This window comes from Serratia sp. CY76391 (assembly GCF_052166695.1).
In the GTDB taxonomy this organism is placed as follows: Bacteria; Pseudomonadota; Gammaproteobacteria; order Enterobacterales; family Enterobacteriaceae; genus Serratia; species Serratia nematodiphila.
Genome location: NZ_JBJNOJ010000005.1, coordinates 55786 through 110983 on the forward strand (window position 1 = coordinate 55786; position 55198 = coordinate 110983).

The window sequence follows — 55198 nt, forward strand, 5'->3', positions numbered from 1 at the left end:
TAAGCAGCAGCATTTTACCTTTCATCGTCATCTTCTCAAGCTTCATCGGGATACGCGTAAGTGTACCCGCAGCGCGCGCAGGCTAAGCAGATAAATAGCGCCCCATTTTGCGTTTATTCCCGCGATAGGGTGGCACGGGGGACGTTTATGCTGTCGACTCCAAATTCTAACCTCGCGGAGGGAGCATGCTCGACAAACTGGACGCGGCTCTGCGCTTTGGCCAAGAGGCGCTGAACTTGCGCGCCCAGCGGCAGGAAATTCTGGCCGCCAACATCGCCAACGCAGACACGCCGGGTTATCAGGCGCGGGATATCGATTTCGCCAGCCAATTGAACAAAGTGCTGGAGCAGGGGCGCGTCAGCGGCAACGGCATGGCGCTCAACCTGACGGCGGCGCGCCACATCCCGGCGCAGACCCTGCAGCCGCCACAGCTCGATCTGCTGTTCCGAGTGCCGGATCAGCCGTCGATGGACGGCAACACGGTGGACATGGATCGCGAACGCACCAACTTTGCCGATAACAGCCTGAAATATCAGACCGACCTGACGCTGCTCAACGGGCAGATCAAAGGGATGATGTCCGTGCTGCAACAAGGATAAGGCGCATGTCTTTACTGAATATTTTTGATATCTCCGGCTCGGCGTTATCGGCGCAATCCCAGCGCATGAACGTCAGCGCCAGCAACATGGCCAACGCCGACAGCGTGACCGGCCCGGACGGTGAACCTTACCGCGCCAAGCAGGTGGTGTTCCAGGTCGCGGCGGCGCCAGGGCAGCCGACCGGCGGCGTGCGCGTCGCCCAGGTGGTGGACGATCCGGCGCCCGAGCGCCTGGTGTATCAGCCGGGCAACCCGCTGGCGGACGCCAAGGGGTATGTGCGCATGCCGAACGTCGACGTAGTGGGGGAAATGGTCAACACCATCTCCGCTTCCCGCAGCTACCAGGCCAACGTCGAGGTGCTCAACACCACCAAGTCGATGATGATGAAAACCCTGACGCTGGGTCAGTAACCGGAGATTTCCATGGCTATCGCCGCAACCACTAACGAGTCGTTGGACAACACTGTCATCGGTAACAACAGCAAGACCACCAACAGCCAGGATCTGCACAACAGCTTCCTGACGCTGCTGGTCGCGCAGTTGAAAAACCAGGATCCGACCAATCCGATGCAGAACAACGAGCTGACGTCGCAGCTGGCGCAGATCAATACCGTTCAGGGCATCGAAAAGCTTAACACCACGCTGGGGTCGATCTCCGGCCAGATCAACAGCAACCAGTCGCTGCAAGCCACCGCGCTGATCGGTCACGGCGTGATGGTGCCAGGCAACAACATTCTGGTCGGCAGCAAGGATGGCAAGGTCAGCACCACGCCGTTTGGCGTAGAACTGGAGCGCGCCGCCGATCAGGTGACCGCCACCATCACCAACGCCAGCGGGCAGGTGGTACGCACCATTGAAATTGGCGGCCTGACCGCCGGCGTGCACGCCTTCACCTGGGACGGCTCGCTGGATGACGGCTCCACCGCGCCCGACGGCGCCTACAAAGTGGCGATTAACGCCAAAGGCAACGGCGAGCAGCTGGTGGCGCGCAGCCTGCACTTCGGGCTGGTGAACGGCGTGATCCGCGACGGCAACGGCGCCAAGTTGGATCTTGGCCTGGCGGGCAACGCCACCTTGGAAGACGTGCGACAGATCTTATAACCCTAAGCATCAGGCTCAATCGGACGATAGCCTGACCACTATTCGGAGAATAACATGGCCTTTTCTCAGGCAGTCAGCGGCTTGAACGCGGCAGCAACCAACCTGGACGTGATCGGTAACAACATCGCCAACTCCGCGACCGCGGGCTTCAAATCCGGCAGCGTATCCTTTGCCGACATGTTCGCCGGTTCGCAGGTCGGGCTGGGCGTCAAAGTGTCCGGCATCACCCAGAACTTCAAGGGCGGCACCACCACCGGCACCAGCCGCGCGCTGGATGTGGCCATCAACGGCAACGGCTTCTTCCGCATGCAGGATAAAGATGGCGGCATCTTCTATACCCGCAACGGCCAGTTCAAGCTGGACGAGAACCGCAATCTGACCAACATGCAGGGCCTGCAGCTGACCGGTTACCCGGCGGCCGGTTCCCCGCCGACCATCCAGCAGGGCGCCAACCCGGTGCCGCTGAGCATTCCCGAAGGCATGATGAACGCCAAGGCGTCCACCTCCGGCGAGATGGTGACTAACCTGAAGTCCACCCATAAAGTGCCGGAGAACAAGACCTTCGATCCGACCAAGCAGGACAGCTACAACTACGTCAACACCATCACCGCTTACGACTCGCTGGGTAACGCGCACAACATCAACGCTTACTTTGTGAAGACCGAAGACAACAAGTGGCAGGTCTACACCCAGGACGGCAGCGCGGCGCCAGTGAACGCCGGCACCATGGAGTTCAGCACCAGCGGCAACCTGGTCAAAACCACCAGCACCAACGGCGCGCCGGGCGAGTTCAGCATGGTGATCCCGATGACCGCCAAAGACGGCGCGCCGGCGCAAAACTTCACCCTGAGCTTCGCCGGCAGCATGCAGCAGAACGTAGGCAGCGACTCGGTGAGCAAGGTGGCGCAGGACGGCTATGCCGCCGGTGAATACACCAACTTCCAAATTAACAACGACGGCACCGTCGTTGGGATCTACTCCAACCAGCAGACCCAGGTGCTGGGCCAGATCGTCATGGCCAACTTCTCCAACCCGGAAGGGCTGGCGTCGCAGGGCGATAACGTTTGGCAGGAAACCGGCGCGTCCGGCCAGCCACGCGTTGGTCTGTCGGGCGGCGGCGGCTTTGGCAAGCTGACCAGCGGCGCGCTGGAATCTTCCAACGTCGATCTGAGCCAGGAGCTGGTGAACATGATCGTCGCACAGCGTAACTACCAGTCCAACGCCCAGACCATCAAGACGCAGGACTCCATCCTGCAGACGCTGGTTAGCCTGCGCTAATAGGGCCGAGTTATGGATCACGCGATTTATACCGCGATGGGCGCGGCGCGCCAAACGCTGGAACAGCAATCCATTACCGCCAACAACCTGGCCAATGCGTCGACGCCGGGCTTTCGCGCCCAGCTTGCCGCGTTGCGCGCGGTGCCGGTCGACGGGCCAAGCCTGGCGACCCGCACGTTGGTGACTGCCTCGACGCCGGGCGCCGACATGAGCCAGGGCGCGCTGAACTACACTGCGCGCCCGCTGGACGTGGCGCTGCAGCAGGACGGTTTTTTGGCGGTGAGCCTGCCGGGCGGCGGTGAAGCTTACACCCGCAACGGCAACATTCAGATTTCCTCCACCGGGCAGTTGACGGTGCAGGGGATGCCGCTGATGGGCGACGGCGGGCCGATCGAGGTGCCGCCGTCGGCGGAGATCACCATCGCGGCCGACGGCACCATTTCGGCGCTGAACGCCGGCGATCCGCCGAACACCATCGCGCAGATTGGCCGCCTGAAGCTGGTGAAGGCCGATGCGCGCGAAGTGATGCGCGGTGACGACGGGCTGTTCCGCCTGACGCCGGAAACCCAACAGCAACGCGGCAATCAGTTGCAAAACGATCCGCAGGTGCGGGTGATGCCGGGCGTGCTGGAGGGCAGCAACGTTAAGCCGATGGAGACCATGGTCGACATGATCGCCAACGCCCGCCGTTTTGAAATGCAAATGAAGGTCATCCACAGCGTGGATGAAAACGAACAGCGTGCCAACTCACTGCTCTCAGTGAGCTAAGCAGCAAGGAAATAACCGATGATTCCATCCTTATGGATTGCCAAAACCGGTCTGGACGCGCAGCAGACCAACATGGACGTGATCGCCAACAACCTGGCGAACGTCAGCACCAACGGCTTCAAGCGCCAGCGTGCGGTATTTGAAGATCTGCTGTACCAGACCATGCGTCAACCGGGCGCGCAGTCCTCCGAGCAGACTACGCTGCCTTCCGGTCTGCAGATCGGCACCGGCGTGCGTCCGGTGGCGACCGAGCGCCTGCACAGCCAGGGCAACCTGTCGCAGACCAACAACAGCAAAGACGTCGCCATCAAGGGGCAGGGTTTCTTCCAGGTGATGCTGCCGGACGGCACCCAGGCCTACACCCGCGACGGGTCGTTCCAGATCGATCAGAACGGCCAGCTGGTCACCTCCAGCGGTTTCCAGGTGCAGCCGGCGATCACCATTCCGGCGAACGCGCTGTCCATCACCGTCGGCCGCGACGGCATCGTCAGCGTCACCCAGCAGGGGCAAACCGCCGCCCAGCAGGTGGGCCAACTGACGCTGACGACCTTTGTCAACGACAGCGGTCTGGAGAGCGTGGGCGAGAATCTGTATCAGGAAACCGAAAGCTCTGGTGCGCCGAACGAGAGCACACCGGGGCTGAACGGCGCCGGTCTGCTGTATCAGGGCTACGTGGAGACCTCCAACGTCAACGTGGCGGAAGAGCTGGTCAACATGATCCAGACTCAGCGCGCTTATGAGATCAACAGCAAAGCGGTATCGACCTCCGATCAGATGCTGCAAAAGCTGACGCAACTGTAATCTGTCCTTGACGGGCCCGGCATGCCGCGCCCGTCATTCTCTTTCGTGAAACAAAGGCGATACCCGTGGTAACCACATATTCGATGGCAATCCTGCCGCGGCAGGGACAACGCTGGCTGGCGGGAATGGTGATGCTGACACTGAGCGGCTGCGCTTATATTCCGCATAAACCGCTGGTGGACGGCGCGACCACGGCGCAGCCCGCGCCGGCCAGCGCGCCGATGCCGAACGGCTCAATCTTCCAGACGGTGCAGCCGATGAACTACGGCTATCAGCCGCTGTTCGAAGACCGCCGGCCGCGCAACGTCGGCGACACCCTGACCATCGTGCTGCAGGAAAACGTCAGCGCCAGCAAAAGCTCCTCCGCCAACGCCAGCCGCAACGGCGCCAGCAAGTTCGGCGTCGCCACCTCGCCGCGTTACCTCGACGGCCTGTTGGGCAATGCGCGCGCCGATATGGACATTTCCGGCGACAGCACCTTCGGCGGCAAGGGCGGCGCCAACGCCAACAACACCTTCAACGGCACCATTACGGTGACGGTCAACCAGGTACTGGCCAACGGCAACCTGCACGTGGTGGGGGAAAAGCAGATCGCCATCAACCAGGGCACCGAATTCATCCGCTTCTCCGGCGTCGTCAACCCGCGCACCATCAGCGGCAACAACTCGGTGACCTCGACGCAGGTGGCGGACGCGCGTATCGAATACGTCGGCAATGGCTATATCAACGAAGCGCAGACTATGGGCTGGCTGCAGCGCTTCTTCTTAAATGTTTCACCGTTCTAAGGATTGACTGATGCTTAAAAAATGGTTTATCGCGCTGTGCGTCGGGCTGGTGTGCTTGCCGGCGGCGGCGGAGCGCATCCGCGATCTGGTGACGGTGCAGGGCGTGCGAGACAACGCCCTGATCGGCTACGGCCTGGTGGTGGGGTTGGACGGCTCCGGCGACCAGACCATGCAGACGCCGTTTACCACTCAAAGCCTGAGCAACATGCTGTCGCAGCTGGGCATCACCGTGCCGCCGGGCACCAACATGCAGCTGAAAAACGTGGCGGCGGTGATGGTGACCGCCAAACTTCCACCGTTCTCGCGCGCCGGGCAGAATATCGACGTGGTGGTTTCTTCGATGGGCAACGCCAAGAGCCTGCGTGGCGGCACCCTGCTGATGACGCCGCTCAAAGGCGTGGATAACCAGGTTTATGCGCTGGCGCAGGGCAACGTGCTGGTGGGCGGCGCGGGCGCGGCGGCCGGCGGCAGCAGCGTGCAGGTCAACCAGTTGGCGGGCGGGCGCATCAGCAACGGCGCCACCATCGAACGCGAGCTGCCGACCACCTTCGGCAGCGGCGGGGTGCTCAACCTGCAGCTGAACGACGAAGATTTCACGCTGGCGCAGCAGATCAGCGACGCCATCAACCGCCAACGCGGCGGCGGCACCGCGACACCGCTCGACGCCCGCACCATTCAGGTGCTGGTGCCGCAGGGCAACAGCTCTCAGGTGCGCTTCCTGGCGGAGATTCAAAACATCACCGTCAACGTCGGCGCGATGGACGCCAAAGTGATCATCAACTCGCGCACAGGTTCGGTAGTGATGAACCGCGATGTGATCCTCGATTCCTGCGCCGTCGCCCAGGGCAACCTGTCGGTGGTGGTCGATCGGCAGAATACCGTCAGCCAGCCAACGACCCCGTTCGGCGGCGGCCAGACGGTGGTGACGCCAAACACCCAGATCTCGGTGCAACAGCAGGGTGGGTCGCTGCAGAAGGTGAATGCCAGCGCCAACCTGAACAATGTGATCCGCGCGCTGAATGCGCTGGGCGCCACGCCGATCGATCTGATGTCGATCCTGCAGGCGATGCAGAGCGCCGGCTGCCTGCGCGCCAAGTTGGAAATCATCTGATGGCCGGCGATCTGATGGCGATGTCGGGCGCGGCCTATGACGCCCAGGCGCTGAACGGCCTGAAGCGCGACGCGGCGGCCGACCCGCAGGGCAACCTCAAGCAGGTGGCCCAGCAGGTAGAAGGCATGTTCGTGCAGATGATGCTGAAAAGCATGCGGTCCGCCTTGCCGCAGGACGGGGTATTGAGCAGCGATCAAACGCGGCTCTATACCTCGATGTACGACCAGCAAATCGCCCAGCAGATGTCGCATAAAGGGCTGGGGCTGGCCGAGATGATGGTCAAGCAGATGAGCAACGCCAACACGGTGCCGAGTGAAACGGCGGGCCTGTCGCCGATGGCGCTGGACAACGAGGTGCTGCAAACGCTGCCGAACCAGGCGCTGGAGCAGATGGTGCGCCGCGCGATGCCGAAAGCCCCGCCGGCCGCCGCGCCGCTGTCGCTCAACAACGGCAACTTCGTCGCCCGCCTGTCGATACCGGCGAAGGTCGCCAGCCAGCAGAGCGGCATTCCGCATCAGCTGATCGTCGCGCAGGCGGCGCTGGAGTCCGGCTGGGGGCAGCGCGAGATCCCGACCTCAGACGGCACGCCGAGCTACAACCTGTTCGGCATCAAGGCCGGCGGCAGCTGGAACGGGCCGGTGACGGAGATCACCACCACCGAGTTCGAACAGGGCGCGGCGAAGAAGGTGAAGGCGAAGTTCCGCGTTTACGGCTCGTACGTCGAAGCGATCGCCGATTACGTCAAACTGCTGACCAACAACCCGCGCTACGCCGACGTGGCCGCCGCGCGCAGCCCGGAACAGGCGGCGCATGCGCTGCAGCGCGCCGGCTATGCCACCGACCCGCAGTACGCCAGCAAACTGGTCAGCGTGATTCAGCAGATGAAGAACGCCGGGGAACAGGCGGTGAAAGCCTATACCCACGATCTGAAAGATTTGTTCTAAATCCCCGTCATTCTTGACGCCGCAGCGGCGCCAATTATTTAGGGGATAGGCGGTAACGAAGGCTGGCTGGATGCTGAGCGCGTTGCCGCTTTTTTTCCTCAAGTTCTTCTCATTTTTGCCGATAACCGAAACAGGCTGAGCGAACAGGCTCAGCAGCTCAATTAAGAACCCTGTGGGCCGCCGGCGCCGCAGCATAAGGAATTCCGATGTCCAATAGCTTAATCAATACCGCGATGAGCGGGCTGAATGCGGCTCAGGTGGCGCTCAGTACCGTCAGCAACAACATCTCCAACTACAACGTGGCGGGCTACAACCGCCAGACCGCGATCCTGGCCCAGAACGGCGGCATGGCCACCATGAGCGGCTTTATCGGCAACGGTGTGACCGTCACCAGCGTCAACCGCGAGTACAACCAGTTCATCACCAACCAGCTGCGCGGCGCACAAAGCGCGTTCGGGGCGCAAAACGCCTATTACGAGAAGATTTCACAGATCGACAACCTGTTGGCGAGCAAGACCAACCCGCTGTCGACCAACATGCAGGACTTCTTCACCAACCTGCAGAACCTGGTGAGCAACGCCGGTGACGACGCCGCGCGCCAGACGGTGCTGGGCAAGGCTAACGGCCTGGTGAACCAGTTTAACAACACCGATAAATTCCTGCGCGACATGGATAACGGCGTTAATCAACAGATCAGCGATACGGCGCAGCAGATCAACAGCTACGGCCAACAGATCGCCAAACTGAACGACGAGATCACCCGTTTGCGCGGCAGCGCCGCCGGCGAGCCGAATGCGTTGCTGGATCAACGCGATCAACTGGTCACCGAATTGAATCAGCTGGTGGGCGTACAGGTCACGCAACAGGACGGCGACGCCTATACCGTCTCCTTCGCCAACGGCTTGACCCTGGTGCAGGGCAGCAACACCTATCAGGTGGAAGCCGTGCCTTCCAGCAGCGATCCCTCCCGTCTGACCATCGGCTATAACCGCGGCAACGGCGCCAGCGAAGTGCCGGAAGGCCAGATCACCAGCGGCACGCTGAGCGGCGTGCTGAAATTCCGCAGCGAAACGCTGGACGGCGTGCGCAATCAGCTGGGCCAGTTGGCGCTGGCGATGGCGGACAGCTTTAACCAACAGCATCGCGCCGGCTTCGATCTGAACGGTGACGCGGGCGGCGACTTCTTCAGCTTCAGCGGCGGCCGGGTGGTGGATAACACCCGCAACACCGGCGACGCGTCGCTGTCGGTCTCTTACACCGATACCGGCAAGGTGAAGGCCAACGATTATCGCGTCGAGTTCGACGGCAGCAACTGGCAGGTCAGCCGCCTGCCGGACAACGTGAAAGTCAACGCGACGCCGGGCACCAGCGCCGACGGCAAGCCGACGCTGAACTTCGACGGGTTGGAAGTGAGCATCGACGGCAATGCGCAGGCCAAAGACAGCTTCACCGTGAAGCCGGTCAGCGACGTGGCGGGCAATCTGAAAGTGGCCATCACCGATTCGTCCAAGATCGCCGCCGCCGGTAAAGACGACAGCGGCCGCGGCGATAACGAAAACGCCAAGAAGCTGCTGGATCTGCAAACCAAAAACCTGGTGGACGGCAAGGCGACCCTGAGCGGCGCTTACGCCGGCATCGTCAGCGGCGTCGGCAATCAGACCGCTGCCGCCAAGGCTATCGCCACGTCGCAGGCCAAGATCGTCACGCAGCTGGGCGCGCAACAGCAGTCGATGTCCGGCGTCAACCTTGACGAAGAGTATGGCGAGCTGCTGCGCTTCCAGCAGTACTACATGGCCAACGCGCAGGTCATTCAGACCGCCAGCTCGCTCTTCGATGCGTTGCTGAATATTCGTTGATTTCATTGTTAGCCGGCGCCGTTGCGGCGCCGGTCGTTCAGAGTAAGGAACCCACAGCATGCGCATGAGCACCAGCATGATGTACCAACAGAACATGAGCGGCATCACGGGCAACCAGTCGCTGTTCATGAAGGCCGCCGAGCAGCTTTCCTCCGGCAAGCGGGTGATCAACCCGTCCGACGATCCGCTGGCGGCGTCGCGTGCGGTGATGCTGTCGCAATCGCAGGCGGAAAACAGCCAATACACGCTGGCGCGCACCTTCGCGCGTCAGAGCGTGTCGATGGAAGAAACGGTCTTGGCCGGCGCGACCTCCACCATCTCGGACATGAAGGCGCTGATCGTCAATGCCGGTGGCACCGAAAGCGATAACGACCGCCAGTCGTTGGCCACTCAGCTGCAGGGGCTGAAAGATCAGCTGCTGAACCAGGCCAACAGCACCGACGGCAACGGCCGCTATATGTTCGGCGGGTATGTGAACGACAAGGCGCCGTTCGTCGACAACGGCGGCACCGTTAGCTATCAGGGGGGCGACAAGACGGTTGAGCAGAAAGTGGACGCCAACCGCACCATGACCATCGGCCATACCGGCAATGCGGTGTTCATGTCATTGACCAGCAACCCGAAGCCTGAGCCGGACGGCAGCGCGCCGGTCAGCAACATTTTCGAGAGCATCGACATCGCGCTGAATGCGCTGAAAACGCCGCTGCAGGGCGCCGACGAGGCCACCAAACAGCAGGTGAATGATGCGCTGGCGAAAGCCAACCGCGGCCTGGACAACTCCTACAACAACGTGTTGAGCGTGCGCGCCGAGCTGGGCAGCCAGCTGCAGGAGATGGATCAGCTGGACAGCATCGGTAAAGAGCGTGACATGACCAACCAGATCCAGATGAGTGCGTTGACGGATGCCGATCTGGCCGAGTCTATCTCGTCTTACTTCATGCAGCAGGCGGCGCTGCAGGCGTCGTACAAAACCTTCAGCGATATGCAGGGCATGTCGTTGTTCCAGATGAATCGTTAAGAGCAATACCCCGTTGCCTGACCGCGACGGGTTTCCCTTTAGTGCGCTTAGAAAATGCCCTCTCCGCCCCGCGGGGAGGGAGGCTTCTTGAAACCGGGCGCACTCGTTTGGCGCGTCGCTCGTTCTCCCACTACTGACTGAGCGACGCGCCTTTTTTTGTCTGCGTGTTCCCCATTCACCTTAAGCCTTAGCGGAAAGGCACGCCGCGATCCCTATCACCGCCGTTATTGCCTCCGCCGGCGCCGCCCATCCGTTGCATTTCTTCTCTGGTCAGTTCTCTCAGCATAGGTCGATCTCCTGTTAACGCGACTTAGCGTTATTTTTAGGGTTGTTATTTTCGATTTGGGATTTGCGGCTCTCATTTAGCAGCCAGCGTATTGGCGTATAGAGGCACTCGGCCAACTTCAATGAGCCAAATAAGGTAAACGGGATGATGACAAAACTATCGACGCCAGGCGGCAGAGCAAATAAACCCCAGGAAAAACCCAGCGTGTTTAAAATAGTGCTCATGATCAAAAGGGCGATGCCGCTGATGAATAAATCACTCAGCTGAAGCTTTATCTTCATATTTAAACCGTTTATATTTTAATGAGGCTTGCCGCGTACTGGTAGCAAGGTTGTTTTCAATATAACGCTGGGGAAATAAGGTGGGAAATCGATTTTTCTTGTCAGTGAATAAATAAGTGGTGTGAGTAAAATAAATCATTAATACATTATTTTTAAATTTAACGCAGCAGCCAGGGTGATGTGGCGCGTTATTCCCTTCCTAAGAATAAAGTACACCGGCACGGTTTGCCGGCGAGTGATGAGTGTGGGTCCCGGGCTGCCGATGCGGCGTCGCGTCAAGTGACGTTGCAGAGGCCGAATACGGGCGCAACCCGGAATGTTTTGCTAAAAACCGTACGGGATTATTTCTTTTTCTTCACCACTTTCCATTTTTCACCGGCGGCCGTTTCGCTGATGGCAACTTTAAATTTGTTGCTTTTCCAGTGGGGCATGCCGAATAACTGGCGTGCTTTGCGGTTGCTTTTCGCTTTAATCATGATCTCGCTCCTGTGGTTAGCAAAGGTCGATGCTGCGCCCTGCAGCCGGCAGGCTGCCGGACGCATTTATTCAGGGTGTAAGTTATCTGTCGCGCATTTAACTCTGCGTGGCTGCGTTATTTTATTTTTCTCTAATCAATAAGTTTATATTATCGCCGCGGGTGACTGATGGCGTGCGGGCGATATTTTTTCTACCGGGTCTATTTTAGGTCGGGGTTTTATTTATTCAAGCCGCCGGAGACATTTGAACCTTAATCCGGATAAAAGGCGTTTCTCAGGCTTTTGTCCCAATAAAACGGTTTTATTGCCATTTTGTCTCAGGCAAAAGGGGGGAAGGAAGGAGGAGGCGGATTCAGAAGGTCATGCCGCCGATCACCGCCGCCAGACGATCGAACACTTCGCCAAACAGATGTTCGCAGAACGGCGCCAGCATCGGCATCATCATGCCCAGCGTCATGATGCCGAAGGTCATGGTGACCGGGAAGCCGATCACGAACACCGACAGCTGCGGCGTCATGCGGTTGAGCAGGCCGAGTGCCATGTTGAGCGTCAACAGCAGGCAGATCAGCGGCAGCGCCAGCATCATGCCGTTGATGAAGATCAGCGAGCCGACCTGAGTCAACACCAGGAAGCCGTTGCCGTTCAGCGGCTGCGTTTGGATCGGCAGGGTATGGAAGCTGTCCGCCAGCAGCGAAATCAGCCACAGATGGCCGTCGAAGCTGAGGAACAGCAGCATCGCCAGCAGGTTGAGCAGGCGCGCCAGCACCGGCATGTTCGGGCCGCCGCTGGGATCGAAGAAGGTGGCGAACGACAGGCCCATCTGCATGCCGATCACTTCCCCCGCCAGGCGCACCGCCGCGAAGGCGAACTGCATGGTCAACCCCAGCGCCACGCCGATCAGTATTTGCTGAATCGCCAGCCACAGGCCGGCGGCGGAGAAGATGGGAATATTGCTGGCGGGCAGCGTCGGCGCGATCAGGATGACGATCAGTCCGCCAAGGCCGATTTTGACCTTTTTGCTGATTTGCTTTTCGCTGAATATCGGCGCGGTGCTGATCAGCGCCAGAATGCGCAGCAGCGGCCAAAAGTAGTGGCTGAGCCAGACGGTGAGCTGGGCGCTGTCGAAGGTGAGCACGGTCAGCCGATCAGGGTAGGCAGGTTGCTGAACAGGGTGCGCATGTAGTCCAGCAACAGATTCAACATCCAGGGGCCGGCGATGATGATGGTGGCCACCACCGCCAGAATTTTGGGGATGAACGACAGCGTCATTTCGTTGATCTGGGTGGCGGCCTGCAGCAGGCTGACCACCAGGCCGCTGATCAGCGCCGCCAGCAGCAGCGGGGCGGCCAGCGCCAGCGCCACTTTCATCGCCTCGGTGCCGAGCGCCATAACCGATTCAGGTGTCATCTCGCTTTCTCCGGTCAGGGGTTACGAATAGAAGCTCTGCGCCAGCGAGCCAAGCAGCAGCTGCCAGCCATCGACCAGCACGAACAGCATCAGCTTGAACGGCAGCGAGATGGTGGCCGGCGGCACCATCATCATCCCCAGCGCCATCAATACGCTGGCAACCACCAGGTCGATAATCAGGAACGGAATAAACACCGTAAAGCCGATCTGGAAGGCGGTTTTCAGTTCGCTGGTGACGTAGGCGGGCAGCAGGATGCGCATCGGCACCGCTTCCGGGCCGGCCAGCGGCGGCTGATTGGCCAGTCTGGCGTACAGCGCGAGATCGGTTTCGCGCGTTTGGCGCAGCATGAACTCGCGCAGCGGCTGCGCGCCTTTATCCAGCGCGACCTCCAGTCCGATCTTGTCCTGGCTGAACGGCAGGTAGGCGTCCTGATAGACCTTGTCGAACACCGGCGACATGATGAAGAAGGTCAGGAACAGCGCCAGCCCCAGCATCACCTGGTTCGGCGGCGCCGACGGCGTGCCCAGCGCATTGCGCAGCAGGCCGAGCACGATGATGATGCGGGTGAAGCTGGTCATCATCAGCAGCATGGCGGGCAGGAAGGTCAGCGAGGTCAACAGCACCAGCGTCTGCACCGGCAGCGACCAGCTCTGGCCGCCGTTGGCCAGCGGCTGGCTGATCAGCCCCGGCAGTTGTGCAAAAGCCGCCGGGCTGATCAGCAGCAGGGCGGCAGGGAGCCAAACCGCCGGGCGGCGGACGAGGGTATGAAGAGTCGAGGTCATGCCGATTTTTCCGGGCGTTTCAGAACTTTTTGCATCAGTTGGCGGAAGTCCGCCGGTGTTGCCGCGTCGGCCTCGCCTGCGTCTTTCGGCGGGGCGGGCAGGGTGTGCAGCGGGGTGATCTGCTGGGCGGTGACGCCCAATACCAACAAGGTGTCGTCGACTTCCACCACCACCACGCGCTCGCGCTGCCCGACCTGGCAACTGGCGCGCAGGTTGAGCAGTTTGTTGTTGCGCGCCTGCGGGGCGAAACCCAGCCGACGGAACAGCCAACCGGCCAGCAGGATCAGCAGCAGAATGCCGCCGAGCGCGCTGCTGACCTGCATCAACACCGAACCGGCCGGCAGGGGCGGCGCGGCGGGCGGTTGGGTGCTTTGCACGGTAACGGGCGCCGCGGCGGTCATCAGCGGCTCAGTCGACGCATGCGTTCGGATGGGGTGATGATGTCGGTGATGCGCACGCCGAACTTGTCGGCCACCACCACCACTTCACCTTGCGCGATCAGGTAACCGTTGATCAGGATATCCAGCGGTTCGCCGGCCAGGCCGTCCAGCGCCACCACCGAGCCTTGCGACAGGCGCAGCAGCTCTTTGATGGTCATCTTGGTGCGCCCCAGTTCCACGGTCAGCTTGACCGGAATATCCAGGATCAGGTCGATATCCTGCAGGCTGCCGAGCGCATCCTGAGCTTCCAGCGACTTGAACACCCCTTCGGTGCTCGCGCCGGATTTCTCTGAAGACTGCTGCTCGTTAAACGCATCAGCCCACAGATCGTCCACGGATTCCTTTCCTTCGCCAGACGGTTGCTTAGGATCACTCATTGGGCTGTTCCTCACTCAGAGCATTCAAAATAGGGTTAATCAAATGTTCAACACGCAGGGCGTATTGCCCGTTCAACGTGCCGTATTGGCTGGTCAGAACCGGTACGCCGTCCACATGGGCGATCAGGCGTTCCGGCTTATCTATCGGTAATACATCGCCCGGTTGCAGCTTCAGGACTTTTGACAGCCGCATCGGGATATCGACGAAGTTGGCGATCAGCTCCAGTTCGGAATGCTGCACCTGCTTCACCAGCGTTTCGCGCCAGTGGCTGTCTTCCTGCCGCGAATTTTCCAGCGGCGGGTTGGTCAACAGCTCGCGCAGCGGCTCAATCATCGCGAACGGAATGCAGATGTTGAACTCGCCGGTCAGCGCGCCGATCTCCACCTGGAACGGCGTGGTGACCACGATGTCGTTCGGCGAGGTGGTGATGTTGGTGAACTTCACCTGCATTTCGGCGCGCACGTACTCTACGTCGATCTTGTAGATGGCGCTCCAGGCGTCGCCGTAGGCGTCCAGCGCCAGGCGCAGCATGCGCTTGATCACCCGTTGTTCGGTCGGGGTGAATTCGCGGCCTTCGACCTTGGTCGGGAAGCGGCCGTCGCCGCCGAACAGGTTATCGACGGCGATGAACACCAGGCTCGGCGCGAACACGAACAGGGCGGTGCCGCGCAGCGGATTCAGATGCACCAGGTTCAGGTTGGTCGGCACCGGCAGGTTGCGAGCGAACTCGTGATACGGCTGGATTTTGATCGGGCCGACGGTAATGTCCGGGCTGCGGCGCAGCAGGTTGAACAACCCCATGCGGAACTGCCGGGCAAAACGTTCGTTGATGATTTCCAGCGCGTGCAGGCGCTCGCGCACCACGCGGCGCTGGGTGTTCGGATCGTAAGGCTTGACCTCGCTCTCTTTGCCGACCACCGCCTCGGGTTCATCACCCGCGCTGTCGCCGTTGAGCAAGGCGTCGATCTCTGCCTGTGAAAGAATGCTATCGCCCATAGTGATTACCGCAGTATGAAGGCGGTGAACAGCACGTCGCTGACCACCTGCTTCGGTTGTCCCTTAACCAGCGGCGGGCTGAGCACGTCCTTAATCTGCGCCACCAACTGTTGCTTCCCTTGTTCATTGGCCAGCTGGCTCGCTTCCTGACGGGAGAGCAGCATCAGCAGACGGCTGCGCACTTCCGGCAGAAAATCGTTCAACTGGCGGCGGGTACTTTCGTCCGGCAGACGCAGCGTGAGGCCGATGTACAGCACGCGATCCGGGTTGTTGTCCGGCGTCACCAGGTTGACGGTAAAGGTGTCGAGCGGCATGAACACCGGCGCCGCCGGCGGTTGTTCTTTGACGGCGGCCGGTTCGGCGCCGTTTTTATGCTGTTGCAGCAGCCACCAGCTGTAGCCCGCGGCGCCACAGGCGACGACGCTGATCAACACCAGCAGGATGACCAGAAGGGGGCGTTTCGGTGCTGCCGGAAGGGAGTTCTGAGACATAGCGAAATCTAATTCCTGTTGTTCCACCCGCGGCCGGCGAGGCGGCGGGCATAGCGCGCGGCAAAGCCGCACGCATGACATGTAAAGGTATTATCGCGTCTATTGTGGCGTGCAATAGCCTGAATAGACGCGCAAATGGGTGCCAGCTTGGGCGTTTGCGGCGGCTCAGGCGAAAATATCGACGCCGTTGACCGCGCTGGCCATACGCTGCAGCGCCGCCGGTGCGCTGACGCCCTCGGCGGCTGCGCCGTCAGCGCCATGATGTTCAGCATAGCTGGAACGGCCCTGGCCGTTGGAAGCCTGCTGTTGCGCCTGCTGCCAGTGCGGGGTGGACTCGCCGCCCACGCTGCTCTGCCCCAGGTTGATACCGCTCTCCGCCAGCGCGTGCCGTAGCTGCGGCATCGCCGCTTCCACCGCCGCACGCACCTGGCCGTGCGCAGAGGCGATGTGCAGCTGCGCCTGCTGATCGTCCAGTTTCAGCGTGATCTGCAAGGCGCCCAGTTCCTGCGGGTGCAGGCGCAGCTCGGCGCTCTGCTGGCCGTTGCGGTGGAACATCAGCACCTGTTGGTTCAACGCCTGCTGCCACTCCGGGCTGCCCAGCTGCGCGTTGAGCTGCGGAGCCGGCGGTGCAGTCACCAGCGCGCTGGCCGGGGCGGCCGTTTGCGTCGGGCTGGCGGCGGCCAGGGCGACAGCGTGATTGAGCGTCGGTTGCTGCTGTGCATCGCTCGCCGGCAGCGGCTGTGCGGCGTTTGCGCGTTCACCGCTGGTCGGCTGCGGGAGCGCCGCGGCAGCGTTGTCGCCATCGGTAGCCGGCGTTTTCGCGCCCGTCACCGCCGGGGCGGGGGCCGCCGACGAGCGCGCGGCGGTGTTATCACCGGCCGCCGCGATGTTCAGCAGGCCGTTGCCGGGCTGCAGCGCAGTGGCCTCGTCAGCGTTTTCCACCGGCAGCGACTGTTGGCCTTCGGCCGGTTGCGCCTGAGCGACGATCGCGGCCGGCAGCATGGCGTACAGCGCCTGCAGCGTCGCGGCATCCAGCTCTTTGGCGGCGACGATCGGCGGCTGCGCCGGTTTATCGCCGGCGGCGGGCGCATCGCCTTCAACGGCTTCAGAAGAAGGCGCGTCGGCTGAGGCTGACAGGTTCGGCAACAGGCCGCCGCGCTCGCCGAAGGTGGCCAGCAGCTGATTGAGCTGGTTGCGGCTCAGGGCCGGGGCGCGTTCATCGTCCGCGCTCAGCGTGGCCGGCTGAGGTTTACCATCGGCGGCGGGCGTGAAACGCGCGCCGAGCAGTTGGGCAAAAGCGGACGACAGCTGGCTTTCGTCCAGCGCCGAGGTCAGTTCGGTCAGACCGCCGGCGTCGCCGGGTAAGGCCAGGCCGGGCAGGGCGTTCAGATTCATGGGTTGAGATTCCTTTGTGCGCTGCGTTGAGCGAATTCATCCATCAATTTTTGATCCCGTTTGTTCTCCTGCTGCTGCTCCGCGTTCATTGCGCGGGTATGCAGGGTTTCGAAAGCGTTCAGCCGCTGTTGTTTGTCTTGCCATTGCTTCACCGCGTGATCCACTTTCTGCCCCCACTGCAGCAACTGCTGGCGGTGCTGGTCGATGGCCTGCTCCAGCGTGCCGATAAACTGCTGGTAGTTTTGCCAGCGTGAGCTGTCCATGCCGTCGCAGAGCGTATGATTCAGCTTCTGGCGGTATTCGTCCTGATAGTTGAGCAGCATCGACAGCTGTTGCTCCGCCGCCTGCTGCGCCTGCCGCACCTGGCCCAGCTGTTGCGCGGCTTGCTCCACCGCATCCTGCGCCAGATCGCGTAGGGTAATCAGGGGGGATTGTGATTTCATCGCTGTGCGCCTCTGGTGACGTTAAACAATCAACTGCTGCAGCTGTTGACAGGCTTCATCATAGCCGCTGCGTTCGAAGATACCCTGCTGCAGGTAGGCTTCCATCTGCGGATACAGCGTCATCGCTTTGTCCAGCAATGGATCGCTGCCCGCCGCGTAGGCGCCGACGCTGATCAGATCGCGGTTGCGCTGATAGCTGGCCAGCATCTGTTTGAAGGTGCGAACCCGGCGGTAATGCTCTTCGTCGATCAGCGACGTCATGGCGCGGCTGATTGACGCTTCGATGTCGATCGCCGGGTAGTGGCCGGCCTCTGCCAGCCGCCGCGACAGCACCACGTGGCCATCAAGGATCGCGCGCGCCGAGTCGGCGATCGGATCTTGCTGATCGTCCCCCTCGGTCAACACGGTGTAGAAAGCGGTGATGGAGCCGCCGCCGCTGATGCCGTTGCCTGCGCGCTCCACCAGGGCGGGCAGCTTGGCGAAGACCGAAGGCGGATAGCCTTTGGTCGCCGGCGGCTCGCCGATGGCCAGTGCGATCTCACGCTGCGCCATGGCGTAGCGGGTGAGGGAGTCCATGATCAGCAGCACGTGCTGCCCGCGGTCGCGGAAATCTTCGGCGATGCGGGTGGCGTAAGCCGCCCCCTGCATGCGCAGCAGCGGCGATACGTCCGCCGGCGCGGCGATCACTACCGAGCGCGCCCTGCCTTCGGCGCCGAGAATGTTCTCGATAAAGTCTTTGACCTCGCGGCCGCGCTCGCCGATCAGGCCAACGACGATCACATCCGCCTGGGTATAACGGGCCATCATGCCGAGCAACACGCTCTTACCGACGCCGGAGCCGGCGAACAGGCCCATGCGCTGGCCGCGCCCGACGGTCAGCAGGCCGTTGATGGTGCGCACCCCCACGTCCAGCACCTGCTCGATCGGCGTGCGCTGCAAGGGGTTGAACGGCGCGGTGATCAGCGGCGCGCGGTAACCGGTTTCCGGGGAGGGCAGGCCGTCGAGCGGTTTGGCGCTGCCGTCGAGCACGCGCCCCAGCAGCGCCGGGCCGAGCGGCAGCTGTTTGCCGGCGCTTTGGCCTTCCGGCGCGATGCGGGCGTAAACCCGCGCGCCCGGCACGATGCCTTCCACTTCTTCCAACGGCATCAGGAACAGCCGCTGGCCGTTGAAGCCCACCACTTCGCTTTCCACTTCCTGCACCTCACCGGCGTCGTGCCGTTCGATGAGGCAGGTCGCGCCGAGCGGCAGCTGCAGGCCGGTAGCCTCCAGCACCAGCCCGGTGGCGCGGGTCAGGCGGCCGTAGCGGCGCAGCGTCGGCGCGCGGGCGATGCGCTTTTCCAGCGTATCCAGAGAGCTCAGCCAGCGGCCGAGACGCGCGGTCATCAGACTTCTCCCGGTGCCGCCAGGCGGCACAGTTCATGCCAGCGCGTCGCCAGGCTGGCGTCGAGATCGCCTTCCTCGGCGCTGACCTTGCAGCCGCCCGGATGCAGTTCGCCGTCCGCCAGCAGACGCCAGCCGTGCAGGCTGAGGGTAACCCCCAGCTGCTGCTCGACGCGCGGGTAGTCGTCCGGGTGCACCCGCAGCTGCGGCTTGCCGTTGAACATCGGTTCCTGCTGGATCAGCTGTTGGATCTGCGCGAGCAGGGCGGTGCCGTCGCACACCGGCGGCTGGCCCAGCACCTGTTTGGCGGCGGTCAGCGCCAGCTGCATCAGCCGTGACGCGATCACGCTGTCGAGCGCGTCCAGCGTGTGCTGGAATTCGGTAACCAACTGCTGCCAGTGGGCGGTCAGCGGCTGTTGCTGCTGCTGCGCTTCCAGCAGCCCCTGCTGGCGGCCTTCCTCCAGTCCGGACTGAAAACCGGCCTCGTAACCTTTCTGCTGGCCGTCGGCATAGCCCAGTTGCTGGCCCTGTTGCTCCGCCTGCAGGCGCAGCGTCGCCAGCTGCTGCTGTAATTCGGCCTGCGCGTCCGGCGACGGATCGTCAAGTTCGAGATCCGGCAACTGCGGCAGTTCGACAGCCGGTTTCTGTTCGCCCAAATCGTTGAGCGACCAGGGCTGCCAGGGCAGGGTGTTAATGCGATCAGACATAGGTGTCCTCGCCGCCGCCGATGATCATTTCGCCGGTTTCTGCCAGGCGTCTTACCACCAGCAGGATGGCTTTCTGCTCGTTCTCCACCTGCGACATGCGCACCGGCCCACGGTTGGCCAGGTCGTCGCGCAGGATGTCGGCGGCGCGTTGCGACATGTTCTTGAGGAACTTCTCGCGCAGCGGCTGTTCGGCGCCTTTCAACGCGATCAGCAGCGACTCGCCTTCCACTTCCTGCAGCAGGCGTTGGATGCTGCGATCGTCGACTTCCACCAGGTTTTCGAACAGGAACATCTCGTCGATGATCTTCTGCGCCAGCTCGCCGTCGTATTCGCGCATCGCGTCGATGACCGCTTCTTCCTGCTGGGTTTTCATCAGGTTGATGATCTCGGCGGCGGTGCGCACCCCGCCCATTTTGCTGCGCTTGAGGTTCTGGCCGTCGAGCAGGTTGTTCAGCACTTCGGTCAGCTCCGCCAACGCCGCCGGCTGCACGCCGCCGAAGGTGGCGATACGCAGCATCACGTCGTTGCGCAGGCGTTCGTCGAACAGGGCCAGGATGTCCGCCGCCTGGCCGCGTTTGAGGTGCACCAAAATAGTGGCGATGATCTGCGGGTGTTCGTCGCGGATCAAATCGGCGGCGCTCTGCGGCTCCATAAAGTTGAGCGTTTCCATGCCGGTGGTGGTCTCGCGCGATTCGAGAATGTCTTCCAGCAGGCTGGCGGCGCGCTCTTCGCCCAGCGCCTTGACCAGCACCGAGCGCAGGTAGTCGCTGGCGTTGACGCTCAGCGCCGCGTATTGCTCGGCGTCGTCTTCAAACTCGGTCAGTATCTCGCCGAGCTGTTTGTGTGAAACCTGGCTCATGCCGGCCATGGTGCCGCTCAGCAGCTGTACTTCGCGCGAGGAGAGGTGTTTGAACACCTCCGCCGCGCGATCTTCACCCAGCGTCATCAGCAAGATGGCGCTTTTGTCGGTTCCGGTCAGGCTCATATCTCGTTACTCATCCATTGGCGGATTACCAGAGCGACCACGCGCGGGTCTTTGTCAGCCAGATCGCGGATCCGCTGGCTCTGGACTTCTGCGCTGACGCGCTGCTGCGATTTGCGACGCTGCGCCAGCTCCTCGTTGCTCGGTTTGTTGCTGTCGGCCGCTTTGGCGGCAGGGGCGTTGGCGGCGGCGAGGGCGGCCTGTTGCGCGGCCTGGCGCTGTTGCAGCTGCGGCCGCACCAGTTTGCGCCACAGCAGCCAGGCCACCAGCAGCACCAGCAGATAGCGGCCCGCGTCGATCAGGCGATCGATAAACGACTGGCTTTGCCAGAACGGCAGTTCGCCACCGGTCACCTGGCTGTCGGTAAACGGTGTGTTGACCACGTTCAGGGTATCGCCGCGGCTGCTGGAGTAGCCCATCGCTTCGCGCACCAGCGCTTCGATCTGCGCCAGCTGTTCTTTGCTCATCGGCTGCGGTTTGCCGTCTTTGTCTACGCCGAGGTAGTTGACCACCACGGCGACCGACAGACGCTGCACGGTGCCGGCTTTTTGCTGGGTATGGCGAATGGTGCGATCGAGCTCGTAGTTGGTGGTCGCGTCGCGTCGGGTATTTTGCGGCACGCCGCCGGCCGCCGCGCTGCGGGTGGCTGCGGCGTTTTGCGCGGTGGCGTTGTTGCCTGCCGTGGTGGCCGGCTTGGCGGTTTCAATCGGCGCGGTGGCCGGCGCGCTCGGTTGGTTGGACAGCGCGCCCGGCACGCCACCCACCTGCGGCCCACCGATCTGCTCGCTCAGGCTGGTTTGCTGGGAGCGGATAGCGGCTTTGTCCGGCTGCTGGTTCGGCTGGTACTGTTCATCGGTTTGTTCGCGCGTGGCGAAATCGATTTGCGCCGTGACCTGCGCACGCACGTTGGCGCTGCCGACCACCGGGGCGAGGATCGCTTCGATGCGGCGCTGGAAGCCGTTTTCCACTTCGTTGGCGTATTTCAGCTGCGAGGCGTTGAGATCGCGCCCGGTGCCGTCGGACTGGGTCAGCAGGCGGCCGGCCTGATCGACCACGGTCACGTTGCCCGGCGGCAGACCGGCGACGCTGCTCGACACCATATAAACGATGGCGTTGATCTGGCCGTCGTCCAGCGCACGGCCGGGTTGCAGGGTGAGCGTTACCGAAGCAGAAGGGGATTTCTGTTCGCGCACGAACAGCGAAGGTTTAGGCAGCGCCAGGTGAACGCGGGCGTTTTGCACCGGCCCCAGCGATTCGATGGTGCGCGACAGCTCGCCCTCGAGGGCGCGCTGATAGTTAATCTGCTCGCTGAACTGGCTGATGCCGAATTTTTCCTGATCCAGCAGTTCGAAGCCGACGGCGCCGCCTTTCGGCAGCCCTTGCTGCGCCAAACGCAGACGGGTTTCATGCACTTTTTCCGCCGGGATCAGCAGCGCCGCGCCATTCTCGGCAAAGCGGTAAGGGATATTCATCTGCGTCAGCTGGGTGACGATGGCGCCGCCGTCGCGGTCGTTCAGATTGCTGTACAGCACGCGGTAGTCGGGGCTTTTCACCCACAACAGCAGCGCGACGACGATCGCGATCGCGGCGGAAGCGGCGACCAGCAACGGAATTTTCGGGTTGGCGCGCAGACGGTTCCAGATGGCCTGCAGGCCGTTGTCGCGGCTTTCGCCGGCGGTTATCGAAGCACTCATTTTAGGTCTCGTCCTTCAATGGCGCTCACGATCCCGTACGGGCCGCTGAGCAGCTCCCTGCCAGGCTGATGAACGGTATGGTTAGCGTTGTGTGACAAAACAGACTCCCTGATACACATATCTTCTAAATAGCGGCGCTCCCATTTCTGGGCAGGCCATTATTCGCCTTATCAGACAATTCCGATTGCCCGATAAGCCGGGTTTTTTGCAGTTAATTAACCGCTTTAGGTCCGAAAACGCTGTGCTAGGGTGTGCATCATTGGAGAAGTGCAGGGTGAAAACGTCACCCGGCGAGACGAGATGATTGAGGACCAGATGGCGATTCAGGGCATTGAAGGGGTACTGCAGCAGATGCAGACCATGGCGGTTCAGGCCGGCAAGATGGGGCAGAATGCGGCGCCGCAGGGCGTCAGCTTCGCCAGCGAACTGACCGCGGCGCTCGGCAAGATCAGCGAGACCCAGCAAACGGCGCGCAAACAGGCGCAGGATTTCGAGCTGGGCGCGCCAGGCATCAGCCTGAACGATGTGATGGTCGATCTGCAGAAATCGTCGGTCTCTTTGCAACTGGGCGTGCAGGTGCGCAACAAGCTGGTGGCGGCCTACCAGGACATCATGAATATGCCGGTGTGATGAACGTGCCGACTATTTTTCAGTGAAATTTGGCTCGGCGCTGTTACCTTAGAGTGACGGCCAGTCCGACAATGCTGAAGCCGCAGCGCCAGCCGAGGAAAAAAAACCAGCTATCGAAATAGCTGGCTGAAGGTGCGATAAAACATTTATGTCATGTAGGAGCGTCGACAGCCGCTCGAGGTGGCGTCAACGCGATTATCATATTTGTTATATTATAACAAATCAATGCTGCCGTGCGTTTGCTTCAGCCCGCCAATTCCGCGATCCGCTGGTGGGCGCTTGCCAGCCCCTGATCGCGGCCGTGCGGTTTCATGTCCAGCCCTTCGGCATAGATAAATTGCACGTCGCCGATCCCCATCAGCCCCAGCACCGAACGCAGGTAGGGCGTTACGGCATCGGTCGGATGCCCGGCGTGCATGCCGCCGCGTGAACTGAATACCAGCGCATTGACGCCTTCCACCAACCCCACCGGGTAGGTGGCGGTATAGTTGAAGGTCATTCGGGCGCGGGCCACCAGATCGAACCAGGTTTTCAGCTGGGTCGGGACGTTGAGGTTGTACATCGGCGCGCCGAGCAGCAGCAGATCGCTCTCTTTCAGTTCGGCAATCAGCCGGTCGGAGAGCGCCACCGCTGCTTTGGCGCGTGGGCTGATGTTTTCCGCGCCGCGCAACGCACCGAACAGCTCGCCGTCCAATACCGGCAGATCCAACGCCGTCAGATCGTGTTCGACGATCCGATCTTCGTGTCCTTTTGCCTTACGCGCCGCCAGATAGCGGTCAATCAGGTTATTGGTCTGCGAGTCATTTCCCATAATGCTGGATTTGAGTACCAGTATTTTTTTCATGCTGTTGTCCTCTGACGGTCATCTGTGGTTTTCACCGGGGATTCGGAATGACTGCAGGTTATCATTGCTTGATGTTCACCAGTGGTGATAGGTTTTCACTAAATTGATTCCATATTGGCAACATTAAGATGAAAAGCGATCTGAGTGCGCTGCCGGCCTTTGTTGCCGTAGCGGAAGGCGGCAGTTTCGCCGCCGCCGCAGAGAAACTGCATCTGACGCGCTCTGCGGTCAGCAAAATCGTGTCGCGTCTCGAGGCTCGGCTTGGCGTGATGTTGTTTATGCGCACCACGCGCAGCCTGAGCCTGACGGATGAAGGGGCGCTGTACTATGAGCACTGCCGGCAGGCGTTGGCAAACATTCAGGCGGCGGAAAACCAGCTCGACAGCGGCAAGATGCAGGTCAGCGGCCGGCTAAGAGTCTCGGTGCCGGTGCTGTTTGGCCATTTGTGCATTGCGCCCGTGTTGACGGCGCTGGCGAATGAGCATCCCTTACTGACGCTGGAAATTTCATTCAGCGACCGCAGGATCGATCTCGTCGACGAGGGGTTCGATCTGGCGGTTCGCATTGGCGAGCTGGCGGACAGCGGCAGCCTGGTTGCCCGGCGCTTGGGCGAACACGGCATGCTGCTGTGCGCCTCGCCCGATTATCTGCAGCGCTGCGGTGAACCGAGAACGGTAGAGGCGTTAAGCCGACATCAGGCGGTGGGGTATCTGCACGCCGGCGCCGTGCTGCCCTGGCAGCTTCGTGGCGAAAACGGCGAGCTGCGGTCGTTCAGGCCACCGGCCAAGATGATGATGGATGACATGCAGGGGATCGTCGATGCGGTGTCCGCCGGCGCCGGTATTGCCTGGCTGCCGGAGTGGCTGGTGCGCGAGCGCTTGATGGCGGGGACGTTGGTGGAGATCATGCGCGGTGAGCCCAGCCTCAGTTTCCCGGTGAACGTCGTGTGGCCCTATATGCCTTACCAGCCGCTCAAGGTGCGGCTGGCGGTAGACAAATTGGTGGCGGAGCTGCCTGGCAGGCTGACGCGGTTCGCGTCAGCCTGAACGTGTATGTGGTGGCATGCGGTCCAAGGGACGTTTGCCGATGTCAGAGCGTGCGCTGTTGCGTCGATCGTGGCAGTGACGGCTGTGTTTTCCCTGTCAACAGGCAACTGAAAATAAGAACCCAAATGAACCCGTAAGAGTAATCGGGGTTGGCGGCGCAAGAGCCCAAAAATGCTGAGAAAAGCATAAATTTAAGCATGGAATGGGCTTCGTTGCCGGCGACGTTGCATTGCGAACGAATAAGCTTGGATACGATAAAACCGACTAACAGTATCGTCCCCAATATTCCGAAGTTAGCAAGTAGGGACAGAGGCAGAGAAGATATTCTTGCACTACCGATACCGACGCCCAAGCCAAAGGTATTATACATAATTTCAAGGGCATTGTAGTTGGAGGCGGAACGCACGAGGTGGGAGATCGTTTGCGCTTTTTTATCCGCGTAATCGGTTATTTTCTCCAGGAAAAAGATAAATGTGAGCTTTGATACGATGACCAAAGCCAGAGAAAATAGAGCTTTCTGTATCAGGCTAAAACGCGGACTGAAAATGAATGTGCCGCATAGCGACGTAAGCAGGGTAAAATAGCCCGATGTAGAGCCGTTTTTAACCAAGAGCAGCATCATCAATAGGGCCACTAGCTTCAGTCGCAAACCCTTGGCAACCATAAGAGGCACGATCGTTGCGCCGATAAAGATACCGGCGAATGACGGTTCACCGAAGGTACCGCTCAGTCTGGATTCAAAAATGGCATTGGCGTTATGCATGCTGTTATACATCAAAATCTGAATCGCATTCGCCAGCGGCCTGGCAAGGAGCCAAATCAGACAGTAAGCCGAGAAAACCAACGTTGTGAAAATGATGGTTTTCAGTGCGTATTCAGGCGTAATTTCACGCCGCTTGACGTAAATGACATACAGCGTTATGAGGTTCAGCGTGATTAGAATCAGTTGCTTGATGTTGTTATTGCCCCACACAAGCGAGATACCTTTTTTGGCGTAGTTATTTTCAAAGCTATAAGCCGGTGAATAAACTCTTACCCCTTCAAATAGGTGGGTTAACGCATAGGTGAAGAACCAAAAAAGAATAATTATTACCAACGATTGTAGAAATACCCGGTGTTTTAAGTTCAAGACGGATGTGCTGTTTTTTGAAGTGAAAACAAACCGGGTTATTAAAACCAGCTCGATAAAGTAAAATATGGGTAGGCTATTACTCCCTGTGTTAATAATAGCGCTTGATTGAAAGATGGATGCGAGAATCAACAGGGCGAAAATGGTTCTGTGGTGTAGGAAAAAAGTGGCGAAAGCAAGAGCTAGCCAAACAAAACTTAATATATTCACATTATATTCCCTAAATTACTTATCCTATATGGCATCGTCTGGCTTCAAATTAAAGTAGTTATAAAAGCCAGCGTATTTCCGCGCACTATCATACAATAAGAAGGTGGGACGGTCTAGCTGTAAGGGTAGTAGATTCATGGGGTTATAGAATTAGACTGCAAGTATATCCAATTCTTATAATTAACGAGCTAACTAAGCCGCGCGGATTTTGCGTTTGGTATAGTGACGATTGGCCCTCGGGATTTGCAATAACAGCAGGAAATAGGCCACCGGTGCAATTAATTTAGCAATGGAATAAATAAATAAAATTAATCAGAAATCACCGAGGAGCAACGACCATTGCAATGCGTAATAAAGCAGCAACAAGAGACAGCTGGCAAGCACCAGCTTTTCACCCGCTTGCTTAAGCTTGGCTTTAACGTTGTTCCTTTGCCGCATTTTTACGTTCTCGCTTTAGACAGTCAGATAGAAAAGCAGTATAGCAAGCAAATTTTAGGGGGCGGTCAAAATAGGAAAATACTTAATGCTTTGGTGGAGAACCGAGCAGTGGGTTGTGCGGGATAAATAGCCAGCGGCAGGAAGAGAACAACTAGGAAAAGGTGCCAGCGGTCGCTGGCGGATACGTCAAGATAAGTTGCTCGGCACGCCCACATCATTGCGATGCCATCGTTTATCCGGGCTAAATTGCACTGTTTGCCGCCATTGATTAGCCGGAACCGTAATGCTGTTCAAAGGCAGGTTCCATAATCCTTTGATGGCCGCGAATGGCGGTAGGCGCGAAACCGAAGCGTTTGCGAAAACGTTCGGCGAAACGCGATGCGCTTTCATAACCCACATGTTGCGCGATGGCGGAGATCGGCCAGTCGGTCGACTGCAGCAGGGCCAGCGCGCTACTCATGCGCACGTCGATCATCAGATTACGCAATGCGGTATTTTCCATCGACAGTTTGCGGCGCAACATCACTTCACTCATCGACAGGCTTTCTGCGACTTTGGCCGCCGTCCAAATGCTGTGCGGGTCGGTCGCCAGGCAGCGGCGCACGCGTTGCGTCAGATCCTTGGCTTCGTTGTGAATAAAGCGAATGCCGAATTGGGCCAGCCACAGCAGAATTTCCAGCATTTTGTGCCGCACGATGATGGTGGGAAAGCGTTGCCGCAGCGTCAGCGCCAGACCGGTGGTTTCAAAACTGTGCTTGAGGGCGCAGGGCAGGTTGCGCAGCGCCAGGACAGCCTCGAACGGCATCGGCATCGGCGCCGGCGTTTCCTCGGCCGGAGGTTGGACGGTGAGCAACAGGGGATCGCAGGTCAGCAACTGGCAGCTGAATACGCCGTCTTCGGACGGGCCGTTAATAATGTCCACCGTTTGCCCCCCGTCGATAATCAACAGCTCGCCGGGATGAGCGACCACTTCGTGTTGTTGCCAGCGTACGCGCTTATGGCCTTGTTGTATCAGATACAGATGTGGTTGCTCAAAATAGACTGAAGGGAATAATAATTCAGTATGCTGAATGATGTGCGCTGAGGCGCCAATTCCAGGACAGAGATTAATTGTACGTTCCATCGATATTCATTTCGCAGCCATTATCTGAGAATATCTTTACGCTTTGATCAGCGTTGGAGCAACATTTTTCCATGGGCCGTGAAACACAGCGGCGTGTTTTATCTATCAAAAATCAATTTCCTGCTGAACAGAAAACGTCCGTGTCGGGATGATGTTTATCCATTAAAGTGAGAGCCAGGCTCGAAACGCGCATTTTACCAATTACCCATGAACTGAATAATTCAAATGCCATAGATTAATATCCTAACGTAACCCGAGAGTAATAGCGCATAGTGCTATTTAATCTATTTTCGTCAGTGTTGTCGATCTTATCGGACCTGTGGTTCCCCCAGCAACAGCGCACGATCATGAAACTGGCCGTAGGTATTGTTGACCACGTTTTGGCGCGTCGACTGTTCAATAAGCGTTTTCAGCTCATCCATCCGTTGCTGCAACAGACGTTTGAGCTCGGTTTCGTTGTCGAGGATCTGTTGCAGCTTATTGCGCAACATCTCCTGCAACGCCATGGACGGGCCGGCTTGCCCGGTAAAGGCGGCGGTTTTTTCCACCGCCGTCACGTAGGCGAATTCAAGCTCGACGAGCTCTTCCCAGCGCCCGGTTTGCGCCAGCGCGATCATCTGGCTGCTCAGGCTATAAATTTGTTGATAAGCGGCTAACAGCTGCTGTTGACGTTCCATTACACGGCGTCCTGCGAAGGTTGGTAGTTGGGGCCGATCTGGCGCCAGGCGTCGGCGATGTTTTCCAGCAGTTTGACCACCTCGGCAATCGCCGCTTCGTCGTTGTGCAGATTGGCCTGCATCAGTCGACGCTTCATATAGTCGTATAACGCCGCCAGGTTTTCGGCGATCTCGCCGCCCTGCTGAGGATCGAGGCCGCTTTTCAGGCCGTTGTCGATGATGTTGATGGCTTTGGAGAGCGCCATGCCTTTGCCGGCGATATCGCCCTGGTTCATCAGGATGCGTGCGCGAAGCAGGGCGCTGAGCGCCCCGTCGAACAACATCACGATTAACTGGTGCGGGCTGGCGCTCATGGCGCCGCTTTCCAGACTGACCTGTGCATAGGCCTGAGTGCCGCTACGGTTATACATGCTGTTTTCTTTACCTTGTTAAAGGGTTACTTTGCCGAGAATTGTTGCTGTAAGTAGTTACCCGTGCTGCTCAATTTGGACATCATGGTATCCAACTGAACGAACTGCTGCTTATAGCGGTCGATAGTGTTTTGAATGCTGGCGGTGACCGTGGTGATCTGGCTGTTCAGGCGATCGAGGTTAGTGTTGATGCTTTTGGTCGAGTTCTCGATGATGCCGCCGGCTTTGATGTAATTTTGGATCTCGTTGTGGATCTCGGTGGCCATGCCGGTGTCTTTGCCGTTGCCGGCGAAGAAGTTGGCGACCTGCTCCGGTTTTTCGTCGATGGCTTTATTCAGCTTGGTGCTGTCGATTTCCAGTTTGCCGGTCTTGGTGTTGGTGGTGATGCCGAGGTTGCCCAAGCCTTTCAACTCCGGGTTGTCCTGCGCGGCACTCAGGGCACTTTTGATCGAAGACTGAATACCGCGCAGGGTATTGTCGCCCAGCAGCGCACCGTTCTTGGCGTTCTGCGCTTCGCCAGGTTTGACCGGAGTGTATTTGGTCAGCGAATTGAAGGTGTCCAGCAGCGAGTTGTAGTTATCAACCCATTCCTTAATCTTATCGGCGCTGCCGCTTTTATCGATACCGATCACCAGGTTTTGCGGTTCGCCGGCTTTGGTGGTGGTTTTCAGGTCGAGGGTGACGCCCTGCAGGGCATCGGCGATCGAGTTGGTGCTGCGCTTGATTTTCGTCCCGTTGACGACAATTTCCGCATCCTGACCGGGCACGGTTTGCTTCATGGCTGTGCTGCTATCTTTAGGTGGCGTCTTTGGATCGTAGTTGAGGATGGCACCCAATTTGTCGTCGTTGTTGACCTGTACCGCAATAGTGTTCTTTTCGCCGGGCGTGGTGGAGCTCAGTGCCAATTGATAGTCGTTGTCGCCGACGCGCATGATGCTGGCGGTGACGCCGGATTTCGATTTATTGATGGCGTCGCGCATCTCGACCAGCGAGGTCTGATCGTCGCTGAGCGGGATTTTTGTTTCTTTCGGCGGGTTGCCGGCGGTGATGCTAATCGAACGATCGCTGCTGCCCGATGTGCCCAGCTTGGCCTGCTGGTCGGCAATCGGCGTCTGAGTGGTCAGCGTTTGCGGCTGTGCCAGTTTCAAGACCTCAATCGAATAGTTACCCGGCACCGACTTGTTAGTGGTGGTCACGGTAAACTGATCGTGCTTAGTGGCAGTGGTGTTGTTGAAGAACTCTGGCTTGGCCAGCTCTTTGCTCAGATTGTCAAACTTCTCCAGCGAGCTTTTCAGCGTGCCGTAAGCGGTCAATTGGGCGTTGTAGCTGGTTTGCTGGGTGGTATATGGCGTCAGGCGCTGTTGTTCCGCTTTGGTCAGCTTGTCCAGCAAACCGTTGAGGTCGAGTCCTGAGCCGATGCCTAATGAACTGATCGATGCCATTCGTGCTTCTCCTTGGTAATGACTTTATTCGCTTTACGCGTTATCGGCCCAGTGGCGAAAAAGTTTACCGAAAAAAATAAAAAACCGATGGCGCAATAGAAGAGGGAAAAACCGCGTTATTTTCGCCATTGCCGTAAACGCAAAAATTTTTAAAAAATTGCTAAAGGTTGTTAGGGGAGGGCCGATACCTGAGGGGACGGTGGTTGACGCCGTGGGCAAACAAGCCCGAACCTTTTAACCGTGTTGCGAAGAACGCAACTGACTCGTAAGGAAAGCAAACAATGGCACAAGTAATCAACACTAACAGCCTGTCGCTGATGGCGCAGAACAACCTGAACAAATCTCAGTCTTCTCTGGGCACTGCGATTGAGCGTCTGTCTTCCGGTCTGCGTATCAACAGCGCGAAAGACGACGCTGCGGGTCAGGCGATCTCCAACCGTTTCACCGCTAACATCAAGGGCCTGACTCAGGCTTCTCGCAACGCCAACGACGGTATCTCTCTGGCGCAGACCACTGAAGGCGCGCTGAACGAAGTTAACGACAACCTGCAGAACATCCGTCGTCTGACCGTACAGGCGCAGAACGGTTCCAACTCTTCCAGCGACCTGCAGTCCATCCAGGACGAGATCTCTCAGCGTCTGTCTGAAATCAACCGCATCTCCGAGCAAACCGATTTCAACGGCGTGAAAGTGCTGAGCAGCGATCAGAAGCTGACCATCCAGGTTGGTGCTAACGATAACGAAACCATCGACATCGAACTGAAAGACATCAACGCCAAAACCCTGGGCCTGGAAACCTTCAGCGTTGCCGGTGGCGTGGATAAAGCTAAAATCGGTGGTGCCGTTACCGAAGTGTCTACCGGTAAAAGCATTGCTATCGATACCAACGGTAAGAAAGCGGGTGCTGATGATCCGGCAAAATACGTTAAAGATGACGCATCCGGCGACATCTACGCAGCAGATACCAAAGGCGACTTCTATAAAGCCACTATCGGCGCCGATGGTAAAGTTACCGCCATCGACACTACTGCAGCTGGTGCAACTCTGAAAGGTACTTTGAGTACTGCCGCATCCGTTTCCAGCATTCAGGAAAAAGTAGCTGTGTCTGGTGACAAAGCTGACACCGACAACCTGAAATCTTACGACAACGGTAAGTCTTACATCATCGAAGACGCTGGTAAATACTTCAAAGCTGAAGTGGCCAAAGACGGTAAAGTTACTCGTGGCGCAGAACTGAGCTCCGAGCCAAAAACTGCCGACCCGCTGGCAACATTGGACAAAGCGCTGTCTCAGGTTGACTCCCTGCGTTCTTCCCTGGGTGCGGTACAGAACCGTTTCGATTCTGTTATCAACAACCTGAACAGCACCGTTAACAACCTGTCCGCTTCTCAGTCCCGTATCCAGGATGCTGACTACGCGACCGAAGTGTCCAACATGAGCCGTGCCAACATCCTGCAACAGGCTGGCACCTCTGTTCTGGCACAGGCTAACCAGTCTACTCAGAACGTGCTGTCCCTGCTGCGTTAATCGTCTCTCCCGATTAACTGTCGCAAAGAAACCCCGCTTCGGCGGGGTTTTTTTATGCTCGCGCACCGCGCGGTTATTACATGGCGCAAATAAAGCCCGTTTTGTGCGACTGTTCAGCCGATTGGCATTCTGCCCCCTACGCATAATAGCGCTGACTCTCTTATCCGCAGGTTTAAGACATAGTGAGCGATCTGTATACCGCCGAAGGCGTGATGGACAAAAATTCTCTCTGGTTGCGCTACGTGCCGTTAGTGCGCCACGAGGCGTTGCGCCTGCAGGTCAGGCTGCCCGCCAGCGTGGAGCTTGACGACCTGTTGCAGGCCGGGGGAATCGGGCTATTAAACGCCGTTGAGCGTTATGACGCCCTACAGGGAACCGCCTTTACCACCTATGCGGTGCAGCGCATTCGCGGCGCGATGCTCGACGAGTTGCGCAGCCGCGACTGGGTGCCGCGCAGCGTGCGGCGCCACGCGCGCGAGGTCGCGCAGGTGATGCGGCAACTGGAACAGCGTTACGGCCGTCCGGCGAGCGAGACGGAAGTGGCGCAGACGCTGAACATCTCGCTGGATGAGTACCGTCAAATTCTGTTGGACACCAATAACAGCCAGCTTTTCTCCTACGACGAATGGCGCGAGGAGCATGGCGAGAACGCGGAACCGATGCTGGAAGGGCATGAAGAGGCCAACCCGCTGCATCACCTGTTGGAAGGCAGCCTGCGCCAGCGGGTGATCGACGCCATCGAGGCGTTGCCGGAGCGCGAAAAAATGGTGCTGACGCTGTATTACCAGGAAGAGTTGAATCTCAAAGAGATCGGCGCCGTGCTGGACGTGGGGGAATCCCGCGTCAGCCAACTGCACAGTCAGGCGATCAAACGGCTGCGCGCGCGGCTGGCGAACGATACCTGACGGCGGAGCGCCGCCCCCAACTCGATGACTCATGCGACAATCGGACTGCCCCTTATGCCAGGAATACTGTTGAAGAAACGGCCGCTTAGCCGTTACCTGAAAGATTACAAGCACAGCCAGACCCATTGCTCCCAGTGCGGCAAACTGTTGGACCGCATGGCGCTGGTGTTTCGCGGCAAGATAATCAATAAAGAAGCCATCGCGCGCATGGATCAGCCGATCGACGATGCGGTCTGGCAAAACGTGCAGCACGAGCTGACCGCGCTGTGCCGCTTTTGCAGCGAGATTTCCTGCAACAGCCACCCGAGTTATTTCGACATTATGGCGTTCAAGCAGTATCTGTTCGAACAGACCGAGATGAGCCACAGCACCATTCGCGAGTACGTGGTGCGGCTGCGCCGGCTGGATGAAATGCTGGTGGCGCGGAATTACCCGGCGGACAAATTCGCCAACAGCGCCAGCCATCAGCGCATCATCGACGATCTGCCTACCGCGGCACACAACAACTACCGCATTGCGCTGCGCAAGTACGATCAGTATCTCGCCTGGCAGCGCAGCTACTGAGACTTTCCCCGGCCACTGGGCCGGGGTCTGCTGTTTCCCCCGTGATAAAGGATGATTATTCAGTTCACATCTGCTAAATCTATCGGTTATCAGATGTTGATATTCGATTCCCTGGGGGGAAGTAGTGAACCTGCAACAACAACTGGCGCAATTTCCGCGTCTGGATCTGGTTGGCGTCGCCACACCGCTGGAAAAACTGTCCCGTCTCTCCGATTACCTCGGCCGTGAAATTTACCTTAAACGTGACGATGTCACGCCTATGGCGATGGGCGGCAACAAGCTGAGAAAGCTTGAGTTTTTGGCCGCCGATGCGCTGCGGCAAGGCGCCGATACGCTGGTCACCGCCGGCGCCATTCAATCCAACCACGTGCGCCAGACGGCGGCGGTGGCGGCGAAACTGGGCCTGCACTGCGTCGCGTTGCTGGAAAACCCGATCGATACCCGCGCGGAAAACTACCTGACCAACGGCAACCGTCTGTTGCTCGGCCTGTTCAACGCCGAAGTGGTGATGTGCGAAGCGCTGCACGATCCGCAGCAGCAGCTGGCGGAACTGGCGACGCGCCTCGAGGCGCAGGGCTTCCGGCCTTACGTGGTGCCGGTGGGCGGCTCCAATGCGCTGGGCGCGCTGGGATACGTGCAGTGCGCATTGGAAATCGCCGAACAGAGCCAACGCAGCAACGTGGCGTTCAGTTCGGTGGTGGTGGCCTCCGGCAGCGCCGGTACCCACGCCGGGCTGGCGGTGGGGCTGCAGCAGCTGTTGCCGGAAACCGAGCTGATCGGCGTGACGGTTTCGCGCACCGTGATCGATCAGCTGCCGAAGGTTGAGCAGATCCAAAAGGCCCTGGCCTGTTCGCTGAATATTGACGAACTGGCGCCGATCGCGCTGTGGGACGATTACTTCGCGCCGCAGTACGGCATGCCGAATGAAGAAGGCATGGCGGCGGTGCAGCTGTTGGCGCAGCAAGAGGGCGTGTTGCTGGATCCGGTATACACCGGCAAGGCGATGGCCGGTTTGATCGACGGCATCGCCCAGCGGCGTTTCCGCGACGAAGGTCCCATCCTGTTCGTTCACACCGGCGGTGCGCCGGCGCTGTTCGCCTACCATCCGCAGGTGTAAACACCGCGTGTTATTCCATTTTGAACTATATTTATAAGGTTATATTCCTTTATGCGGGCGGTTGCACTGTTAAAGTGCTGATATCAAAAAAGATAAACAACATACAGGGGTGTTTATGATGTTTGCGAAAGTTCGTCGTCAATGGTTGTTGGGCGTGGTGGGTATTGCGTTGGCCGCCGGTGTGACGACGCAAACCTACGCCGCCGATAACCTGCTGCAGCAGGTGAAACAGCGCGGCACGCTGATCGTTGGGCTGGAAGGCACCTATCCGCCGTTCAGCTTCCAGGGTGAAGACGGCAAATTGACCGGTTTCGAAGTGGATTTCGCCAACGCGCTGGCGCAACATCTGGGCGTGAAAGCCAAGCTGAACCCGACCAAGTGGGACGGCATGCTGGCGTCGCTGGAGTCAAAACGCATCGACGTGGTGATCAACCAGGTGACAATCTCCGATGAGCGCAAGAAGAAATATGATTTCTCCACCCCTTACACCGTTTCCGGCATTCAGGCGCTGGTGAAAAAAGGCAACGAAGGCACCATTACCAAGCCGGATGACCTGAAGGGCAAAAAGGTCGGCGTTGGCCTGGGTACCAACTATGAGCAATGGCTGCGCGAGAATGTGCAGGGCGTGGACGTGCGCACCTACGACGACGACCCGACCAAGTATCAGGATCTGCGCGTCGGCCGCATCAACGCCATTCTGGTGGATCGCTTGGCGGCGCTGGATCTGGTGAAAAAAACCGGCGATACGCTGGCGGTGGCCGGCCCGGCCTTTTCCCGCCAGGAGTCCGGCGTGGCGCTGCGCAAGAATAACCCAGAGCTGCTGGCCGCGATTGACCAGGCGATCGCCGAGATGCAAAAAGACGGCACGCTGGCGAAGATCTCCGAAAAATGGTTTGGCGCGGACGTAACTAAATAATGCACGAAAGTATTCAACTGGCGCTGGATTCAGCGCCATTTTTATTGAAGGGCGCCATACTGACGCTGCAGCTTAGCCTGGGCGGTATGGCGTTCGGCCTGTTGCTGGGGTTTCTGCTGGCGCTGATGCGCCTTTCGCCGCTTTGGCCGCTGTCATGGCTGTCGCGCATTTACGTATCGCTGTTCCGCGGCACGCCGCTGATCGCCCAGCTGTTTATGATCTATTACGGTCTGCCGCAGTTCGGCGTTGAATTCGATCCTTTCCCGGCGGCGCTGATTGGCCTGTCGCTCAATACCGCCGCCTACACCTCAGAAACGCTGCGCGCGGCGATTTCGTCGATCGACAAAGGGCAGTGGGAAGCCGCCGCCAGCATCGGCATGACCCGTTGGCAAACCCTGCGCCGGGTGATCCTGCCGCAGGCGGCGCGCACCGCCTTGCCGCCGCTGGGCAACAGTTTTATCGGCCTGGTGAAGGACACCTCGCTGGCCGCCACCATTCAGGTGCCGGAACTGTTCCGCCAGGCGCAGCTCATCACCTCGCGCACGCTGGAAGTGTTCACCATGTACCTGGCGGCATCGCTGATTTACTGGGTGATGGCGACCCTGCTTTCCGCACTGCAAAACCGTCTGGAAGCCCACGTTAATCGCCAGGATCAGGAGTAACGCATGAGTGCCATTGAAGTTAAGCAATTGACCAAGCAGTTCAAAGGTCAGACGGTGCTGCATGGGATCGATCTGGCGGTGGACGCCGGTGAAGTGGTGGCGATCATCGGCCCGAGCGGCTCAGGGAAAACCACCTTGTTGCGCTGCATCAACCTGCTGGAGGAGCCGGATTCCGGCACCATTCGCGTCGGCGATATCCTGATCGACGGCAGCAAGCCGTTGAGCAAACAGAAAAATCAGGTGCGTGCGCTGCGCCAGCAGGTCGGTTTCGTGTTCCAGAACTTCAACCTGTTTCCGCACCGTTCGGTGCTCGAAAACATCATCGAAGGGCCGGTTATCGTTAAAGGCGAGGCGAAAGCCAGCGCCGAACAGCGCGCTCGCGCGTTGCTGGCCAAGGTGGGGCTGAGCGGCAAAGAGGCGGCTTATCCGCGTCGGCTGTCCGGCGGGCAGCAGCAGCGGGTGGCGATCGCGCGCGCGCTGGCGATGCAGCCGGAGGTGATTTTGTTCGACGAGCCGACGTCGGCGCTCGATCCCGAGCTGGTGGGAGAAGTGCTCAATACCATGCGTTCACTGGCGGAAGAGAAACGTACCATGGTGATCGTCACCCATGAAATGAGCTTCGCTCGCGACGTGGCCGATCGGGTTATCTTTATGGATCACGGCCGCATCGTCGAACAGGGCCCGGCCAAAGCGCTGTTCGCCAATCCGCAGCATCAGCGCACCCAGCAATTCCTCGACAAGTTCCGGAATCAATAAGGCGTCGGGGGCGTTTCCCCCGACTGCATTCACTCCGCTTTCAACAATTCATTGCGCGCGGCGGCAGCGAGAAATCCGCTGCGGCTGCCGTATCCCGGATGTTGCCGAACCAGAGAGTCAATGCGACTTAACAGGCGATGGGGCAACGTGATGTTAATCCGTTCGGCTCGGCCGTCAAATTTATCCATATTGATAGCGACCAATAGCCATTGTCCTCCCTCGAAGGATCCCGCACCTTTGGCAAGATGGGCTGCGACGGCATGCGGGCGCGGTAGCGGTTGATTGTCTTCGCTCAACAACTCAAAGTGCGCATCCAGTGCGCTTTGGGCATCGGCAAAAGCGTCGTCCAGGCTGGTGCCGGCGAAGTAGCAGCCAGGGACGTCGGGAAAGAAACCGCTGGCGCTGCCGTTTGATTCTGTATGGATATAAGCGGGATAAAACATGGTCTCTCCTGTTAACGCGTGGCGATGTGAAGCGCACTTAACCCCGCGTCTTTAAGTATCTGCCGCAGCGTGCCCAGCTTGAGATCTTTCTTTGGGTGCGGCACGGTGATGATCAGCGCAAAATCGGGATGTTTGAATTGATGGTGGCTGCCTTTTACCCGCCGCAATACCCAACCGTGGCTTTCCAGCAGCGCAATCAGTTCTGAACTCTTCACGATGTTATTGTCATTAATCTACACACCATACACACTCTCAGGCAAGAAGATTAATACGCTAACGGCTGATCGGCTGCGGACAATAAAAAACCCTGCACAAGTGCAGGGTTTGCGTAGCGGTGAGCAAATCAGGCGGCAATGTATTGCCGCCTTGAGGATGCATTAACCGATGGTCATCAGGCTGGCGTTACCGCCGGCGGCGGCGGTGTTGACGCTCAGCGAACGTTCGATCAGCAGGCGTTCCAACAAAATGTTGGTTTCACCGTGAGCGAAGCCCTGCACCGAGACGATGGCGCCGCCGCGCTGCGCGATCTGCTCGCACAGGGTGCGCAGCTGGTCGGCATCGCCGTGGTAGATGGCGGCGTCGAACTCGACCTTGTCCTGCTGCCAGTCTTTGCTGAAGGCGATGCGCGCCTGCACATCGTTCGGCAAGCGGCGGAACAGATTGCGCTGCAGTTCCGCTTCCGGCCACAGCGCACAGCTGCCAACCGCCAGCACGGCGGCCAGCTGGATCAGCACGTCGGCTTCGTTATCCGCCAGGCACAGCACGCGTTCACGCGGCAGCAGGGCATAGGTATTGCGCTCGCCGGTCGGGCCCGGCAGCGGACGTACGGTGCCGCCCTGGCCCAGTTCCGCATAGCGTTGCGCCAATGCCGCCAGTTCGCCGTGCTGGCTGGTGACCGCCCATTTCTCCAGCGATTGCAGCGCACCCAACAGCTGCGGCCGCGCGGTGGCTTCCATCGGGCGCTCTTCGTCCTGGCGGTGCAGCGTACGTTGCAGCGCGTCCTCCGGACGGTTGGCCAGCAGACGGTACAGGTACAGCGGGCCGCCGGCTTTCGGGCCGGTGCCCGACAGGCCTTCGCCGCCGAACGGCTGCACGCCGACCACTGCGCCGACCATGTTGCGGTTGACGTACAGGTTGCCGACCTTGGCGCGTTCGGTCACCCGGGCGATGGTTTCATCAATGCGGGTGTGGATGCCCAGCGTCAGGCCATAACCGGCGGCGTTGATCTGATCGACCAGCGCGTCCAGATTGTTGCGCTGGAAGCGAACCACGTGCAGCACCGGGCCGAAGATCTCTTTTTGCAGCTCGTCGAAGCTGTCAAGTTCGATCAGCGTCGGCTTGATGAAGGTGCCGCGCGCCCACTCTTTTTCATCCTGCGCGCTGCTTTTGGCGGCCTGGTACACCTTGCGGCCTTTGGCGCGCATCGCCTGGATGTGGCGCTCGATGCCGGTTTTGGCTTCGGCGTCGATCACCGGGCCCACGTCGGTAGACAGGCGCTCCGGGTTGCCCATGCGGCATTCGGCCATCGCGCCGCGCAGCATTTGCAGCGTGTGCTCGGCCACGTCTTCCTGAATGCACAGGATACGCAGCGCGGAGCAGCGCTGGCCGGCGCTGTCGAAGGCGGAGGCTACCACGTCGGTCACCACCTGCTCGGTCAGAGCGGAAGAGTCGACGATCATGGCGTTCAGGCCGCCGGTTTCGGCGATCAGCGGCGTCGGACGGCCTTGCGGATCGAGACGACCGGCGATGCTGCGCTGCAGAATGCCGGCGACGTCGGTGGAGCCGGTGAACATCACGCCGCGGACGCGGGCGTCGTTGACCAGCGTCGAGCCGACGGTTTCACCCTGGCCCGGCAGCAGCTGCAGCACGCCTTGCGGAATGCCGGCTTCCAGCAGGATGCGCACCGCCTGCGCGGCCACCAGCGGCGTTTGCTCGGCCGGTTTGGCCAGCACGCTGTTGCCCGCCGCCAGCGCGGCGGCGATTTGGCCGGTGAAGATCGCCAGCGGGAAGTTCCACGGGCTGATGCAAACCACCGGGCCCAGCGGGCGGTGGCTGTCGTTGGCGAAGTCGTCGCGCACCTGGCCGGCGTAGTAGTGCAGGAAGTCGACCGCTTCACGCACTTCGGCGATGGCGTTGTTGAAGGTTTTACCCGCTTCGCGCACCAGAATGCCCAGCAGGCTTTGCAGCTGGCTTTCCATCAGTTCGGCGGCGCGTTCGAGGATCGCGGCGCGTTCCGTTGGCGGCGTAGCGAACCAAATTGGGCCGGCGGCCGCGGCGGCGTCGAGCGCGCGGCTGACTTCGCCTTCGGTGGCTTCACGCACGTAGCCGACCACATCGCCCGGCTCGGCCGGGTTGATCACCGGCTGCTCCACGCCCTGATCCAATTCGGCATCGATGATAGGTTCCGCGCGCCACGGATGGCTGGCGCTGGTGAGCAGGGCGCTGGAGAGCGAGGCCAGACGCTGTTCGTTGGACAGATCCAGACCGCTGGAGTTAACGCGTTTCTCGCCGTACAGCTCGCGCGGCAGCGGGATGCGCGGATGCGGCAGGCCAATTTGACCTTCGCTGGCCGCCAGCGTTTCCACGGCGCTGACCGGATCGGCCACCAGCTCGTCGAGCGGCAGGGTGGCGTCGGCGATGCGGTTGACGAACGAGGTGTTGGCGCCGTTTTCCAGCAGGCGACGCACCAGGTAAGCCAGCAGGGTTTCATGGGTGCCGACCGGCGCGTAGATGCGGCAAGGGCGGTTCAGTTTGCCGTCGGCCACTTTACCCACCACCTGCTCGTACAGCGGCTCACCCATGCCGTGCAGGCACTGGAATTCATACTGGCCAGGGTAGTAGTTGTTGCCGGCCAGGTGATAGATGGCGCTCAGCGTATGGGCGTTGTGGGTCGCGAACTGCGGATAGATCAGGTTCGGCACCGACAGCAGCTTGCGGGCGCAGGCCAGGTAGGAAACGTCGGTGTACACCTTGCGGGTGTAAACCGGGTAGCCTTCCAGGCCGTCCATCTGGGCGCGTTTGATTTCGCTGTCCCAGTAGGCGCCTTTCACCAGACGGATCATCAGGCGGCGGCGGCTGCGTTGCGCCATGTCGATCACCGCGTCGATGGCGAACGGACAGCGTTTCTGATAGGCCTGGATCACGAAGCCGATGCCGTTCCAGCCGGCCAACTGCGGCTCGAAGCACAGTTTCTCCAGCAGATCGAGCGAGATCTCCAGGCGGTCGGCTTCTTCGGCGTCGATATTGATGCCGATATCGTACTGGCGTGCCTGCAGGGTCAGCGACAGCAGGCGCGGGTAAAGCTCTTCCATGACGCGTTCGTACTGCGCGCGGCTGTAGCGCGGATGCAGGGCGGACAGCTTGATGGAGATGCCGGGGCCTTCATAGATGCCGCGGCCGTTGGAGGCTTTGCCGATGGCGTGGATAGCCTGCTGATAGGAAACCAGGTAGGCCTGGGCGTCGGCTTCGGTCAGGGCGGCTTCGCCCAGCATGTCGTAGGAGTAGCGGAAGCCTTTTTCTTCCAGCTTGCGCGCGTTGGCCAGCGCTTCGGCGATGGTTTCGCCGGTCACGAACTGTTCGCCCATCAGGCGCATCGCCATGTCCACGCCTTTGCGGATCAGCGGTTCGCCGCTCTTGCTGATAATGCGGTTCAGCGAGCGGGACAGATTGGCTTCGTTATGCGTGGACACCAGCTTGCCGGTAAACAGCAGGCCCCAGGTCGCGGCGTTGACGAACAGCGACGGGCTGCGCCCCAGGTGCGAATGCCAGTTGCCGTTGCTGATCTTGTCGCGGATCAGGGCGTCGCGGGTCGGTTTGTCCGGAATGCGCAGCAGCGCTTCCGCCAGGCACATCAGCGCCACGCCCTCCTGCGAGGAGAGGGAGAACTCTTGCAGCAGGCCTTGCACCATGCCGGCGCGGCCGTTTGCACTTTTTTGGTTACGCAGCTTCTCGGCGATGCCATAGGCCATTTTGTGAGTGGCCTGTGCAAGATCGGCGGGTAATCGCGCCTGTTCGAGCAACATCGGCACCGCTTCGGTCTCCGGGCGGCGATAGGCGGCGGTGATAGCGGCGCGGGTCACCGACTGCGGCAGAATTTGTTCGGCGAAATCGAGGAATGGCTGGTGTGACTCTTCCTGCGCTTGCGGCATAATGTCGTCCGCTTCAGGCTGGCCCGCTGCGGCCAGCGCTGGAATTTCAGGGATATCGGTACCGCTCTCGAGGCGCTCGAGGTAATTAAAGATGGCCTGCTTGATGAGCCAGTGCGGCGTGCGATCGATGCGCTGCGCGGCGCTCTTGATCCGGTCGCGTGTTGCCTCGTCGAGTTTCACGCCCATTGTGGTAGTGCCCATGCCTGTCCAACTCCTGTGTTTAGAACCTATCCCATCAGGCTAGACAAACAGCAGGCCGGAAAGCCTGTTGGGATAGGTTCGTGAGATGTGTGGGTTAAGAATGCAGACAATATCCTGCATGTTGCAACTTTGTGCAACCTTGTTAAATCAGGCTGATGAGCGAAGTGTGAGTTTCATCGATTTTTTAACACGGGCAGTTGGCATGAATGTTGCGTTATTGAGCGAATGCGGCGGGGTTTATTACGCCGCAGGCGCTTTACCCTGCGGTATATAAGGGTAATGACAAGGTGCAACTCATTTTGCTTGTCGTGAGTGCAACCTTTGGGCCCGGTAAATGTGACGCAGGGTAAACTTTGTGTAACTTTGTTGTTAAATATCTTGTTGGTTGATGAAAGGCTCATCTAGGATAACCGACGGTCAACAATTACGGGCAGAAACTATTTTACCTGCACTCGCTCGCAGGCTGCGCCACGTTCCGGCGCGGCGGCCAGTGAAATGCATTGCGCGTGGGTTTACCGGCGCCGGCTTGGCCGGAGCGAAACGCGAATAATAATGAAAGTGGAGAATTAAATGACAATGAGCACACCTATGCTGGTGACCTTCCTGGTGTACATTTTCGGGATGGTGCTGATCGGCCTGCTTGCCTACCGGGCAACCAATAACTTTGATGACTATATTCTCGGCGGCCGCAGTTTGGGCAGCGTGGTGACCGCGCTGTCCGCCGGCGCTTCCGACATGAGTGGCTGGTTGCTGATGGGCCTGCCGGGCGCCATCTTCCTCTCCGGCATCTCTGAAAGCTGGATCGCCATCGGCCTGACCATCGGCGCTTACCTGAACTGGAAGCTGGTGGCAGGAAGGCTGCGCGTGCATACCGAAGCCAACAATAACGCCCTGACGCTGCCGGACTATTTCACCAGCCGTTTTGAAGACAACAGCAAGCTGCTGCGGGTGATCTCGGCCATCGTCATTCTGGTGTTCTTCACCATTTACTGCGCCTCCGGCATCGTGGCCGGCGCGCGCCTGTTCGAAAGCACCTTCGGCATGAGCTACGAAACCGCCCTGTGGGCCGGCGCCGCGGCGACCATCCTGTATACCTTTATCGGCGGTTTCCTGGCGGTGAGCTGGACCGACACCGTACAGGCCAGCCTGATGATTTTCGCGCTGATCCTGACGCCGGTGATCGTGATCTTCGCCGTCGGCGGCATCGATACCTCGATGCTGGTGATCCAGGCGAAGAACCCGGCCAACCTCGACATGCTGAAAGGGCTGAACTTCGTCGCCATCCTGTCGCTGCTGGGGTGGGGCCTGGGCTACTTCGGCCAGCCGCACATCCTGGCGCGTTTCATGGCAGCGGATTCTCACCGCACCATCCGCAGCGCGCGCCGCATCAGCATGACCTGGATGATCCTGTGCCTGGCCGGGACCATCGCCGTCGGTTTCTTCGGTATCGCTTACTTCGCCAATAACCCGGATCAGGCCGGTAACGTGTCGCAGAACGGCGAACGCGTGTTCATCGAACTGGCGATGCTGCTGTTCAACCCATGGGTGGCGGGCGTGCTGCTGTCGGCGATTCTGGCGGCGGTCATGAGCACCCTGAGCTGCCAGCTGCTGGTGTGCTCCAGCGCGATCACCGAAGACCTGTACAAGGCGTTCCTGCGCAAGGGCGCCAGCCAGCGTGAGCTGGTGTGGGTCGGCCGCGTGATGGTGCTGGTAGTGGCGTTGATCGCCATCGCCTTGGCGGCCAACCCGGAGAACCGCGTGCTGGGCCTGGTGAGTTATGCCTGGGCCGGTTTCGGTGCCGCCTTCGGCCCGGTTGTGCTGATCTCGGTAATGTGGTCGCGCATGACCCGCAACGGCGCGCTGGCCGGCATGCTGGTCGGTGCGGTGACGGTGATCGTCTGGAAACAGTACGAATGGCTGGGCCTGTACGAAATCATCCCTGGCTTCATCCTGGGTTGCCTGGCCATTGTGGTGGTGAGCCTGATGGGCCGCCAGCCATCCTCAACCATGACCGAACGTTTCGATCAGGCGGAAGCCGAATACAAAACGGTATAACGCCGTTTGATGTCAGTCGGCAAGGGGCGCGCAGAGCGCCCCTTCTTTTTGCCTGTTTGCCCGTCATTCGGCTGTAACACCTGGCGACATTTGATTAGAAAAAATCACGCTTGTGCCTCTTGTATTTCTTTTTGCCAGAATGATAATCACTCTCGTTGTATTTTACGTTTCTTTACATACTCGCCGCGGCTCATTTCGAGCCGGTTTTCTCTGCCGCCGCGGTCTTTTCAGGGGTGATTAGTTATGTTCGTTCCCTTTCTTATCATGTTCCGTGAGGGGCTGGAGGCCGCGCTGATCGTCAGCCTGATCGCCAGCTACCTGAAGCGCACGCAGCGCAGCCAATGGCTGGGCGCGGTGTGGATCGGCGTGATTGTCGCCGCGGCGCTGTGTCTGGCGCTCGGCATCTTCATCAATGAGACCACCGGCGAGTTCCCGCAGAAACAGCAAGAGATGTTCGAGGGCATCGTGGCGGCGGTGGCGGTGCTGATCCTCACCTATATGGTGTTCTGGATGCGTAAGGTGTCCAAATCGGTCAAGGTGCATCTGGAAGGGGCTATCGATCAGGCGCTCAGCGCCGGTAAAGGGCAGGGGTGGGCGCTGGTGGCGATGGTGTTCTTCGCCGTGGCGCGCGAAGGGCTGGAGTCGGTGTTCTTCCTGCTGGCGGCGTTCCAGCAAGACGTGGGCGCCGCGGCGCCGATCGGCGCGGTGCTCGGCCTGGTGGCTGCCATCGTGCTGGGCATGATGATTTACTGGGGCGGGGTGAAGCTGCACCTGGCCAAATTCTTCAAATGGACCAGCCTGTTCATTCTGTTCGTCGCCGCCGGCCTGGCCGCCGGGGCGATCCGCGCCTTCCACGAAGCCGGTCTGTGGAACCACTTCCAGGACATCGCCTTCGATTTCAGCAACACCCTGTCGACCCATTCGCTGTTCGGCACCCTGCTGGAAGGCATTCTCGGTTACCAGGAAGCACCGACGGTCAGCGAAGTGGCGGTCTACTTCCTGTATCTGATCCCGGCGCTGATTTTCTTTTTCCTGCCGCAGCGCGCGGAGCCGGCAGCGGCCCCGGCGCAACGTAAAATCAATCATTAATGTTTAATAGGGAATCTCGTATGTCTACTCCGTTATTTCGCCGCAAGGTGTTGCACGCAGCATTACTGGCTATCCCGGCGTTTGCGCTGAGCATCGACGCCTTGGCGGCGGACGTGCCGCAGGTCAAGGTCACGGTCAACGACAAGCAGTGCGAACCGATGCAACTGACGGTCCCGGCCGGCAAGACGCAGTTTGTGGTGCACAACACCAGCCAGAAAAACGTCGAATGGGAAATCCTGAAAGGGGTGATGGTGGTAGAAGAGCGCGAGAACATCGCGCCGGGCTTTACCCAGAAAATGACCGCCACGCTGGAAGCGGGCGAATATGACATGACCTGCGGGCTGCTGAGCAATCCGAAAGGCAAACTGACTGTCACCGCCGCGGCCAACGGCGCCACCGACGGCAAGCCGAACGCGCTGGACCTGGTCGGCCCGATTGCCGAATACAAGGTTTACGTCACCAAAGAAGTCGATGGGTTGGTGAAACAGACCAAGCTGTTTACCGACGCGGTGAAGGCCGGCAACGTGGAGCAGGCGCGCAAGCTGTATGCGCCGACCCGCCAGCACTATGAGCGCATTGAGCCGATCGCCGAGCTGTTCTCCGATCTGGACGGCAGCATCGACGCCCGTGAAGACGACTACGAGAAGAAAGCGGCGGACCCGAACTTCACCGGCTTCCACCGTCTGGAGAAGGCGCTATTTGCCGACAACTCCACCAAAGACATGGGCCAATATGCCGATCGTCTGTATCACGACACCGTTGAGCTGCAAAAACGCGTGAGTGAACTGACCTTCCCGCCGAGCAAGGTGGTGGGCGGCGCAGCCGGGCTGATCGAAGAGGTGGCGGCCAGCAAGATCAGCGGTGAAGAAGACCGTTACAGCCGCACCGATTTGTGGGACTTCCAGGCCAACGTCGACGGCGCGCAAAAGATAGTCAATCTGCTGCGCCCGCTGCTGGTTAAGGCCAATAAGCCGCTGCTGGACAAAATCGACGCCAACTTCAAAACCGTGGACACCATTTTGGCGAAGTACCAAACCAAAGAGGGTTATGAGTCCTATGAGAAGCTGACCGATGCCGATCGCAATGCGTTGAAAGGGCCGATCACCACGCTGGCGGAAGATCTTTCCCAGCTGCGCGGCGTATTGGGTCTGGACTGAGGCATACGGTTATGAGCAACAAGGCAGGCCCGAATAACGGGCCGCATCCGCAATCGCAGGGGGCGGCATCGCCTTCGCGCCGCCGTTTGCTGCAAGGGCTGGGGCTGGGCGCGCTGGCGCTGGGCGGCAGCCGCCTGGCGCAGGCGGCGGGTAACGCGGCGGAGCCGTTGGCGACGCCGCAGGATGAGCGCTGGCAGAAACAGCCGTTTTATGGCCGCCATCAGGCTGGGGTGCTGACGCCGCAACAGGCGGCGATGATGCTGGTGGCGTTCGATGTGCTGGCGACCGACAAAGCGGGGCTGGAGCGCCTGTTCCGGCTGTTGACCGAGCGCATCGCCTTCCTGACTCACGGCGGCAAGGCGCCGGAGGTGGACGCCAAACTGCCGCCGCTCGATTCCGGCATCATGGGGCCGGAGATTTACCCGGACAACCTGACCATCACCGTCTCGGTCGGCGCATCGCTGTTCGATGAACGCTTTGGTCTGCAGGCGCAAAAACCGCTGCGGTTGCAGAAAATGACCCGCTTCCCCAACGATGCGTTGGACGCCGCGCTTTGCCACGGCGACCTGCTGCTGCAGATCTGCGCCAACACCAACGAAACGGTGATTCACGCGCTGCGCGACATCATTAAGCATTCGCCGGATCTGCTCAGCGTGCGCTGGAAGCGGGAGGGGTTCATCTCTGCGCACGCGGCGCGCAGCAAAGGCAAAGAGACGCCGATCAATCTGTTGGGTTTCAAAGACGGCACTGCGAACCCGAAAACCGACGACAAACCGCTGATGGATAAGGTGGTGTGGGTCGGCGACAACGTCGGTGAGCCGGCGTGGACGGCGGGCGGCAGCTATCAGGCGGCGCGCATTATTCGTTTTCGCGTCGAGTTTTGGGATCGCACGCCGCTGCAGGAGCAGGAAACCATCTTCGGCCGCGAGAAGCACAGCGGGGCGCCGCTGGGCATGAAGCGTGAACATGACGAGCCGGACTACGCGAACGATCCCGACGGCAAGGTGATCCCGATGGATGCGCACATCCGGCTGGCTAATCCTCGCACGCCGGAAAGCCAAAGCAACCTGATGCTGCGGCGCGGCTACAGCTATTCCCTAGGCGTCTCCAATGCCGGCCAGCTGGAAATGGGGCTGCTGTTCGTCTGCTATCAGGCCGATCTGGAGAAAGGCTTCCTGACGGTGCAAAAAAGGCTGAACGGCGAAGCGCTGGAGGAATACATCAAGCCGATTGGCGGCGGGTATTTCTTCGTATTGCCGGGCGTGAAAGAGGGCGGCGATTATCTGGCCAGCGGCCTGCTCAAGGCCTGAAGCCGGAATAACGAGGCGGGATCTTCCGCCTCGTTTTACGTTTCTCTTACCCGCTGCAGGGGGGCAGTTAACGATGAAACGCAATTCAATGCTTTGCCAGCAGATAAAAAAACACCCATCTCTGCTGCTTTTGATTGCGCAAAATTTAATCGGGAAACCAAAGTGTCATTCGCGGATTTTAATTGTAATTAATTGATATTTATTGATTATAATTTTCTATGGAATGATGTCTTGGGCGTGATATAGTGTTTTTGTGTTAACTGAAAACAAAGGACATTAAATTTTTTTACATTTTAGTAACGCTGTGGGATTGAATGTCATTATACTGTAATCATCTGGCGGTAGTTTTCACACGGTGCACAGCTTGAAGCTGTAAATATCACTGCGGGGATCGCTAATGGTAAAGTCCTTGGTTGGGCTGGAAAGAAAAAATAACACATCTCCCCTGATTTCTCGTTGTAACGAGGGTTCTCTCTCCGACTCTCTTTTACCGGCAACTCCGCCCCCTTATCGCTACCGAATCTCATCACTTTTTACTCCACGTTTATTGATGCAGTCCGCGTTGTCCCGTGAAGACACGGCGCTTAAGCGTTGCCGTCGATTCACTTTGTCCCTTGGCTCTTATTGGCTCGGAGGAGGCCAAAACCTAATACGTGTGTGAAACATAATCGCGCGGCCTGGCCGTTGCGGTAGGTGAAACAAACTGTAAGGTGCCACTATGGGTAGACAGAAAGCAGTGATCAAAGCACGTCGTGAAGCGAAACGCGTTATTCGTCGTGACGCTCGTAGTCATCGCCAGCTGGAAGAAGAGTCTGTGACCTCGCTGGTGCAAATGGGGGGAGTCGAGTCTATCGGCATGGCGCGAGACAAGCGCGATAGCTCACCCATCGAGGCTAGAACCGAAGCTCAGGGTCATTACTTATCAGCCATAGAGAATAAGCAGCTGATCTTCGCCACCGGCGAAGCCGGCTGTGGCAAAACATTTATCAGCGCCGCCAAGGCGGCGGAGGCGCTGATCCATAAAGAGGTGGATCGGATTATCGTTACCCGTCCTGTTTTGCAGGCGGATGAGGACCTCGGTTTCTTACCGGGGGATATCGCCGAGAAATTCGCGCCTTATTTCCGCCCGGTGTATGACATTCTGGTGCGCCGTTTAGGATCTTCCTTTATGCAGTACTGCCTGCGCCCGGAAATCGGCAAGGTAGAGATTGCGCCGTTCGCTTATATGCGCGGGCGCACCTTCGAAAATGCGGTCGTTATCCTGGATGAAGCCCAGAACGTGACCGCCAGCCAGATGAAAATGTTCCTGACCCGCCTGGGGGAAAACGTGACGGTTATCGTTAACGGCGACGTGACCCAGTGCGACCTGCCACGCGGCGTAAAATCCGGCCTCAGCGATGCCCTGGAGCGCTTCGAAGAGGACGAGATGATCGGCGTTATCCGCTTTGAAAAACAGGACTGCGTACGCTCCGCTCTGTGCCAGCGCACGCTCAACGCTTACAGTTAACCTACCCGCTAATGGAAAGGCCGCTTCGGCGGCCTTTTTCTTGCCTTGAATATCAGTACGGTCTATATAAAACAGATGGTTAAGTTGCACTAGAGACAACTATAACCCTCAGGAAACTATCTATGCGTGGACGCGATGTGGACGCTAAACATGGATTTTGCCTCCTAGCGGATTATAGGAAATTGCATCCTGTAGAAAATCAGGTGCAAAGTGAGCGTAGCTCATTGTCTGTTCAATTCGAGCATGGCCAAGTATCCGTTGGAGCGTGATGATATTGCCCCCGTTCATCATGAAATGAGTTGCGAATGTATGGCGTAACGAATGGGATGCTTGCCCATGGGGTAGGTTAGGTTTGGTCGCCTTAAGGATATCTCTGAAACTGCTGTAGGAGGCTTGAGGAAACAAGAGCCCAGACTTATGGGATACGATCTCGTCGGAGACTTCCTGAGAAATGGGGACGCTGCGCCGTTTACCGTTTTTCGTTTGCACAAAGGTCACGCGGTTGTGAATGACATGCTCAGCTTTGAGTTTCATGGCCTCACCCCAACGTGCGCCAGTACTAAGACACAAAATGGCCACCCGGCGGTTATCACCATCTAACGCCAGTAGCAATGCGCTTATCTCATCACGGTCAAGATAAGTCATTTCCGTATTGGCTTCTTTGAGCTTGCCGCTGCCACGAATCGGATGCTCACCACAGTAAAGCCCCGAGTCGACAAGGTCGGTAAACATCCCACTTATCGCGGTCATTTCGCGATTAATGCTGGATGCTTTGATGCCTTCGGCTAGCCGCGCCGATCGATAAGCTGTAATACGAGATTTATCAATCTGAAATGCGGCTGGGTTGTCCATCATTCGCGTAATGCGCTCCAGTTTTCTTAGGTAGGACTGCCCGTGGTCATTGTTCTTGCCATGGTACTTCCACCACAATTTAACCAGCTCAGATAATGACCTTTTATCCGTAGGTTTTGAGAGCCATTCTTTGTCGTGATAGCTGACGGTTATGTACTTCTCAAAAGCTTGTGCTTCATGTTTCCTATCAAATTTCCGACGGATGCGCTTTCCGTTGCGCCCGTTCGGCCTAATGTCCACTTCATATCGACCATCTTCGAGCTTCTTAATCGCCATCGCGAAGCCCTCCAAGGAAGATTTTACTTTCAGGTATGTAGCAAGCCCTTACCCCAAAAGTGTTAAATAAATAACTTAGGTGAATGCTTAACCAATCTTTTGGCCTGAGTGCTGTGAGGTTGTTACATCTTGCCCAAAGTGTGCGAGTGCCGGTGCTATTTGCCCGGATTCTGGTGCTATCTGGTCAGTAAAAAACCAAAGTGCGTATTTCTGAAAACGTGGATGGCTAAATATTTTCATCGTTATGTCTGTTGGTGGTGTTGAGCGCCCGCTTTCGTAGTAGGTAAGCGAGCTATAAGGAACCTCTGTAATTTCAGCAAATTGCTTTCGATTGATCCTCTCGGACTCCCTGACTAGAGCCAGCTTTTCGCCTATCATGCTTGACATGTTTTCAACATCCTCTAATATCTAGAACAAATAAAACATCTTTCAGTAATCATCTAACCAACTGTAAGCCTTCAGAAGCTACTATAGACAATTGGTTAGATCTCGATAGGAGATTAGCAGATGAGCAAACAAATCGTAAGTTTGTCGGACGCATTGCCATATCAGGAATTTGCCAAAGTTATTGGAAAAACCCCTGATGCAGTGAGGGGGATGATCGATAAAGGCAAGTTACCAACGATTGAGATGAGGAATCCGGAGACTCCTACAGCACGCGCGGAGCAATGGGTTTATCTCCCCGCATGGAATGCAGGTCTGAAACTGGCCTATGAGTGTCGCCCGAAAGAAATTCGTGATGGGTGGCTTCTGTGGCTAGGACTCGGTGAGCCATTGTCTTGATTTCAGCAAAACAGGGGGTAAGAGCATGCAACAACCTATCTCCATTGCTCCGCTGCTGTGGAACCACCAGACGGCGTACAAGATCGACATCACCATCACCCACGGTAAGGGGCGGAAAGGTATCATCATCCGTACCCGCCCAGCCAGCCGCTGGATCTCCTCTATCAAATCAGCAATGCGGGGTTTTTCAAAATGACAGCTATCACCGCTGGTATTGTTCGCAACCAGCCCGCCGGGCTGCGTGCTTTGGTTGGGGAGCGCCTCGCTGCCCCTCGCTGGAGAAGCACCTGCGATTTTTATAATCAGATGATGGAGCGTGAGCGATTGACCATTTGTTTCCATGCGCAGTTAAAACAGCGGCATGCTGTTATGCGATTAGAGGAAATGAATGACAGCGAGCGCGAGCGTCTTGTGTGCGCCATTGATGAACTTCGCAGCGCTTTCGCTACTTATCGTAAGCACGGTATCAGTAAATCTGGATTCATTGGCCGATTAACCATAAGCCAACGCCGCACTTTATTCCTGCATGCCGGGCTAACTGAGGTCGAGTTTAATCAGCCGTACTGGCGTATTGATGATGAGTCTTGTAAATGGCGCGAGGAGCTATTCAGGGCGCTGCGTGAGCTGTTTAATTTATTCGAATATGCACCGACCATATTAACGTCGGTTAAACCTGAAGCGTATTTTCATTAATTAACTCGCTTTAAATTTAAAGGCGCTTGATTGCGTCGGGCATCCTTTTATCTGGAGTTCTCTATGCACATGTATAAAACCGTTGGCCAAGAAATGAGAAATAAGGCTGATGCGGATTTGCATAACTTCATGCTGAACAGCGCTCGTACGGAAGCAAAGGCAGATGCGGCCGTTAGTTTCTCCTCCCACCTTGACCGTTTGGCGACTCATGCGGCGGTTAATCATCTCTCATGTGTGGAGATCATCGAGCTGTTGCGTCAGGAGTCGGAGAAGTTTGACCATGAAGGACGGGCGCACAAGCAGGAGTTGAAGCATGGTTGAGCGGGAGTATGTGGAAATTAATAACGTATTCGCCATCGTGAAAATGGAAGAGGGCGATTTTATTCTGGCCGAAGTAAAAATAGATAAAGAGACAAAAGAAAAATATTACCCGACCCGAGCTATCTACTCGAATGAGTTAAAGCTGGTTGCTGACCTTATTAATCTGTCGGTAAAGCGCGGTGTTTTTCTTAAAACCATTACCAGTCTTAGCGAGCTGATGAAAGAGTCACATCGCATCGCAGAATTAGCTCAACAGGTACTCAATCAACTGAACAGTGAATCGGAGCAATAACGATGCCGGATTTAATGGACTTGGTGCAGCAGCGCCAGCAGGAAACTCTCGCCGCACAAGTTAATGCTGCGCGCATCAAGGGCGGGGTGTCAGCGTCAATTTGTGAAGAGTGTGACCAAGCTATCCCCGCAGCACGCCGTGCAGCCTTTGCCGGTGTGACCCGTTGCGTGGCATGCCAGACCATCCACGAACAACAAACCAAGCATTTCAGGGGGTAATCATGCTGCGTATTCCTGTCGGTAAGGATTGGGTTATCACCAGTGACGTCCATCAGTTCATTTTGAACAAAAAGAAGCTTGTTAAAACCGGTGACAAGGCGGGAGAGGAGTGGCTCGACGCAGTTGGTTATTACCCGACTGTCTCTCAGTTGGTTTCCGGGTTAGTGCATTACCACGTCCGTGACTCAACCGTTACCAGTATCGCAGGTTTGGCCGCAGAGATTGGCCGCATTGGCGAGCTGTGCCAAGACGCGTTTTCCGCGATAAATAAAGAGGATAAATGACTGTATCAGCCCGGGGGCGCATAGCCCCCTCACTACCACCGCCATTTGCAGCAACTTCCGGCGAGCCCTTCGTCGGCGTTCATTCATGGAACGCACCAAAATCCGCTATTGGGAAAGAAAGACCGCTTACCCGTGAGCAATACGCTCAGGGGCAAGCTGTTTTGCGTAAAATTCACGCCTTACCGCATTTCCTCAGCAGTATCTTTCTTGGGCGTCATTCTTTCTTGCTGAAAGAGCAGGGGCTGCACGCTGCTAATAAGTGGCTTGTGCTCCAGTTTGAGCGCCGCATCTGGCCGCGCATTGAAATTGTTAATGAGAAAAATACGATGAACCTTAACGCCTCGCCATGCTTTATGGCTGAGGTGGATAATTATGCGCGTCTGCCGGGCATGGAAGATAAGGAGTTGCGGCGTTTTGCTGACCGTATCGCTGGGCAGTTGCTGCAAAATTATGACCGCTATTGTGAGGAGTTTCTCGCCGCCAATGACGGGGATAATTCTTTACTGCTGAGTAACGGCGTGCAGGCTGTGTTTTATGGGCGCATCGCCCGCATGGCGCGAGCCTTTAATATCACGCCAATGCACTGGAGAAAATACTGCAAAGGTAAGCTGGACGCGTCTTCGGCTGTTGCCAGCTTGTCACGGTTGGCTAACGCGGAGTGGTGGGAACGTCAGTTGAAAGCGCAGCGCACACGCTGGCGTGAGGCGCTACTGATTGCCGCCGGTGAAGTAAACCTAAAGAAATACCCATACGCGAGCAAGCAGGCGATTAGGGATGTGCAGGCCCGGCGGCTCGCCAATATGGATTATCTGAAAGGGTGCGATCTGGAGAATGTTGCCACCGGTGAACGTTTCGACCTGATTGATAAGGTCATGGCGAGCATTTCTAACCCGGAAATCCGCCGCATGGAGCTGATGAGCACCATCGCAGGGATAGAAAAGTATGCTGCCAGCGAGAGGCATGTCGGCATGTTTATCACTATCACCACCCCGTCTAAATATCACCCGACGCGCGTTGTTGGCAAAGAAGGGGCTGAAAAAATCCAGTTTAACCACAATTGGGATGCAGAGGCTTTTTCACCGAAAGACGGCCAACGTTATCTGGTGCGCATCTGGAGCAAAATGCGCACCGCGTTTAAAGACAACGGCCTGAGCGTTTACGGTATGCGTGTCGTTGAACCTCACCATGACGGTACGCCGCACTGGCATATGATGCTGTTCTGCGAGCGTAAACAACGTCAGGACGTCATCGACATCATGCGTCGCTATGCATTGAAAGAAGACGGTGATGAGCGCGGTGCAGCAAAGAACCGATTTGAAGCCAAGCACATGAATAAGGGCGGCGCGGCGGGGTATATCGCTAAATACATCGCTAAAAATATCGATGGTTATGCGCTTGACGGCCAGATTGACCACGACACCGGTAAACCGTTACGCGATATGGCTGCTGCGGTGACCTCATGGGCGTCAACATGGCGCATCCCTCAGTTTAAGGCTAACGGAATCCCTACTATGGGCGCTTATCGTGAATGCCGGGCCGCCTGCCTCCGCCACATCAGCCTTGCTGAATCTTTTGACGAGCGTGTAGAGGCTGTACGCGCGGCTGCCAGTGCTGGAAATTTTGCCGCCTATATGGCTGGGCAGGGGGGCGCAAATGTCCCGCGCGACGTGCAGACCGTTCGAGTTGCGCGCAAGGTGGCCGATGAGCTGAACGCTTATGACGAAGAGGTGCAAAAGGTTGTCGGCATTTTTGCGCCGCACCTTGGCGCGGGTCATATCCACGAAACCCGGACAACAGAATGGCGTATTGTCCGCAAGGCCGTTGACCTTGACGTTGATCCTTTGACTTTAAAAAGCGCCTCTGGCGCGCCTCGGAGTCCTGTCAATAACTGTGGGGAGGTTCAGCGAGAACCTGAGCCAGATATGCAGGTAGCAACGCCTGAGTATGTCACGGCGGTGATGAATTTGATTGAGAGCGGGGATGTTAGCTGGGATGACGTAGACGTCGCCAAGACGCTTAGAGACGCGATAAGGGGGCAGTCACCGAAGGATAATCACCAAGAAATCGCCCATAATCGGAAAAAATCTCGAAATGATGCGCCGTCGGCGCGGCTGACTCCGGCAGAACGGGCAAGGATTCCGCAAATTCGGTTCGAGCTTGCGCAACAGGGGATTGCTGTTGAGTGTTGGGAGCTGAATGTGTTGGCTAGGGGGGCAGCGATAATATTTGGAAAGCAAAAATTTTTATATCCAATTTTGAACTCATGGAGTGGATGGCCGGTTTGACGGTACAACATTGGTATCTAGCTGGAGTTCATACATAGACCCTGATATACTGGTTTTAAAACCAGTGGTTGGTTTCTTTGGATTATTACTTGTTGTTTTTTATGATAAAAAATGGAATGTCAAAAAGCTCGAGTTTTCAAGTATGTTTCGTTATAATGTTTGCCATATTGAAGTATGGAGAGAGAAATGACAGCCAAAGTAGTTGATCTTTTTTGCGGTGCCGGTGGTTTAACTCATGGCTTGGAGTTGGCTGGTCTAGATGTGGTCGCTGGTATTGATTTAGAGAAAGATTGTCAGTATGCCTATGAAAGTAATAATAAATCTCGCTTTATAAACAAAGATGTATCCTTTGTTACAAGAGAAGAGATTGCAAAACTTTTTGGCAATGCAAGCTACAAAGTTCTGGCTGGTTGCGCTCCTTGCCAACCTTTCTCAAAGTACACGCAAGGCCTTTCAAAAGAGAATGATAAAAAATGGCCTTTGCTCTATG

At 58.3% G+C, this 55198-nt stretch carries 61 protein-coding genes (2 of these 61 running past the window's edge); 34 read left to right on the top strand and 27 right to left on the bottom strand.

Annotated elements, in window-relative coordinates; all coding sequences use genetic code 11:
• Window positions 1–25, bottom strand: partial view of a flagellar basal body P-ring formation chaperone FlgA gene (gene flgA / locus ACJ8PN_RS09550; RefSeq protein ID WP_171454251.1) — the beginning only. 629 nt of this gene lie to the left of the window's left edge; 25 of the gene's 654 nt are visible here — the first part of the coding sequence; the start codon lies at window positions 23–25; its stop codon lies beyond the left edge, outside the window.
• A gap of 160 nt (window positions 26–185) precedes the next feature.
• On the opposite strand from flgA, the gene flgB reads away from it, so the two are divergent.
• The 11 genes from flgB to flgL all read left to right on the top strand — a co-directional run bounded on the left by flgB (window position 186) and on the right by flgL (window position 10260).
• Window positions 186–599 (top strand): flagellar basal body rod protein FlgB, encoded by a 414-nt coding sequence (gene flgB, locus ACJ8PN_RS09555; RefSeq protein WP_015378256.1) that lies wholly within the window; start codon window positions 186–188, stop codon window positions 597–599.
• A 5-nt stretch (window positions 600–604) separates the two neighbouring features.
• The gene (gene flgC / locus ACJ8PN_RS09560) at window positions 605–1009 is read left to right on the top strand and encodes a flagellar basal body rod protein FlgC (protein ID WP_004934826.1); all 405 of its coding nucleotides are present in this window, start codon (window positions 605–607) and stop codon (window positions 1007–1009) included.
• 12 nt (window positions 1010–1021) lie between these two features.
• Window positions 1022–1699 (top strand): flagellar hook assembly protein FlgD, encoded by a 678-nt coding sequence (gene flgD, locus ACJ8PN_RS09565; protein ID WP_004934824.1) that lies wholly within the window; start codon window positions 1022–1024, stop codon window positions 1697–1699.
• A gap of 54 nt (window positions 1700–1753) precedes the next feature.
• Window positions 1754–2977: a flagellar hook protein FlgE gene (flgE, locus tag ACJ8PN_RS09570; RefSeq protein WP_004934822.1), complete on the top strand. Its 1224-nt coding sequence runs from the start codon at window positions 1754–1756 to the stop codon at window positions 2975–2977.
• Window positions 2978–2989: 12 nt separating this feature from the next.
• Window positions 2990–3745, top strand: coding sequence for a flagellar basal body rod protein FlgF (locus ACJ8PN_RS09575; RefSeq protein ID WP_033632747.1), 756 nt, complete (start codon window positions 2990–2992; stop codon window positions 3743–3745).
• Window positions 3746–3763: 18 nt separating this feature from the next.
• Window positions 3764–4546: a flagellar basal-body rod protein FlgG gene (gene flgG, locus ACJ8PN_RS09580; RefSeq protein ID WP_004934819.1), complete on the top strand. Its 783-nt coding sequence runs from the start codon at window positions 3764–3766 to the stop codon at window positions 4544–4546.
• Between the two features lie 83 nt (window positions 4547–4629).
• Entirely contained in the window at window positions 4630–5331 is a 702-nt protein-coding gene (flgH, locus tag ACJ8PN_RS09585) for a flagellar basal body L-ring protein FlgH (RefSeq protein ID WP_004934817.1), read from the top strand.
• Window positions 5332–5341: 10 nt separating this feature from the next.
• Window positions 5342–6442: a flagellar basal body P-ring protein FlgI gene (locus ACJ8PN_RS09590; protein WP_004934816.1), complete on the top strand. Its 1101-nt coding sequence runs from the start codon at window positions 5342–5344 to the stop codon at window positions 6440–6442.
• Window positions 6442–7386, top strand: coding sequence for a flagellar assembly peptidoglycan hydrolase FlgJ (flgJ, locus tag ACJ8PN_RS09595; protein ID WP_442534850.1), 945 nt, complete (start codon window positions 6442–6444; stop codon window positions 7384–7386). The genes ACJ8PN_RS09590 and flgJ overlap by 1 nt, the downstream gene beginning before the upstream one ends.
• A 206-nt stretch (window positions 7387–7592) precedes the next feature.
• Complete coding sequence (gene flgK / locus ACJ8PN_RS09600; protein WP_004934814.1) at window positions 7593–9242, top strand: flagellar hook-associated protein FlgK; 1650 nt, start codon at window positions 7593–7595, stop codon at window positions 9240–9242.
• A gap of 58 nt (window positions 9243–9300) precedes the next feature.
• Window positions 9301–10260, top strand: a complete 960-nt coding sequence (gene flgL / locus ACJ8PN_RS09605; protein ID WP_351106176.1) for a flagellar hook-associated protein FlgL — start codon at window positions 9301–9303, stop codon at window positions 10258–10260.
• 300 nt (window positions 10261–10560) lie between these two features.
• Here flgL and ACJ8PN_RS09610 read toward each other — a convergent pair whose 3' ends face one another.
• The 15 genes from ACJ8PN_RS09610 to fliF all read right to left on the bottom strand — a co-directional run bounded on the left by ACJ8PN_RS09610 (window position 10561) and on the right by fliF (window position 22399).
• Window positions 10561–10827: a hypothetical protein gene (locus ACJ8PN_RS09610; RefSeq protein WP_442534851.1), complete on the bottom strand. Its 267-nt coding sequence runs from the start codon at window positions 10825–10827 to the stop codon at window positions 10561–10563.
• A gap of 341 nt (window positions 10828–11168) precedes the next feature.
• Complete coding sequence (sra, locus tag ACJ8PN_RS09615; protein ID WP_442534852.1) at window positions 11169–11303, bottom strand: stationary-phase-induced ribosome-associated protein; 135 nt, start codon at window positions 11301–11303, stop codon at window positions 11169–11171.
• Window positions 11304–11655: 352 nt separating this feature from the next.
• On the bottom strand, window positions 11656–12438 hold the full coding sequence (gene fliR, locus ACJ8PN_RS09620; protein ID WP_171454246.1) for a flagellar biosynthetic protein FliR: 783 nt from the start codon (window positions 12436–12438) through the stop codon (window positions 11656–11658).
• A 2-nt stretch (window positions 12439–12440) separates the two neighbouring features.
• Window positions 12441–12710: a flagellar biosynthesis protein FliQ gene (fliQ, locus tag ACJ8PN_RS09625; protein WP_004934803.1), complete on the bottom strand. Its 270-nt coding sequence runs from the start codon at window positions 12708–12710 to the stop codon at window positions 12441–12443.
• A 21-nt stretch (window positions 12711–12731) separates the two neighbouring features.
• A complete protein-coding gene (fliP, locus tag ACJ8PN_RS09630) occupies window positions 12732–13493 on the bottom strand; it encodes a flagellar type III secretion system pore protein FliP (RefSeq protein WP_004934802.1) in 762 nt (253 codons plus the stop codon).
• Window positions 13490–13894 (bottom strand): flagellar biosynthetic protein FliO, encoded by a 405-nt coding sequence (gene fliO / locus ACJ8PN_RS09635; RefSeq protein WP_442534853.1) that lies wholly within the window; start codon window positions 13892–13894, stop codon window positions 13490–13492. Before fliO ends, fliP begins: the two co-directional genes overlap by 4 nt.
• Window positions 13894–14310 carry a flagellar motor switch protein FliN gene (gene fliN, locus ACJ8PN_RS09640; RefSeq protein WP_004934799.1) on the bottom strand — a complete coding sequence of 139 codons (417 nt, stop codon included), beginning with the start codon at window positions 14308–14310 and terminating at the stop codon, window positions 13894–13896. The genes fliO and fliN overlap by 1 nt, the downstream gene beginning before the upstream one ends.
• Window positions 14303–15307, bottom strand: coding sequence for a flagellar motor switch protein FliM (gene fliM, locus ACJ8PN_RS09645; protein WP_004934798.1), 1005 nt, complete (start codon window positions 15305–15307; stop codon window positions 14303–14305). Before fliM ends, fliN begins: the two co-directional genes overlap by 8 nt.
• 5 nt (window positions 15308–15312) lie before the next feature.
• A complete protein-coding gene (gene fliL, locus ACJ8PN_RS09650) occupies window positions 15313–15798 on the bottom strand; it encodes a flagellar basal body-associated protein FliL (RefSeq protein WP_015378245.1) in 486 nt (161 codons plus the stop codon).
• A 165-nt stretch (window positions 15799–15963) separates the two neighbouring features.
• Window positions 15964–17193 (bottom strand): flagellar hook-length control protein FliK, encoded by a 1230-nt coding sequence (locus ACJ8PN_RS09655; RefSeq protein WP_171454244.1) that lies wholly within the window; start codon window positions 17191–17193, stop codon window positions 15964–15966.
• Window positions 17190–17636 (bottom strand): flagellar export protein FliJ, encoded by a 447-nt coding sequence (fliJ, locus tag ACJ8PN_RS09660; protein WP_171454243.1) that lies wholly within the window; start codon window positions 17634–17636, stop codon window positions 17190–17192. Before fliJ ends, ACJ8PN_RS09655 begins: the two co-directional genes overlap by 4 nt.
• A 21-nt stretch (window positions 17637–17657) precedes the next feature.
• A complete protein-coding gene (gene fliI, locus ACJ8PN_RS09665) occupies window positions 17658–19019 on the bottom strand; it encodes a flagellar protein export ATPase FliI (protein WP_351106165.1) in 1362 nt (453 codons plus the stop codon).
• On the bottom strand, window positions 19019–19723 hold the full coding sequence (gene fliH / locus ACJ8PN_RS09670; protein ID WP_038876881.1) for a flagellar assembly protein FliH: 705 nt from the start codon (window positions 19721–19723) through the stop codon (window positions 19019–19021). Before fliH ends, fliI begins: the two co-directional genes overlap by 1 nt.
• Window positions 19716–20708 carry a flagellar motor switch protein FliG gene (gene fliG, locus ACJ8PN_RS09675; protein ID WP_004934775.1) on the bottom strand — a complete coding sequence of 331 codons (993 nt, stop codon included), beginning with the start codon at window positions 20706–20708 and terminating at the stop codon, window positions 19716–19718. Before fliG ends, fliH begins: the two co-directional genes overlap by 8 nt.
• Window positions 20705–22399, bottom strand: a complete 1695-nt coding sequence (fliF, locus tag ACJ8PN_RS09680) for a flagellar basal-body MS-ring/collar protein FliF (protein ID WP_171454242.1) — start codon at window positions 22397–22399, stop codon at window positions 20705–20707. Before fliF ends, fliG begins: the two co-directional genes overlap by 4 nt.
• A gap of 315 nt (window positions 22400–22714) precedes the next feature.
• Here fliF and fliE point away from each other — a divergent pair, with 315 nt between their 5' ends.
• Window positions 22715–23029, top strand: a complete 315-nt coding sequence (gene fliE, locus ACJ8PN_RS09685; protein ID WP_004934773.1) for a flagellar hook-basal body complex protein FliE — start codon at window positions 22715–22717, stop codon at window positions 23027–23029.
• A gap of 244 nt (window positions 23030–23273) precedes the next feature.
• On the opposite strand, the gene ACJ8PN_RS09690 is transcribed toward fliE, so the two are convergent.
• Window positions 23274–23873 carry an FMN-dependent NADH-azoreductase gene (locus tag ACJ8PN_RS09690; RefSeq protein WP_351106160.1) on the bottom strand — a complete coding sequence of 200 codons (600 nt, stop codon included), beginning with the start codon at window positions 23871–23873 and terminating at the stop codon, window positions 23274–23276.
• Between the two features lie 128 nt (window positions 23874–24001).
• On the opposite strand from ACJ8PN_RS09690, the gene ACJ8PN_RS09695 reads away from it, so the two are divergent.
• Complete coding sequence (locus ACJ8PN_RS09695) at window positions 24002–24919, top strand: LysR family transcriptional regulator (protein WP_351106157.1); 918 nt, start codon at window positions 24002–24004, stop codon at window positions 24917–24919.
• Between the two features lie 43 nt (window positions 24920–24962).
• Here ACJ8PN_RS09695 and ACJ8PN_RS09700 read toward each other — a convergent pair whose 3' ends face one another.
• The 5 genes from ACJ8PN_RS09700 to fliD form a co-directional block, all read right to left on the bottom strand.
• Window positions 24963–26258, bottom strand: coding sequence for a hypothetical protein (locus ACJ8PN_RS09700; RefSeq protein WP_351106154.1), 1296 nt, complete (start codon window positions 26256–26258; stop codon window positions 24963–24965).
• A 706-nt stretch (window positions 26259–26964) separates the two neighbouring features.
• Window positions 26965–27819 carry a helix-turn-helix transcriptional regulator gene (locus tag ACJ8PN_RS09705; protein ID WP_442534854.1) on the bottom strand — a complete coding sequence of 285 codons (855 nt, stop codon included), beginning with the start codon at window positions 27817–27819 and terminating at the stop codon, window positions 26965–26967.
• 308 nt (window positions 27820–28127) lie between these two features.
• Window positions 28128–28496 (bottom strand): flagella biosynthesis regulatory protein FliT, encoded by a 369-nt coding sequence (fliT, locus tag ACJ8PN_RS09710; RefSeq protein WP_038876898.1) that lies wholly within the window; start codon window positions 28494–28496, stop codon window positions 28128–28130.
• Window positions 28496–28906 carry a flagellar export chaperone FliS gene (fliS, locus tag ACJ8PN_RS09715; RefSeq protein WP_004934758.1) on the bottom strand — a complete coding sequence of 137 codons (411 nt, stop codon included), beginning with the start codon at window positions 28904–28906 and terminating at the stop codon, window positions 28496–28498. The genes fliT and fliS overlap by 1 nt, the downstream gene beginning before the upstream one ends.
• Before the next feature lie 26 nt (window positions 28907–28932).
• Window positions 28933–30348, bottom strand: coding sequence for a flagellar filament capping protein FliD (gene fliD, locus ACJ8PN_RS09720; RefSeq protein WP_171454237.1), 1416 nt, complete (start codon window positions 30346–30348; stop codon window positions 28933–28935).
• 281 nt (window positions 30349–30629) lie between these two features.
• On the opposite strand from fliD, the gene ACJ8PN_RS09725 reads away from it, so the two are divergent.
• From ACJ8PN_RS09725 to tcyN, 7 genes are all read left to right on the top strand, one after another.
• A complete protein-coding gene (locus tag ACJ8PN_RS09725) occupies window positions 30630–31874 on the top strand; it encodes a FliC/FljB family flagellin (protein ID WP_171454236.1) in 1245 nt (414 codons plus the stop codon).
• Between the two features lie 182 nt (window positions 31875–32056).
• Window positions 32057–32779: an RNA polymerase sigma factor FliA gene (locus tag ACJ8PN_RS09730; protein WP_004934752.1), complete on the top strand. Its 723-nt coding sequence runs from the start codon at window positions 32057–32059 to the stop codon at window positions 32777–32779.
• A gap of 54 nt (window positions 32780–32833) precedes the next feature.
• A complete protein-coding gene (gene fliZ / locus ACJ8PN_RS09735; protein WP_004934751.1) occupies window positions 32834–33343 on the top strand; it encodes a flagella biosynthesis regulatory protein FliZ in 510 nt (169 codons plus the stop codon).
• A 124-nt stretch (window positions 33344–33467) separates the two neighbouring features.
• Window positions 33468–34460, top strand: a complete 993-nt coding sequence (locus ACJ8PN_RS09740; protein WP_004934750.1) for a D-cysteine desulfhydrase — start codon at window positions 33468–33470, stop codon at window positions 34458–34460.
• Between the two features lie 115 nt (window positions 34461–34575).
• Entirely contained in the window at window positions 34576–35376 is an 801-nt protein-coding gene (gene tcyJ, locus ACJ8PN_RS09745; protein WP_171454235.1) for a cystine ABC transporter substrate-binding protein, read from the top strand.
• Window positions 35376–36038, top strand: coding sequence for a cystine ABC transporter permease (tcyL, locus tag ACJ8PN_RS09750; protein ID WP_033643498.1), 663 nt, complete (start codon window positions 35376–35378; stop codon window positions 36036–36038). The genes tcyJ and tcyL overlap by 1 nt, the downstream gene beginning before the upstream one ends.
• Window positions 36039–36041: 3 nt before the next feature.
• Window positions 36042–36794 carry an L-cystine ABC transporter ATP-binding protein TcyN gene (tcyN, locus tag ACJ8PN_RS09755; RefSeq protein ID WP_015378232.1) on the top strand — a complete coding sequence of 251 codons (753 nt, stop codon included), beginning with the start codon at window positions 36042–36044 and terminating at the stop codon, window positions 36792–36794.
• A 29-nt stretch (window positions 36795–36823) separates the two neighbouring features.
• On the opposite strand, the gene ACJ8PN_RS09760 is transcribed toward tcyN, so the two are convergent.
• The 3 genes from ACJ8PN_RS09760 to putA all read right to left on the bottom strand — a co-directional run bounded on the left by ACJ8PN_RS09760 (window position 36824) and on the right by putA (window position 41586).
• The gene (locus tag ACJ8PN_RS09760; protein WP_004934737.1) at window positions 36824–37237 is read right to left on the bottom strand and encodes a type II toxin-antitoxin system HicB family antitoxin; all 414 of its coding nucleotides are present in this window, start codon (window positions 37235–37237) and stop codon (window positions 36824–36826) included.
• Window positions 37238–37248: 11 nt separating this feature from the next.
• Window positions 37249–37452, bottom strand: a complete 204-nt coding sequence (locus ACJ8PN_RS09765; protein ID WP_015378230.1) for a type II toxin-antitoxin system HicA family toxin — start codon at window positions 37450–37452, stop codon at window positions 37249–37251.
• Window positions 37453–37614: 162 nt separating this feature from the next.
• Entirely contained in the window at window positions 37615–41586 is a 3972-nt protein-coding gene (putA, locus tag ACJ8PN_RS09770) for a trifunctional transcriptional regulator/proline dehydrogenase/L-glutamate gamma-semialdehyde dehydrogenase (RefSeq protein ID WP_351106148.1), read from the bottom strand.
• A gap of 570 nt (window positions 41587–42156) precedes the next feature.
• Here putA and putP point away from each other — a divergent pair.
• The 5 genes from putP to phoH all read left to right on the top strand — a co-directional run bounded on the left by putP (window position 42157) and on the right by phoH (window position 48704).
• The gene (gene putP / locus ACJ8PN_RS09775) at window positions 42157–43641 is read left to right on the top strand and encodes a sodium/proline symporter PutP (protein WP_015378228.1); all 1485 of its coding nucleotides are present in this window, start codon (window positions 42157–42159) and stop codon (window positions 43639–43641) included.
• 243 nt (window positions 43642–43884) lie between these two features.
• Window positions 43885–44730: an iron uptake transporter permease EfeU gene (gene efeU, locus ACJ8PN_RS09780; RefSeq protein ID WP_171454233.1), complete on the top strand. Its 846-nt coding sequence runs from the start codon at window positions 43885–43887 to the stop codon at window positions 44728–44730.
• A 20-nt stretch (window positions 44731–44750) separates the two neighbouring features.
• Window positions 44751–45887 (top strand): iron uptake system protein EfeO, encoded by a 1137-nt coding sequence (gene efeO, locus ACJ8PN_RS09785; protein WP_351106144.1) that lies wholly within the window; start codon window positions 44751–44753, stop codon window positions 45885–45887.
• An 11-nt stretch (window positions 45888–45898) separates the two neighbouring features.
• On the top strand, window positions 45899–47197 hold the full coding sequence (gene efeB / locus ACJ8PN_RS09790) for an iron uptake transporter deferrochelatase/peroxidase subunit (RefSeq protein WP_076740734.1): 1299 nt from the start codon (window positions 45899–45901) through the stop codon (window positions 47195–47197).
• A 718-nt stretch (window positions 47198–47915) separates the two neighbouring features.
• Complete coding sequence (phoH, locus tag ACJ8PN_RS09795) at window positions 47916–48704, top strand: phosphate starvation-inducible protein PhoH (protein ID WP_004934726.1); 789 nt, start codon at window positions 47916–47918, stop codon at window positions 48702–48704.
• 144 nt (window positions 48705–48848) lie between these two features.
• On the opposite strand, the gene ACJ8PN_RS09800 is transcribed toward phoH, so the two are convergent.
• Both ACJ8PN_RS09800 and ACJ8PN_RS09805 read right to left on the bottom strand, forming a co-directional pair.
• A complete protein-coding gene (locus ACJ8PN_RS09800; protein ID WP_342183205.1) occupies window positions 48849–49832 on the bottom strand; it encodes a phage integrase in 984 nt (327 codons plus the stop codon).
• 87 nt (window positions 49833–49919) lie between these two features.
• A complete protein-coding gene (locus tag ACJ8PN_RS09805; protein ID WP_072070386.1) occupies window positions 49920–50219 on the bottom strand; it encodes a helix-turn-helix transcriptional regulator in 300 nt (99 codons plus the stop codon).
• A gap of 120 nt (window positions 50220–50339) precedes the next feature.
• Here ACJ8PN_RS09805 and ACJ8PN_RS09810 point away from each other — a divergent pair, with 120 nt between their 5' ends.
• The 9 genes from ACJ8PN_RS09810 to ACJ8PN_RS09850 form a co-directional block, all read left to right on the top strand.
• Window positions 50340–50615 (top strand): Cox family DNA-binding protein, encoded by a 276-nt coding sequence (locus ACJ8PN_RS09810; protein ID WP_021504073.1) that lies wholly within the window; start codon window positions 50340–50342, stop codon window positions 50613–50615.
• Between the two features lie 25 nt (window positions 50616–50640).
• Window positions 50641–50811, top strand: a complete 171-nt coding sequence (locus ACJ8PN_RS09815) for a hypothetical protein (RefSeq protein WP_170311433.1) — start codon at window positions 50641–50643, stop codon at window positions 50809–50811.
• Complete coding sequence (locus ACJ8PN_RS09820; RefSeq protein WP_037421654.1) at window positions 50808–51308, top strand: hypothetical protein; 501 nt, start codon at window positions 50808–50810, stop codon at window positions 51306–51308. Before ACJ8PN_RS09815 ends, ACJ8PN_RS09820 begins: the two co-directional genes overlap by 4 nt.
• Window positions 51309–51371: 63 nt before the next feature.
• Window positions 51372–51629, top strand: coding sequence for a DUF2732 family protein (locus ACJ8PN_RS09825; protein WP_049295844.1), 258 nt, complete (start codon window positions 51372–51374; stop codon window positions 51627–51629).
• The gene (locus ACJ8PN_RS09830; protein WP_021504069.1) at window positions 51622–51921 is read left to right on the top strand and encodes a DUF5405 family protein; all 300 of its coding nucleotides are present in this window, start codon (window positions 51622–51624) and stop codon (window positions 51919–51921) included. Before ACJ8PN_RS09825 ends, ACJ8PN_RS09830 begins: the two co-directional genes overlap by 8 nt.
• A gap of 2 nt (window positions 51922–51923) precedes the next feature.
• Window positions 51924–52139, top strand: a complete 216-nt coding sequence (locus tag ACJ8PN_RS09835; protein WP_049295843.1) for a TraR/DksA C4-type zinc finger protein — start codon at window positions 51924–51926, stop codon at window positions 52137–52139.
• Window positions 52140–52141: 2 nt separating this feature from the next.
• Window positions 52142–52423 (top strand): DUF5405 family protein, encoded by a 282-nt coding sequence (locus ACJ8PN_RS09840; protein WP_405053313.1) that lies wholly within the window; start codon window positions 52142–52144, stop codon window positions 52421–52423.
• On the top strand, window positions 52420–54708 hold the full coding sequence (locus ACJ8PN_RS09845; RefSeq protein ID WP_442534855.1) for a replication endonuclease: 2289 nt from the start codon (window positions 52420–52422) through the stop codon (window positions 54706–54708). The genes ACJ8PN_RS09840 and ACJ8PN_RS09845 overlap by 4 nt, the downstream gene beginning before the upstream one ends.
• Window positions 54709–54894: 186 nt before the next feature.
• A protein-coding gene (locus tag ACJ8PN_RS09850) for a DNA cytosine methyltransferase (protein ID WP_442534856.1) crosses the window boundary here: on the top strand, window positions 54895–55198 show its 5' portion. The gene runs 743 nt beyond the window's last position; 304 of the gene's 1047 nt are visible here — the first part of the coding sequence; it begins with the start codon at window positions 54895–54897; its stop codon lies beyond the right edge, outside the window.

Excerpts from the sequence above, each read along its gene's own strand:
- flgB (WP_015378256.1), top strand. The coding sequence starts at position 186 with ATGCTCGACAAACTGGACGCGGCTCTGCGCTTTGGCCAAGAGGCGCTG.
- flgC (WP_004934826.1), top strand. The coding sequence starts at position 605 with ATGTCTTTACTGAATATTTTTGATATCTCCGGCTCGGCGTTATCGGCG.
- flgD (WP_004934824.1), top strand. The coding sequence starts at position 1,022 with ATGGCTATCGCCGCAACCACTAACGAGTCGTTGGACAACACTGTCATC.
- flgE (WP_004934822.1), top strand. The coding sequence starts at position 1,754 with ATGGCCTTTTCTCAGGCAGTCAGCGGCTTGAACGCGGCAGCAACCAAC.
- ACJ8PN_RS09575 (WP_033632747.1), top strand. The coding sequence starts at position 2,990 with ATGGATCACGCGATTTATACCGCGATGGGCGCGGCGCGCCAAACGCTG.
- flgG (WP_004934819.1), top strand. The coding sequence starts at position 3,764 with ATGATTCCATCCTTATGGATTGCCAAAACCGGTCTGGACGCGCAGCAG.
- flgH (WP_004934817.1), top strand. The coding sequence starts at position 4,630 with ATGGCAATCCTGCCGCGGCAGGGACAACGCTGGCTGGCGGGAATGGTG.
- ACJ8PN_RS09590 (WP_004934816.1), top strand. The coding sequence starts at position 5,342 with ATGCTTAAAAAATGGTTTATCGCGCTGTGCGTCGGGCTGGTGTGCTTG.
- flgJ (WP_442534850.1), top strand. The coding sequence starts at position 6,442 with ATGGCCGGCGATCTGATGGCGATGTCGGGCGCGGCCTATGACGCCCAG.
- flgK (WP_004934814.1), top strand. The coding sequence starts at position 7,593 with ATGTCCAATAGCTTAATCAATACCGCGATGAGCGGGCTGAATGCGGCT.
- flgL (WP_351106176.1), top strand. The coding sequence starts at position 9,301 with ATGCGCATGAGCACCAGCATGATGTACCAACAGAACATGAGCGGCATC.
- ACJ8PN_RS09610 (WP_442534851.1), bottom strand. The coding sequence starts at position 10,827 with ATGAAGATAAAGCTTCAGCTGAGTGATTTATTCATCAGCGGCATCGCC.
- sra (WP_442534852.1), bottom strand. The coding sequence starts at position 11,303 with ATGATTAAAGCGAAAAGCAACCGCAAAGCACGCCAGTTATTCGGCATG.
- fliQ (WP_004934803.1), bottom strand. The coding sequence starts at position 12,710 with ATGACACCTGAATCGGTTATGGCGCTCGGCACCGAGGCGATGAAAGTG.
- fliP (WP_004934802.1), bottom strand. The coding sequence starts at position 13,493 with ATGACCTCGACTCTTCATACCCTCGTCCGCCGCCCGGCGGTTTGGCTC.
- fliO (WP_442534853.1), bottom strand. The coding sequence starts at position 13,894 with ATGACCGCCGCGGCGCCCGTTACCGTGCAAAGCACCCAACCGCCCGCC.
- fliN (WP_004934799.1), bottom strand. The coding sequence starts at position 14,310 with ATGAGTGATCCTAAGCAACCGTCTGGCGAAGGAAAGGAATCCGTGGAC.
- fliM (WP_004934798.1), bottom strand. The coding sequence starts at position 15,307 with ATGGGCGATAGCATTCTTTCACAGGCAGAGATCGACGCCTTGCTCAAC.
- fliL (WP_015378245.1), bottom strand. The coding sequence starts at position 15,798 with ATGTCTCAGAACTCCCTTCCGGCAGCACCGAAACGCCCCCTTCTGGTC.
- ACJ8PN_RS09655 (WP_171454244.1), bottom strand. The coding sequence starts at position 17,193 with ATGAATCTGAACGCCCTGCCCGGCCTGGCCTTACCCGGCGACGCCGGC.
- fliJ (WP_171454243.1), bottom strand. The coding sequence starts at position 17,636 with ATGAAATCACAATCCCCCCTGATTACCCTACGCGATCTGGCGCAGGAT.
- fliI (WP_351106165.1), bottom strand. The coding sequence starts at position 19,019 with ATGACCGCGCGTCTCGGCCGCTGGCTGAGCTCTCTGGATACGCTGGAA.
- fliH (WP_038876881.1), bottom strand. The coding sequence starts at position 19,723 with ATGTCTGATCGCATTAACACCCTGCCCTGGCAGCCCTGGTCGCTCAAC.
- fliG (WP_004934775.1), bottom strand. The coding sequence starts at position 20,708 with ATGAGCCTGACCGGAACCGACAAAAGCGCCATCTTGCTGATGACGCTG.
- fliF (WP_171454242.1), bottom strand. The coding sequence starts at position 22,399 with ATGAGTGCTTCGATAACCGCCGGCGAAAGCCGCGACAACGGCCTGCAG.
- fliE (WP_004934773.1), top strand. The coding sequence starts at position 22,715 with ATGGCGATTCAGGGCATTGAAGGGGTACTGCAGCAGATGCAGACCATG.
- ACJ8PN_RS09690 (WP_351106160.1), bottom strand. The coding sequence starts at position 23,873 with ATGAAAAAAATACTGGTACTCAAATCCAGCATTATGGGAAATGACTCG.
- ACJ8PN_RS09695 (WP_351106157.1), top strand. The coding sequence starts at position 24,002 with ATGAAAAGCGATCTGAGTGCGCTGCCGGCCTTTGTTGCCGTAGCGGAA.
- ACJ8PN_RS09705 (WP_442534854.1), bottom strand. The coding sequence starts at position 27,819 with ATGGAACGTACAATTAATCTCTGTCCTGGAATTGGCGCCTCAGCGCAC.
- fliT (WP_038876898.1), bottom strand. The coding sequence starts at position 28,496 with ATGGAACGTCAACAGCAGCTGTTAGCCGCTTATCAACAAATTTATAGC.
- fliS (WP_004934758.1), bottom strand. The coding sequence starts at position 28,906 with ATGTATAACCGTAGCGGCACTCAGGCCTATGCACAGGTCAGTCTGGAA.
- fliD (WP_171454237.1), bottom strand. The coding sequence starts at position 30,348 with ATGGCATCGATCAGTTCATTAGGCATCGGCTCAGGACTCGACCTCAAC.
- ACJ8PN_RS09725 (WP_171454236.1), top strand. The coding sequence starts at position 30,630 with ATGGCACAAGTAATCAACACTAACAGCCTGTCGCTGATGGCGCAGAAC.
- fliZ (WP_004934751.1), top strand. The coding sequence starts at position 32,834 with ATGCCAGGAATACTGTTGAAGAAACGGCCGCTTAGCCGTTACCTGAAA.
- tcyJ (WP_171454235.1), top strand. The coding sequence starts at position 34,576 with ATGATGTTTGCGAAAGTTCGTCGTCAATGGTTGTTGGGCGTGGTGGGT.
- tcyL (WP_033643498.1), top strand. The coding sequence starts at position 35,376 with ATGCACGAAAGTATTCAACTGGCGCTGGATTCAGCGCCATTTTTATTG.
- tcyN (WP_015378232.1), top strand. The coding sequence starts at position 36,042 with ATGAGTGCCATTGAAGTTAAGCAATTGACCAAGCAGTTCAAAGGTCAG.
- ACJ8PN_RS09760 (WP_004934737.1), bottom strand. The coding sequence starts at position 37,237 with ATGTTTTATCCCGCTTATATCCATACAGAATCAAACGGCAGCGCCAGC.
- putA (WP_351106148.1), bottom strand. The coding sequence starts at position 41,586 with ATGGGCACTACCACAATGGGCGTGAAACTCGACGAGGCAACACGCGAC.
- putP (WP_015378228.1), top strand. The coding sequence starts at position 42,157 with ATGACAATGAGCACACCTATGCTGGTGACCTTCCTGGTGTACATTTTC.
- efeU (WP_171454233.1), top strand. The coding sequence starts at position 43,885 with ATGTTCGTTCCCTTTCTTATCATGTTCCGTGAGGGGCTGGAGGCCGCG.
- efeO (WP_351106144.1), top strand. The coding sequence starts at position 44,751 with ATGTCTACTCCGTTATTTCGCCGCAAGGTGTTGCACGCAGCATTACTG.
- efeB (WP_076740734.1), top strand. The coding sequence starts at position 45,899 with ATGAGCAACAAGGCAGGCCCGAATAACGGGCCGCATCCGCAATCGCAG.
- phoH (WP_004934726.1), top strand. The coding sequence starts at position 47,916 with ATGGGTAGACAGAAAGCAGTGATCAAAGCACGTCGTGAAGCGAAACGC.
- ACJ8PN_RS09800 (WP_342183205.1), bottom strand. The coding sequence starts at position 49,832 with ATGGCGATTAAGAAGCTCGAAGATGGTCGATATGAAGTGGACATTAGG.
- ACJ8PN_RS09805 (WP_072070386.1), bottom strand. The coding sequence starts at position 50,219 with ATGTCAAGCATGATAGGCGAAAAGCTGGCTCTAGTCAGGGAGTCCGAG.
- ACJ8PN_RS09810 (WP_021504073.1), top strand. The coding sequence starts at position 50,340 with ATGAGCAAACAAATCGTAAGTTTGTCGGACGCATTGCCATATCAGGAA.
- ACJ8PN_RS09815 (WP_170311433.1), top strand. The coding sequence starts at position 50,641 with ATGCAACAACCTATCTCCATTGCTCCGCTGCTGTGGAACCACCAGACG.
- ACJ8PN_RS09820 (WP_037421654.1), top strand. The coding sequence starts at position 50,808 with ATGACAGCTATCACCGCTGGTATTGTTCGCAACCAGCCCGCCGGGCTG.
- ACJ8PN_RS09825 (WP_049295844.1), top strand. The coding sequence starts at position 51,372 with ATGCACATGTATAAAACCGTTGGCCAAGAAATGAGAAATAAGGCTGAT.
- ACJ8PN_RS09830 (WP_021504069.1), top strand. The coding sequence starts at position 51,622 with ATGGTTGAGCGGGAGTATGTGGAAATTAATAACGTATTCGCCATCGTG.
- ACJ8PN_RS09835 (WP_049295843.1), top strand. The coding sequence starts at position 51,924 with ATGCCGGATTTAATGGACTTGGTGCAGCAGCGCCAGCAGGAAACTCTC.
- ACJ8PN_RS09840 (WP_405053313.1), top strand. The coding sequence starts at position 52,142 with ATGCTGCGTATTCCTGTCGGTAAGGATTGGGTTATCACCAGTGACGTC.
- ACJ8PN_RS09845 (WP_442534855.1), top strand. The coding sequence starts at position 52,420 with ATGACTGTATCAGCCCGGGGGCGCATAGCCCCCTCACTACCACCGCCA.